General features: G+C 46.8%; 63 protein-coding genes (1 of these 63 running past the window's edge). 22 read left to right on the forward strand and 41 right to left on the reverse strand.

Going from position 1 to position 56,005, the window contains the following annotated elements:
- Positions 1–282 precede the first annotated feature (282 nt).
- Complete coding sequence (locus HZF10_RS14540; protein WP_176006954.1) at positions 283–1,476, reverse strand: pyridoxal phosphate-dependent aminotransferase; 1,194 nt, start codon at positions 1,474–1,476, stop codon at positions 283–285.
- Positions 1,477–1,601: 125 nt separating this feature from the next.
- On the opposite strand from HZF10_RS14540, the gene HZF10_RS14545 reads away from it, so the two are divergent.
- Positions 1,602–2,927: a PDZ domain-containing protein gene (locus HZF10_RS14545; protein ID WP_176006955.1), complete on the forward strand. Its 1,326-nt coding sequence runs from the start codon at positions 1,602–1,604 to the stop codon at positions 2,925–2,927.
- A gap of 32 nt (positions 2,928–2,959) precedes the next feature.
- On the opposite strand, the gene HZF10_RS14550 is transcribed toward HZF10_RS14545, so the two are convergent.
- Entirely contained in the window at positions 2,960–3,397 is a 438-nt protein-coding gene (locus HZF10_RS14550) for a DUF1573 domain-containing protein (protein ID WP_176006956.1), read from the reverse strand.
- A gap of 156 nt (positions 3,398–3,553) precedes the next feature.
- Here HZF10_RS14550 and HZF10_RS14555 point away from each other — a divergent pair, with 156 nt between their 5' ends.
- On the forward strand, positions 3,554–6,181 hold the full coding sequence (locus HZF10_RS14555; RefSeq protein WP_176006957.1) for a valine--tRNA ligase: 2,628 nt from the start codon (positions 3,554–3,556) through the stop codon (positions 6,179–6,181).
- A 132-nt stretch (positions 6,182–6,313) separates the two neighbouring features.
- On the opposite strand, the gene HZF10_RS14560 is transcribed toward HZF10_RS14555, so the two are convergent.
- From HZF10_RS14560 to rsfS, 7 genes are all read right to left on the reverse strand, one after another.
- The gene (locus HZF10_RS14560; protein ID WP_176006958.1) at positions 6,314–7,075 is read right to left on the reverse strand and encodes a superoxide dismutase; all 762 of its coding nucleotides are present in this window, start codon (positions 7,073–7,075) and stop codon (positions 6,314–6,316) included.
- Position 7,076: 1 nt separating this feature from the next.
- Complete coding sequence (locus HZF10_RS14565) at positions 7,077–7,343, reverse strand: acyl-CoA-binding protein (protein ID WP_176006959.1); 267 nt, start codon at positions 7,341–7,343, stop codon at positions 7,077–7,079.
- Positions 7,336–7,992, reverse strand: coding sequence for a phosphatidylserine decarboxylase family protein (locus tag HZF10_RS14570; protein ID WP_176006960.1), 657 nt, complete (start codon positions 7,990–7,992; stop codon positions 7,336–7,338). The genes HZF10_RS14565 and HZF10_RS14570 overlap by 8 nt, the downstream gene beginning before the upstream one ends.
- Complete coding sequence (locus HZF10_RS14575; protein WP_176006961.1) at positions 7,982–8,782, reverse strand: phosphatidate cytidylyltransferase; 801 nt, start codon at positions 8,780–8,782, stop codon at positions 7,982–7,984. Before HZF10_RS14575 ends, HZF10_RS14570 begins: the two co-directional genes overlap by 11 nt.
- Before the next feature lies 1 nt (position 8,783).
- Positions 8,784–9,386, reverse strand: coding sequence for a lactate utilization protein B/C (locus HZF10_RS14580; RefSeq protein ID WP_176006962.1), 603 nt, complete (start codon positions 9,384–9,386; stop codon positions 8,784–8,786).
- Between the two features lie 103 nt (positions 9,387–9,489).
- Positions 9,490–11,418: an ATP-dependent zinc metalloprotease FtsH gene (gene ftsH, locus HZF10_RS14585; protein WP_176006963.1), complete on the reverse strand. Its 1,929-nt coding sequence runs from the start codon at positions 11,416–11,418 to the stop codon at positions 9,490–9,492.
- A 14-nt stretch (positions 11,419–11,432) separates the two neighbouring features.
- Positions 11,433–11,804 (reverse strand): ribosome silencing factor, encoded by a 372-nt coding sequence (gene rsfS / locus HZF10_RS14590; RefSeq protein WP_176006964.1) that lies wholly within the window; start codon positions 11,802–11,804, stop codon positions 11,433–11,435.
- A gap of 93 nt (positions 11,805–11,897) precedes the next feature.
- On the opposite strand from rsfS, the gene HZF10_RS14595 reads away from it, so the two are divergent.
- The gene (locus HZF10_RS14595) at positions 11,898–12,626 is read left to right on the forward strand and encodes a biotin--[acetyl-CoA-carboxylase] ligase (RefSeq protein ID WP_176006965.1); all 729 of its coding nucleotides are present in this window, start codon (positions 11,898–11,900) and stop codon (positions 12,624–12,626) included.
- Here the strand turns inward: HZF10_RS14595 and HZF10_RS14600 are convergent.
- From HZF10_RS14600 to pyrE, 8 genes are all read right to left on the reverse strand, one after another.
- The gene (locus tag HZF10_RS14600; RefSeq protein ID WP_176006966.1) at positions 12,623–13,954 is read right to left on the reverse strand and encodes a TolC family protein; all 1,332 of its coding nucleotides are present in this window, start codon (positions 13,952–13,954) and stop codon (positions 12,623–12,625) included. The genes HZF10_RS14595 and HZF10_RS14600 overlap by 4 nt on opposite strands.
- Position 13,955: 1 nt before the next feature.
- Positions 13,956–15,173: a beta-barrel domain-containing protein gene (locus HZF10_RS14605; RefSeq protein WP_176006967.1), complete on the reverse strand. Its 1,218-nt coding sequence runs from the start codon at positions 15,171–15,173 to the stop codon at positions 13,956–13,958.
- Positions 15,163–17,580, reverse strand: coding sequence for an ATP-binding cassette domain-containing protein (locus HZF10_RS14610; protein ID WP_176006968.1), 2,418 nt, complete (start codon positions 17,578–17,580; stop codon positions 15,163–15,165). Before HZF10_RS14610 ends, HZF10_RS14605 begins: the two co-directional genes overlap by 11 nt.
- 196 nt (positions 17,581–17,776) lie before the next feature.
- Positions 17,777–20,035 carry an ATP-binding protein gene (locus HZF10_RS14615; RefSeq protein ID WP_176006969.1) on the reverse strand — a complete coding sequence of 753 codons (2,259 nt, stop codon included), beginning with the start codon at positions 20,033–20,035 and terminating at the stop codon, positions 17,777–17,779.
- On the reverse strand, positions 20,036–20,623 hold the full coding sequence (locus HZF10_RS14620) for a biliverdin-producing heme oxygenase (protein ID WP_176006970.1): 588 nt from the start codon (positions 20,621–20,623) through the stop codon (positions 20,036–20,038).
- A gap of 3 nt (positions 20,624–20,626) precedes the next feature.
- Positions 20,627–21,067, reverse strand: coding sequence for a response regulator (locus HZF10_RS14625; protein ID WP_176006971.1), 441 nt, complete (start codon positions 21,065–21,067; stop codon positions 20,627–20,629).
- Positions 21,068–21,259: 192 nt separating this feature from the next.
- Complete coding sequence (locus HZF10_RS14630) at positions 21,260–21,652, reverse strand: SRPBCC family protein (protein ID WP_176006972.1); 393 nt, start codon at positions 21,650–21,652, stop codon at positions 21,260–21,262.
- 10 nt (positions 21,653–21,662) lie between these two features.
- A complete protein-coding gene (gene pyrE, locus HZF10_RS14635) occupies positions 21,663–22,310 on the reverse strand; it encodes an orotate phosphoribosyltransferase (RefSeq protein ID WP_176006973.1) in 648 nt (215 codons plus the stop codon).
- A 7-nt stretch (positions 22,311–22,317) separates the two neighbouring features.
- Here pyrE and HZF10_RS14640 point away from each other — a divergent pair, with 7 nt between their 5' ends.
- The gene (locus tag HZF10_RS14640; RefSeq protein ID WP_176006974.1) at positions 22,318–22,914 is read left to right on the forward strand and encodes an NUDIX hydrolase; all 597 of its coding nucleotides are present in this window, start codon (positions 22,318–22,320) and stop codon (positions 22,912–22,914) included.
- A gap of 111 nt (positions 22,915–23,025) precedes the next feature.
- Complete coding sequence (locus HZF10_RS14645) at positions 23,026–23,445, forward strand: DUF1801 domain-containing protein (protein ID WP_176006975.1); 420 nt, start codon at positions 23,026–23,028, stop codon at positions 23,443–23,445.
- Here HZF10_RS14645 and HZF10_RS14650 read toward each other — a convergent pair.
- From HZF10_RS14650 to HZF10_RS14665, 4 genes are all read right to left on the reverse strand, one after another.
- A complete protein-coding gene (locus tag HZF10_RS14650) occupies positions 23,442–24,023 on the reverse strand; it encodes a hypothetical protein (RefSeq protein ID WP_176006976.1) in 582 nt (193 codons plus the stop codon). The two genes, HZF10_RS14645 and HZF10_RS14650, sit on opposite strands and share 4 nt — an antisense overlap.
- Positions 24,020–25,747 (reverse strand): M14 family metallopeptidase, encoded by a 1,728-nt coding sequence (locus tag HZF10_RS14655; protein ID WP_176006977.1) that lies wholly within the window; start codon positions 25,745–25,747, stop codon positions 24,020–24,022. The genes HZF10_RS14650 and HZF10_RS14655 overlap by 4 nt, the downstream gene beginning before the upstream one ends.
- Positions 25,748–25,771: 24 nt before the next feature.
- Positions 25,772–26,233, reverse strand: a complete 462-nt coding sequence (coaD, locus tag HZF10_RS14660) for a pantetheine-phosphate adenylyltransferase (protein ID WP_176006978.1) — start codon at positions 26,231–26,233, stop codon at positions 25,772–25,774.
- 133 nt (positions 26,234–26,366) lie between these two features.
- A complete protein-coding gene (locus HZF10_RS14665; RefSeq protein WP_176006979.1) occupies positions 26,367–27,344 on the reverse strand; it encodes a D-alanine--D-alanine ligase in 978 nt (325 codons plus the stop codon).
- 132 nt (positions 27,345–27,476) lie between these two features.
- Here HZF10_RS14665 and HZF10_RS14670 point away from each other — a divergent pair, with 132 nt between their 5' ends.
- From HZF10_RS14670 to yaaA, 3 genes are all read left to right on the forward strand, one after another.
- On the forward strand, positions 27,477–28,100 hold the full coding sequence (locus HZF10_RS14670) for a PASTA domain-containing protein (protein WP_176006980.1): 624 nt from the start codon (positions 27,477–27,479) through the stop codon (positions 28,098–28,100).
- Positions 28,093–29,145, forward strand: coding sequence for an RluA family pseudouridine synthase (locus HZF10_RS14675; protein WP_176006981.1), 1,053 nt, complete (start codon positions 28,093–28,095; stop codon positions 29,143–29,145). Before HZF10_RS14670 ends, HZF10_RS14675 begins: the two co-directional genes overlap by 8 nt.
- Before the next feature lie 255 nt (positions 29,146–29,400).
- Positions 29,401–30,159, forward strand: coding sequence for a peroxide stress protein YaaA (yaaA, locus tag HZF10_RS14680; RefSeq protein ID WP_176006982.1), 759 nt, complete (start codon positions 29,401–29,403; stop codon positions 30,157–30,159).
- A 52-nt stretch (positions 30,160–30,211) separates the two neighbouring features.
- On the opposite strand, the gene HZF10_RS14685 is transcribed toward yaaA, so the two are convergent.
- From HZF10_RS14685 to HZF10_RS14755, 15 genes are all read right to left on the reverse strand, one after another.
- Positions 30,212–30,565 carry a hypothetical protein gene (locus tag HZF10_RS14685; RefSeq protein WP_176006983.1) on the reverse strand — a complete coding sequence of 118 codons (354 nt, stop codon included), beginning with the start codon at positions 30,563–30,565 and terminating at the stop codon, positions 30,212–30,214.
- Positions 30,566–30,664: 99 nt separating this feature from the next.
- Positions 30,665–32,257, reverse strand: a complete 1,593-nt coding sequence (locus HZF10_RS14690) for an MDR family MFS transporter (protein ID WP_176006984.1) — start codon at positions 32,255–32,257, stop codon at positions 30,665–30,667.
- Between the two features lie 156 nt (positions 32,258–32,413).
- A complete protein-coding gene (locus HZF10_RS14695; RefSeq protein WP_176006985.1) occupies positions 32,414–33,511 on the reverse strand; it encodes an HlyD family secretion protein in 1,098 nt (365 codons plus the stop codon).
- Between the two features lie 9 nt (positions 33,512–33,520).
- Positions 33,521–34,852, reverse strand: coding sequence for a TolC family protein (locus HZF10_RS14700; protein ID WP_176006986.1), 1,332 nt, complete (start codon positions 34,850–34,852; stop codon positions 33,521–33,523).
- Complete coding sequence (locus HZF10_RS14705; protein ID WP_176006987.1) at positions 34,839–35,465, reverse strand: TetR/AcrR family transcriptional regulator; 627 nt, start codon at positions 35,463–35,465, stop codon at positions 34,839–34,841. The genes HZF10_RS14700 and HZF10_RS14705 overlap by 14 nt, the downstream gene beginning before the upstream one ends.
- A 96-nt stretch (positions 35,466–35,561) precedes the next feature.
- The gene (gene trpA / locus HZF10_RS14710; protein WP_176006988.1) at positions 35,562–36,323 is read right to left on the reverse strand and encodes a tryptophan synthase subunit alpha; all 762 of its coding nucleotides are present in this window, start codon (positions 36,321–36,323) and stop codon (positions 35,562–35,564) included.
- 94 nt (positions 36,324–36,417) lie between these two features.
- Positions 36,418–37,599, reverse strand: a complete 1,182-nt coding sequence (gene trpB / locus HZF10_RS14715; protein WP_176006989.1) for a tryptophan synthase subunit beta — start codon at positions 37,597–37,599, stop codon at positions 36,418–36,420.
- Entirely contained in the window at positions 37,596–38,177 is a 582-nt protein-coding gene (locus HZF10_RS14720; RefSeq protein ID WP_246282622.1) for a phosphoribosylanthranilate isomerase, read from the reverse strand. Before HZF10_RS14720 ends, trpB begins: the two co-directional genes overlap by 4 nt.
- A gap of 20 nt (positions 38,178–38,197) precedes the next feature.
- Entirely contained in the window at positions 38,198–38,989 is a 792-nt protein-coding gene (locus tag HZF10_RS14725; RefSeq protein ID WP_176006990.1) for an indole-3-glycerol phosphate synthase TrpC, read from the reverse strand.
- Positions 38,986–39,978: an anthranilate phosphoribosyltransferase gene (gene trpD, locus HZF10_RS14730; protein ID WP_176006991.1), complete on the reverse strand. Its 993-nt coding sequence runs from the start codon at positions 39,976–39,978 to the stop codon at positions 38,986–38,988. Before trpD ends, HZF10_RS14725 begins: the two co-directional genes overlap by 4 nt.
- Before the next feature lie 251 nt (positions 39,979–40,229).
- Entirely contained in the window at positions 40,230–40,796 is a 567-nt protein-coding gene (locus HZF10_RS14735; protein ID WP_176006992.1) for an anthranilate synthase component II, read from the reverse strand.
- An 11-nt stretch (positions 40,797–40,807) separates the two neighbouring features.
- Positions 40,808–42,208: an anthranilate synthase component I family protein gene (locus HZF10_RS14740; protein WP_176006993.1), complete on the reverse strand. Its 1,401-nt coding sequence runs from the start codon at positions 42,206–42,208 to the stop codon at positions 40,808–40,810.
- A 316-nt stretch (positions 42,209–42,524) separates the two neighbouring features.
- Positions 42,525–43,094 (reverse strand): YceI family protein, encoded by a 570-nt coding sequence (locus HZF10_RS14745; protein WP_176006994.1) that lies wholly within the window; start codon positions 43,092–43,094, stop codon positions 42,525–42,527.
- Positions 43,095–43,124: 30 nt separating this feature from the next.
- Positions 43,125–43,763: an NAD(P)H-dependent oxidoreductase gene (locus HZF10_RS14750; RefSeq protein ID WP_176006995.1), complete on the reverse strand. Its 639-nt coding sequence runs from the start codon at positions 43,761–43,763 to the stop codon at positions 43,125–43,127.
- An 18-nt stretch (positions 43,764–43,781) separates the two neighbouring features.
- A complete protein-coding gene (locus HZF10_RS14755) occupies positions 43,782–44,237 on the reverse strand; it encodes a MarR family winged helix-turn-helix transcriptional regulator (protein ID WP_176006996.1) in 456 nt (151 codons plus the stop codon).
- A gap of 121 nt (positions 44,238–44,358) precedes the next feature.
- On the opposite strand from HZF10_RS14755, the gene HZF10_RS14760 reads away from it, so the two are divergent.
- From HZF10_RS14760 to HZF10_RS14810, 11 genes are all read left to right on the forward strand, one after another.
- Entirely contained in the window at positions 44,359–44,901 is a 543-nt protein-coding gene (locus tag HZF10_RS14760) for a TlpA family protein disulfide reductase (protein ID WP_176006997.1), read from the forward strand.
- A 4-nt stretch (positions 44,902–44,905) separates the two neighbouring features.
- Positions 44,906–45,511 carry a thioredoxin family protein gene (locus HZF10_RS14765; RefSeq protein WP_176006998.1) on the forward strand — a complete coding sequence of 202 codons (606 nt, stop codon included), beginning with the start codon at positions 44,906–44,908 and terminating at the stop codon, positions 45,509–45,511.
- 40 nt (positions 45,512–45,551) lie between these two features.
- Positions 45,552–45,863, forward strand: coding sequence for a rhodanese-like domain-containing protein (locus HZF10_RS14770; RefSeq protein ID WP_176006999.1), 312 nt, complete (start codon positions 45,552–45,554; stop codon positions 45,861–45,863).
- A 197-nt stretch (positions 45,864–46,060) separates the two neighbouring features.
- Complete coding sequence (locus HZF10_RS14775) at positions 46,061–47,638, forward strand: NADP-dependent glyceraldehyde-3-phosphate dehydrogenase (RefSeq protein ID WP_176007000.1); 1,578 nt, start codon at positions 46,061–46,063, stop codon at positions 47,636–47,638.
- On the forward strand, positions 47,639–47,929 hold the full coding sequence (gene trxA / locus HZF10_RS14780; protein WP_176007001.1) for a thioredoxin: 291 nt from the start codon (positions 47,639–47,641) through the stop codon (positions 47,927–47,929).
- A gap of 75 nt (positions 47,930–48,004) precedes the next feature.
- Positions 48,005–48,283 (forward strand): hypothetical protein, encoded by a 279-nt coding sequence (locus HZF10_RS14785; protein WP_176007002.1) that lies wholly within the window; start codon positions 48,005–48,007, stop codon positions 48,281–48,283.
- A gap of 101 nt (positions 48,284–48,384) precedes the next feature.
- Complete coding sequence (locus tag HZF10_RS14790; protein WP_176007003.1) at positions 48,385–49,674, forward strand: MFS transporter; 1,290 nt, start codon at positions 48,385–48,387, stop codon at positions 49,672–49,674.
- A gap of 299 nt (positions 49,675–49,973) precedes the next feature.
- The gene (locus HZF10_RS14795) at positions 49,974–50,486 is read left to right on the forward strand and encodes a helix-turn-helix domain-containing protein (protein WP_176007004.1); all 513 of its coding nucleotides are present in this window, start codon (positions 49,974–49,976) and stop codon (positions 50,484–50,486) included.
- Positions 50,487–50,501: 15 nt separating this feature from the next.
- A complete protein-coding gene (locus HZF10_RS14800; RefSeq protein ID WP_246282623.1) occupies positions 50,502–50,963 on the forward strand; it encodes a response regulator in 462 nt (153 codons plus the stop codon).
- 243 nt (positions 50,964–51,206) lie between these two features.
- On the forward strand, positions 51,207–51,758 hold the full coding sequence (locus HZF10_RS14805; RefSeq protein WP_176007005.1) for a helix-turn-helix domain-containing protein: 552 nt from the start codon (positions 51,207–51,209) through the stop codon (positions 51,756–51,758).
- Positions 51,745–52,224: a response regulator gene (locus tag HZF10_RS14810; RefSeq protein WP_246282625.1), complete on the forward strand. Its 480-nt coding sequence runs from the start codon at positions 51,745–51,747 to the stop codon at positions 52,222–52,224. The genes HZF10_RS14805 and HZF10_RS14810 overlap by 14 nt, the downstream gene beginning before the upstream one ends.
- A 53-nt stretch (positions 52,225–52,277) precedes the next feature.
- On the opposite strand, the gene HZF10_RS14815 is transcribed toward HZF10_RS14810, so the two are convergent.
- Entirely contained in the window at positions 52,278–52,871 is a 594-nt protein-coding gene (locus tag HZF10_RS14815; protein ID WP_176007006.1) for a YciE/YciF ferroxidase family protein, read from the reverse strand.
- A 160-nt stretch (positions 52,872–53,031) separates the two neighbouring features.
- Here HZF10_RS14815 and HZF10_RS14820 point away from each other — a divergent pair, with 160 nt between their 5' ends.
- On the forward strand, positions 53,032–53,316 hold the full coding sequence (locus HZF10_RS14820; RefSeq protein ID WP_176007007.1) for a SemiSWEET family sugar transporter: 285 nt from the start codon (positions 53,032–53,034) through the stop codon (positions 53,314–53,316).
- 11 nt (positions 53,317–53,327) lie between these two features.
- On the opposite strand, the gene HZF10_RS14825 is transcribed toward HZF10_RS14820, so the two are convergent.
- Positions 53,328–53,702, reverse strand: a complete 375-nt coding sequence (locus HZF10_RS14825) for a hypothetical protein (RefSeq protein ID WP_176007008.1) — start codon at positions 53,700–53,702, stop codon at positions 53,328–53,330.
- A gap of 186 nt (positions 53,703–53,888) precedes the next feature.
- Between HZF10_RS14825 and HZF10_RS14830 the strand changes: the two genes are divergently transcribed.
- On the forward strand, positions 53,889–54,209 hold the full coding sequence (locus HZF10_RS14830) for a hypothetical protein (RefSeq protein WP_176007009.1): 321 nt from the start codon (positions 53,889–53,891) through the stop codon (positions 54,207–54,209).
- A 50-nt stretch (positions 54,210–54,259) separates the two neighbouring features.
- On the opposite strand, the gene HZF10_RS14835 is transcribed toward HZF10_RS14830, so the two are convergent.
- Positions 54,260–54,472, reverse strand: a complete 213-nt coding sequence (locus HZF10_RS14835; protein ID WP_176007010.1) for a hypothetical protein — start codon at positions 54,470–54,472, stop codon at positions 54,260–54,262.
- A 75-nt stretch (positions 54,473–54,547) separates the two neighbouring features.
- Positions 54,548–55,090 carry a low affinity iron permease family protein gene (locus tag HZF10_RS14840; protein ID WP_176007011.1) on the reverse strand — a complete coding sequence of 181 codons (543 nt, stop codon included), beginning with the start codon at positions 55,088–55,090 and terminating at the stop codon, positions 54,548–54,550.
- Between the two features lie 188 nt (positions 55,091–55,278).
- Here HZF10_RS14840 and HZF10_RS18105 point away from each other — a divergent pair, with 188 nt between their 5' ends.
- Positions 55,279–55,410 (forward strand): hypothetical protein, encoded by a 132-nt coding sequence (locus tag HZF10_RS18105; RefSeq protein WP_257008570.1) that lies wholly within the window; start codon positions 55,279–55,281, stop codon positions 55,408–55,410.
- A 107-nt stretch (positions 55,411–55,517) separates the two neighbouring features.
- On the opposite strand, the gene HZF10_RS14845 is transcribed toward HZF10_RS18105, so the two are convergent.
- On the reverse strand, positions 55,518–56,005 hold the 3' portion of the coding sequence (locus HZF10_RS14845; RefSeq protein WP_176007012.1) for a response regulator. 175 nt of this gene lie beyond the right edge of the window; 488 of the gene's 663 nt are visible here — the last part of the coding sequence; the start codon falls outside the window, past its right edge; it ends in the stop codon at positions 55,518–55,520.

Genomic DNA, 56,005 nt, shown 5'->3' on the forward strand with positions numbered 1-56,005 from the left:
TCACACTTCTCCTTGAAGCGATAAACGCGAATCGGAGACGACATAAAAAAACCGCGATCCTAAAAAGGTCGCGGTTTTTTATTGTTCGGAGGTTCGTGCTTTTGAATAGGAATGAAAAGGTTGAATCTGTTCGCTAGCCCTAGCCCGGATGCAAGCGGAAAGCCTTTTGATAAAAAAGGATGGTTTTTGCGCTGTGGTTCGGGCGACCAAAGGAAGCCCAGAAGCACCGCTGCAAAACCTCATTTTGTGAGAAAGCTTGCAGCGGGCAGCCGGATTGGCTTCTTATTTTGAATTGTAGACTTTAAGCGCTTCCTTGAGGATTTCTACCGAGCGCACCAAGTCTTTTTTCTTGAGTACGTAAGCGATGCGCACTTCGTCCTGGCCTGCGCCCGGAGTAGAGTAGAAGCCTGCCGCAGGAGCGACCATGACCGTTTCTCCGTTGTGGTCGAAAGATTCGAGTAACCATTGGGCGAAATCGTCGGCGTTGGCGACCGGAAGCTTCGCGATACAATAGAACGCACCTTTTGGTTTGGCCACGGTGACGCCTTCGATCTTGCTGAGTTCCTCGACAAGGATGTTGCGTCTCTTAAGGTACTCGGCGCTGACTTCATCGAAATAGCTTTTTGGCGTATCGAGTGCGGCCTCGCTCGCGATTTGTGCGAAAGTCGGCGGACTGAGGCGTGCCTGGGCAAATTTCATCGCAGCAGCCATGACTTGCTTGTTTTTGGATACGATGCATCCGATGCGCGCACCGCACATGCTGTAACGCTTGGACACCGAATCGATCATGATGGCGTATTCCTCAAGCCCCGGAATGTTCATTACGGAATAATGCGTGCCGCCGTCGTATACGAATTCGCGGTATACCTCGTCGGCAATCAGGAACAGGTCGTGTTTTTTGACGAGTTCGGCCAATTGCTGCATTTCTTCTTTTGAGTATAAATAACCTGTTGGATTTCCAGGATTGCAGATAAGGATCGCCTTGGTTTTAGGCGTGATCAGTTTTTCGAAATCGGCGATAGGAGGCAACGCGAAACCGGTCTCGATTCCTGAAATCACGGGAACGACCTTAACGCCCGAAGCCGTCGAAAATCCGTTATAGTTGGCGTAAAAAGGCTCCGGAATGATGATTTCGTCTCCTTGATCCATTGTGGTTCCCATGGCAAACAACAACGCTTCGGATCCGCCGGTAGTGATGATGATGTCTTCTGTATTGATCGGCAAACCGTGGGTGGTGTAGTACGCCGCGAGTTTTTTGCGATAGCTTTCGAAACCCGCCGAATGGCTGTATTCGAGTACTTCCATATCGACTTTTCGGATGGCCTCGAGAGCGACATCAGGCGTCTTGATATCGGGTTGTCCGATGTTGAGATGATATACTTTATGGCCTTTCTTTTTGGCGGCTTCGGAGTACGGCACCAATTTGCGGATCGGCGACTCGGGCATCTGTTGTCCTTTGTTTGAAATTTTTGGCATGGGAACTGGATTTTGAAGTGCAAATTTGCAATTTTTTTTGCAAGTTTCGGGCATGAAATTTTGTGGGAATATGGTGATTCTGAATTTTTGCCTTGATAAATTAGTAACTTTATAAAAAAAGTTGAATGAAGCGACTGCTGCTCCTTTTACTGGTACTTTTATCGTTCGATAGTTCGTATCCGCAAGGGAACTTCCAATTCGTCAAAAAAAAGGGCAAGACGGTCATTCCTTTCCGGTTCATCAACAATCTCATCATCATTCCGGTAAAGCTAAACGGGGTTCCGCTAAATTTCCTTTTGGATACGGGCGTCGAGGAAACCATACTTTTCAGTCTTGATGAGACCGAGGAAATCCTGTTCGAGAATGTGGAAAAGATCAAACTCAAAGGATTGGGCAGCCAAGAGTTCATTGAAGGTTTGAAATCGACCAAAAACAAACTTGAATTCGAGGACATGTACGACAACAATCACATGATTTACATCGTGCTCGACCAGGAGTTCAATTTTTCTTCGCACATCGGGATTCCGGTAAACGGGATTATCGGATACCAATTCTTCAAGAACAATATCGTCGAGATCAATTACGATCGCAAAAGGATCACGATTTATCACGACATAGACAAGGCCAGGACGAAATTTTCGAAAAAGTTGACAGCGTGTCCCATATCGATAGAACTTCGCAAACCGTATGTAGTAGCTTCGGTGGAACAACAGCAAGGACCTTTCGACGCCAAGTTGCTCATCGATACTGGGAGTAGTGACGCGGTTTGGCTTTTTGATGAGAAATCTGATAAAGTCACGTTGCCGCCCAAGTATTTCCAAGACTTTTTAGGAAGAGGTTTCAGTGGGGAGATTTACGGAAAACGCGGACGATTGAGTCGTTTTACGCTTTCAGGATTCAAATTCGAGGAACCCATTGCGGCATTTCCAGATTCTACTTCAATACGAAACGTCAATCTGGTCAAAGACAGGCTCGGGTCTGTGGGAGGTGAAATACTCAAGCGGTTTACAATGGTGTTCGACTATCAGAAAAGTCAGATTTTCCTTAAAAAAGGACAGGCTTATTACAACGATTTTCATTACAACATGAGCGGACTCGAAATACAGCACGGTGGTTTGCAATGGATAAAAGAAACGGTCGAGATGAACACTACGCTAAAAGGCGATGAATACGATGGAAACTTCAACAAAAGGATGAGCGATTTCCACTATCGCTTCGATTTGAAACCGATGTATACCGTTACGAGTGTCAGGCCCGGATCACCAGCCGAAGAAGCAGGTCTGCTCAAAGATGATATGCTTATTTCGATTAACGGAAGATTAGCTTATCGATATACGCTTCAGGAAATAATAGACTTGTTGCGTTCAGAACCCGACAAAGAAATCCTGATGCAGATCGAAAGAGCAGGCGTCAAGCGAAACGTGAATTTCAGGCTTCGCAAAATGCTATAAAAAAAGCCTCTCGATTGAAAGGCTTGATTTTTTTATTGGAACATCGGGCTCGTCTTTTTCTTTTCAAGAAGATTTTCCTCTTTCTTGACGATGACTTCCCCTTTTATCTTGAGCGCGATGCGGCCTTGGTCGTAGTTGGTCGCGTTCGATTCTACGGTAATCGTTTTTCGTATCGGACCCGGATTCATGTTGTACTTCACATCGATTTTCCCTGTTTTACCGGGCATGATCGGTTCTGTCGGTTTTGAAGGAACCGTACAGCCGCAAGTCGATTTTACATCGGTGATGATAAGTGGCGCGTCTCCGGTGTTCTTGAACTCGAAAGTACGCAGGCCGCTGTCGGTTTCTTTGGATACGGTACCGAAATCGACCGTGTTGTCTTTGTTCATGAATTCAATTTTCGCTCCGTGTTGCGCCAAAGCCGTTGCATTAATGGCGGCAAGAGCCAGCAAAAAGAAGAATTTTTTCATGGGTAAGTGAATTTGGTTCGTAAAAATAAAGCGTTTTAACTTCTGCACAAATTATTACTTCTTAATTTTTTAAAAGGCCGTGGAATGGTTACTTTTGTGCCTCGCCGGTAAAATCAACAACCGCGCCAGTTTTAATTTGTTTACGCACTGATATTTATGGCAATCCCGTCGCAATTTGAGCCCGCAGGTATAGAGAAGAAATGGTACGACTTCTGGATGGAAAACAATTATTTCCATTCTGAGCCCGACCACAGGACACCTTACACCATCGTCATCCCGCCACCGAACGTGACCGGTGTGCTGCACATGGGCCACATGCTCAACAATACGATTCAGGACGTACTGATCAGACGCGCCCGTTTGAAAGGCCTTAACGCGTGTTGGGTTCCCGGAACCGATCACGCTTCTATCGCCACCGAAGCTAAAGTGGTTGCGAAACTCAAAGCCGAAGGGATCAATAAAGCCGATTTGACGCGGGAGGAATTCCTCAAACACGCCTGGGAGTGGACCGACAAATACGGAGGCGTTATCCTGGACCAGCTAAAAAAACTTGGTGCTTCCTGCGATTGGGAGCGCACCAAATTTACGATGGATCCCGATATGTCGGCGTCGGTCATCAAGTCGTTCGTCGATTTGTACAACAAAGGCATGATCTATCGCGGTTTCCGAATGGTGAACTGGGATCCCGAAGCCAAGACCACGCTTTCAGATGAAGAAGTCATTTACGAAGAACAACAGGGAAAATTGTATTTCCTTAAATATAAGATTGAAGGTTCTGAGGAATTCATAACCATCGCGACCACGCGTCCCGAAACGATTTTGGGCGATACCGCGGTGTGTATCAATCCTAACGACGAACGTTACACGCACTTAAAAGGCAAAAAAGTCGTAGTTCCGATCGCTAATCGTGTGATTCCGATCATCGAAGACGATTATGTCGATATGGAATTCGGAACGGGCTGTCTGAAAGTGACGCCTGCCCACGATGTGAACGACAAGGCTTTGGGCGAAAAACACAACCTCGAGATCATCGACATCTTCAACGAGGATGCGACTTTGAATTCGTACGGATTGCATTACGCCGGAAAAGACCGTTTCGTAGTGCGTGACGAAATCGCCAAAGAACTCGAAAGCCTCGGAAATTTAGCCAAAGTAGAAACGCATTTGAACAAAGTCGGCACTTCCGAAAGGACGAAAGCCGTCATCGAGCCGCGTCTTTCCGACCAATGGTTTTTGCGTATGGACGAACTCGTGAAACCAGCGCTAAAGGCTGTTTTGGAAACCGAGGAAATCAAATTGTATCCGAAGCGTTTCGACAATACCTATCGTCATTGGCTCGAAAACATACGCGACTGGAACATTTCGCGCCAGCTTTGGTGGGGACAACAAATCCCGGCTTATTTCTACGGAGACGGAAAAGAGGATTTCGTGGTTGCGGAAACCAAAGAACAAGCGCTCGAATTGGCAAAAGCGAAAAATCCGTCAATAACTGCCGAGACCTTGCGTCAGGACGCCGATGCGCTCGATACCTGGTTCTCTTCGTGGTTGTGGCCGATTGCGGTTTTCGGGGGCATTCTGGATCCTGAAAACAAAGATTTCAAATACTATTATCCGACGAATGATCTTGTGACCGGACCGGACATTTTGTTCTTCTGGGTTGCGCGTATGATTTTCGCCGGATACGAATACACGGGCAAAAAACCATTCAACAACGTATACCTGACCGGACTTGTGCGCGACAAGCAAAGACGCAAGATGTCCAAATCACTAGGGAATTCACCCGATCCGCTCGATCTGATCGAAAAGTTCGGTGCCGACGGAGTTCGCGTGGGATTGCTTTTGAGTGCTTCTGCCGGTAACGACATCTTGTTCGACGAAGAATTGTGCGCCAACGGACGTTCGTTCGCACACAAAATATGGAACGCTTTCCGTTTGATCAAAGGTTGGGAAGTTGACGACAGCTTACCGGTTCCCGAAGCTTCGGCAAAAGCCGCGGATTGGTTCAACGCCAAATTGCAGCAAACGCTGGTCGAAATCGAAGACCATTTCGAGAAATACCGTATTTCTGATGCGTTGATGTCGATCTATAAGCTCGTTTGGGACGATTTCTGTTCGTGGTTTCTCGAGATGATCAAACCGGGCTACCAACAGCCGATAGACGGGAAAACTTTCGCGGCCGCGATCGAAGCGCTCGAAAACGTATTGCGTCTGTTGCATCCGTTTATGCCGTTTCTGACCGAGGAAATCTGGCAATATATCGCGGAAAGAAGTACAAAAGAGGCGTTGATCGTGAACCATTGGCCGACACAAAAAAACTTCGATGCGACTTTGATTTCGGATTTTGAATTCGCTTCGGATGTGATTTCGGGTATACGGACGATCCGCAAGGATAAGAACATTTCGTTCCGCGATGCGATAAACCTGAAAGTGGTCAACAAAGAAAACGCTTCCAAAGGCTTTGATTCGATTATCGCCAAACTTGGCAACGTCGAGGCTTTGGAATATGTAAACGATAAAGTGGATGGAGCGTTGTCGTTCCGCGTCAAGTCGAACGAATATTTCATCCCGGTTACGGGTAATGTCGATATCGCTGCCGAAATCGCAAAACTCAACGAAGAGCTCAATTACACGAAAGGTTTCCTGAAATCGGTTCAGGCCAAACTTTCGAACGAGAAATTCGTGGCTGGCGCGCCAGAGGCCGTAATCGCTAACGAGCGCAAAAAAGAAGCCGACGCTTTGGCGAAGATCATGACAATTGAACAAAGTCTTGCTTCATTGAAATAAAACAGGTTATTGAACAAAGTAAGGGAATTAGGAGCGCGCGTTCTTAATTCCCTTGTTATTTACAAATGACAACGATTCAATTTTAACCGAATCGGAATCGTCCAATAAAAAAAGCCCTGGTTTCCCAAGGCTTTATTTTTTGATGGCGTTTTCGTATCGTTCCGAGACTTTATCCCAATTCACGATGTTGAAAAAGTTCGCGATGTATTTTTTGCGTCTGAATTGGTAACCCAGATAATATGCGTGTTCCCAAACATCCAATGCCAAAATCGGCGTGCCTTTTACGGGCATTCCCGGCATTAACGGATTGTCTTGGTTCGGGGTAGAGATCACTTGAAGTTTTCCCGCTTTATCGGTCACGAGCCAAGCCCATCCCGATCCGAACTGTCTTTCGGCCACGTCTTCGAATTTCGTCTTGAATAAGTCGAACGATCCGAAATCGCGCTTTATGGCGGCTGCCAACGTATCTTTCGGCTCACTTTCGCCTTTTGCCTTCAGCGTTTCGAAATACAGCGTATGGTTGTAATATCCACCAAGGTTATTGCGCAGATCTGCATCGCTCATGTTGAGTTTCCTGAAGATTTCCTCAATGGGTAATTTGGCGAATTCGGTACTGTCGATGAGTCGGTTCAGATTGTTGGTATATGTGAGATAATGGCGGCCGTAATGCATTTCCATCGTCATCGCATCGAGGTTCGGCGCCAATGCATCGTATTGGAACGGCAGTTTGTACATTTCGAACGCTCCGGCATCGGCCGAAACATCTTCGGGTTTTCCGATGGTCATTTTTTCCTCGGCAGCAGGCAAAGGCACTTCTACGACTTCGGTCAGTTTCTTTTGTTGGCAGGAGAACAAGACCGCGGAAAAGCATAGGAGCAGGGCTGTCTTCTTCATTTTATTTTTTTTGCAGTGATTCCACCAATTCGATATAGAGTCGTTTGGCTTCGTCCGAATCCATGTTGCGGATTTGCATCCACGCATTGGTCTTGAACGCATTCCTCAAGTCAAAACCGCTGTTGAGATTCGTCGGCTGCCCGATCGAGCCTTGCTTGTAATAGGCATACAAACGCAATTGTGTGTCCTGCGGCAAATCGGCCTGAGACATTTGGGAAGCAGTTTCGAAAGCTTCCTGAAAGCGTTTATCCAAATCTGTTTCAGACATTCTTCGAAGCGATGATGGTTTTGTTTCCGATGGCTTTCTGGCCGAGTTTGACATCGATTTTGGTTCCTATCGGAAGATAGATGTCGACACGCGACCCGAATTTGATGAAACCGGCGTCGTTGCCTTGAACGACCTGCATGCCTTCCTGTGCGTAATTTACGATGCGTTTGGCAAGCGCTCCGGCAATCTGGCGATACAACACTTCGCCGAAAATGCGGTTCTCGATCACGACCGTGGTGCGTTCGTTTTCGGTACTCGCCTTCGGATGCCATGCCACAAGGTATTTCCCGGGATGGTATTTGCTGAATTTCACTTTTCCGTTAACCGGATAACGCGTCACGTGAACGTTTACTGGCGACATGAAAATCGACACCTGCAAGCGTTGGTCCTTGAAATATTCGCCTTCGTACACTTCTTCAATAACTACGACTTTACCGTCGACCGGAGCCGTCACGATAGTGTCGTCGGGATTGTGAAAACGCTTCGGATTGCGGAAAAACTGCAAAATCATGATCAGGAAAAACAACCCGATGAGCATGACGGTCATGCGCAACCATTCGACGTCGATGAATTTATCGGCTGCCAAAAGCAGAAATACGAATAGTGTGGTCGAGATAAGGATTATTTTTCCGCCTTCCTTATGAAACATAGTGTACGATTTGGTAAAACAAAAATACGAATGGTGTTACAAATATAATACTATCGAGCCGATCGAGGATGCCTCCGTGGCCCGGCATTATGCGTCCGGAGTCTTTTACGCCCGCCATCCTTTTGAATTTGGATTCGACAAGATCGCCCAAAGTGCCTAGATAACTGGCGATTGTGGCGATGACAAGCCAAAATGCCAACGGTTCTTTGGTAAGCCAAATCGATATCGGAATCGCGAATAAAAGTGCGAAAATCCATCCGCCGATAAAGCCTTCGATAGTTTTTTTAGGGGAAACGCGCTCCAATAGCTTGTGTTTTCCGAAGCCTTTACCGATCAGGAAGGCGAATGTATCGTTGGCCCAAATCAGCACAAAAACCGAAATGATGATTTCCGGTCGGAAAACGCCGTTTACAGAAGGCAGTTTGGTGATGAACACGATTGGAAGTACCACGTATCCGATCAGGAAAACATATTTGGACAACCTGTCAAGTCTTGGCGGACGTTGCGAAAACAGGAAAAACAATAAACTGACCGACACGAAAAGCGTCAGTCCCAGCAATGAGGATTGCGTTATATCGGAAAGCGGCCACGTAGCGAACAGCACATATAAAACGGCCGAAATTACGATTGGAAATGTTTTGGGCAAATTGACGAGTTCGCAAAATTCCGAAACGGCGATCAGCAAAAAGATGCCGAATAAAATCGTAAAGCTTACCGGAAATAAGGCGCAACCGACCAAAACCAGGATATAAACCGCTCCCGAAAGCGTTCTGGTGAGGGTTTCGTTCATACTAGAGGTCTTCTAAAAGCAACAGGTAGAGGTTTTTGGGCGCGCTACCGTATTGAAGGAAATCTTCCTCCTTGGCTTTTTCGAAATATTTGATGGTCGTGATATTGGTAGGGTAGTCTTTCTCGTACTTTTTCTTGATAGCGCGCAAACCGTCGCTTTTCGATTCAAGAATTTGGCTAGTAGTGGCCAGGATCACGATATTTATAGGTAAATCGTTTGGTTTGTTCTGTTTGATTTGCTTCGACGAAAAAAGTACCGAGCCTTCGTCGGCGACCAAATTTTCGCAAGAAGCCAAAAGGAATTTAGGGCCTTCGCCGCCTTCGTGCTTTACGTTGTTGTCGTCGAGCATGCTGAACAGTTTCTGCTCGTAGCACATGGCTTCCGATTCGAACCAATCGTTTTCTTCAAGGATGTTCTCGAATTGTTCGTGAACCTCGTCGAGATTTTCGCAATAGATGAATTTGCCCCCGTTTTTTTTGAAATTGTAAGTGAAAAGCTCATCTACAGGCATATTCGGTTGTGCCTGCGGACGGTATTCGCTTTCTTTTTCTTCACCAGATCCGGGTTCATTTCCCGCACCAAAAAATTTTCTGAAGAGACTCATATAAGATCTGAGGTTGCCTTTTGGTTCGAATTCATCCAAAGATAAAAAAATCTTAATTCAAAAAGTTTTCGAATTAAGATTTTTGTAAAAATGCGGTATATCGTTACAGAGTTGTTTCCTCTTGTAAATTTTTGTCAAACGGACGTTTTCCGAAGATATTCTCGAGGTCGTCCTTGAAAATCACCTCTTTCTCGATCAGGATGTCGGCCAATTGGAACAACTTCTGCTTGTTTTCCTGCAGAATCTCTATAGCTCTCTGGTACTGACTTTCGATAAGCAACGATATTTCTTTGTCGATTACAAGCGCTGTTTCCTCTGAATACGGTTTAGAAAAATTGTACTCTGATTGCCCCGATGAATCATAATAGGTGACATTTCCAAGCTTGTCGTTCAAGCCGTAAATCGTTACCATCGCACGCGCCTGCTTGGTCACTTTTTCAAGGTCGGACAAAGCGCCTGTCGAGATTTTGTCGAACGTTACTTTTTCGGCAGCGCGTCCGCCCATTGTGGCGCACATTTCGTCGAGCATTTGGTCAGGACGGACAATAAGCCTTTCTTCAGGAAGATACCAGGCCGCGCCGAGACTTTGCCCTCGTGGTACGATCGTTACTTTTACCAAAGGAGCCGCGTGCTCAAGCATCCAACTTACGGTAGCGTGACCGGCTTCGTGGATCGCGATGGCGCGTTTTTCTTCGGGCGTGATGATTTTGTTCTTTTTCTCCAACCCGCCTACGATTCGGTCTACGGCATCAAGGAAATCCTGCTTGTCTACAGCCGATTTGTTTTTACGGGCAGCAATCAAAGCCGCCTCGTTACAAACATTTGCGATGTCGGCACCCGAGAAACCTGGTGTTTGTTTTGCAAGGAAATCGGTATCGAGGTGCTCCACTTTTTTAAGCGGCGCAAGGTGAACTTCGAAAATTTCTTTTCTTTCGCGGATATCCGGAAGGTCTACGAAAATCTGACGATCGAAACGTCCGGCGCGCATCAAAGCTTTGTCAAGCACGTCGGCGCGGTTCGTGGCCGCAAGAACGATTACGTGTGAATTTGTTCCGAAACCGTCCATTTCGGTAAGCAATTGGTTCAAGGTGTTCTCGCGTTCGTCGTTAGATCCCGAGAAGTTGTTCTTGCCACGCGCACGTCCGACGGCATCGATCTCGTCGATAAAAATAATCGAAGGCGATTTTTCTTTGGCTTGCTTGAACAAATCACGAACACGCGAAGCTCCGACACCTACGAACATTTCTACGAAATCGGAACCGGAAAGTGAGAAAAACGGCACTCTCGCTTCGCCTGCAACGGCTTTGGCCAGAAGCGTCTTACCCGTTCCCGGAGGTCCGACAAGCAATGCGCCTTTCGGTATCTTACCGCCGAGACTCGTATATTTTTCGGGATTCTTGAGGAATTCCACGATTTCCTGTATCTCTTCTTTTGCGCCTTCAAGTCCGGCAACGTCTTTAAACGTGGTCTTGATGTCATTCTTTTCGTCGAAAAGACGCGCTTTCGATTTCCCGATGTTGAAAATCTGTCCGCCGCCTCCAGGCCCGCCGGCCGACATGCGTCTCATGATGAAAATCCAGATGGCCACGATGACCAGAACCGGAAGAAGCGTCAGGAAAATATCGGTCCAATTGCTTTTGTCCTGAAACGAAAAGTCGCGCAATTTGTGCTTGGCTACGGCATCTTCAAGTTTTTTCTGGAAAATCTCGTCGTTACCGATGTCGAACGTATAATGCGGCCCTTTGTTCGGACGTTTAAGCAAATCCTGCGACACGTCTTTGTGTACAGGGTCTTTCAAAGCGTCGTTGCGAAGGAAAACTTCTCCTTGCGTCTTGTTGAAGATCACGACTTTATCGACCTGTCCTTTTTCAAGATAAGTATCGAATTTCGGAAGGCTGATTTTCACCGGTTCTTGGAAAGCCGAGTCTCCGGTCATGATGCTGATGAAAAGGAATATGAGCGCAACCGCACCATAAACGACCCACGGGTTGATCCGCATCTTTGGGTTCGGGGTATTATTGTCTTTAGCCATTTAGCGTAATGGAATTAATATTTGTTTTCGATGCTTGTGATCTTCGCGTCTCCCCACAAGCTTTCGATGTCGTAGTACTCGCGTATGTGCTTCTGGAAAACATGCACGACGATATGGACGAAATCCATAAGCACCCATTCGCCGTTTTCAGTTCCTTCGACATGCCACGGTTTTTCGTGAATTTCCTTGGAGACCGTTTTTTGTACCGAATTGACAATGGCATTGACCTGGGTGTTCGAATTTCCGTTGCAGATAACGAAATAATCGCATGCTGAGTTGTCTATTTCCCTAAGGTCCAGAATGTCGATATCGTTGCCTTTTACATCTTCTATACCTTTGATGATCAATGATAGCAAGATATCGTTATTATTAGTCTTTTTCGCCATTTAACAATTTTATATAAGTTCGCAAAGTTACCATTTTTTGTCTTTAATTTTGACACTTAACAAAAGATTAAACCAAGATTTCAAACGGTTCGCATGCATTTAATCAAACTCGATGCCATCGGCTCCACGAACGATTATTTAAAAGATTTGAGCAAGACTCAAAACCTATCCGATTTCACTGTCGTCACTGCCGAAATCCAAACTTCGGGTCGCGGGCAAAGAGGTACGGTCTGGAATTCTGAACCAGGTAAAAACTTGACAATGAGTGTGTTTGTTCGTGTATCGATGAACGATGCATCGGAATTGTTCGCCTTGAATGCGTTGGTCGCCCTTTCTGTTCTCGAAACGTTGAACGCATCGAAAATTCCCGGATTGTCGCTCAAATGGCCAAACGACATTATGTCAGGTCGCAAAAAAATTGGCGGGATACTGATTGAAAACAATGTCAAAACGGCCACGGAATTCGATTCTGTCATCGGCATCGGTCTCAATGTCAACCAAACCGCTTTTGACGGATTGCCGAACGCCTCGTCGCTTTTTGTCGTTTCGGGCCAAACTTTCGACAAGGAAACGCTTTGTCTGCAAATTGTGGATCGAATCCGTGAGCGACTGGATCTGTTCAAATCGACTCCCGACGAAATCTGGGAAACCTACAACCGATCGCTTTTCCGCAAAGGAATCCCGACGGCTTTTAAAGACACTTCCGACAAGCAGTTCATGGGAATTATCACCGAAGCCGCACGCGACGGCCAATTGAAAATCATGCTCGAGGACGATTCCGTGCGCTCGTTCGGACTCAAGGAAGTCACGATGCTTTTTTAGAGCGAAAAGGCTTCTCCCAAATAGAACTTGATCAATGCATTGTTGAACAGCAATTCGTAGCGCGATTGGATCAAGGTGGCCTGTGCCTTGTTGTAATTCATTTTGGTCAAACTCCACTCGTTGATGTTGATTTTTCCGAGCTCGAATTTCAAATCGTCGGCTCCGAGGCTTTTCTGCGTGAATTCGAACGCCAAAGCCGATGCATCGCGTTTTTTGATCGAAGTCCGCGTATCGGTAATGGCTTTCATGACTTCTTTCGACAGTCTGTTTTCTTCAAGTTTTGAAAAAATCTGTGCCTGCTTCCATTCGAGTTTTGCGGTTTTTACTTCGGCCCACGTCTGGAATCGGCTAAAAATCGGGATGGTGATGAAAAATCGGATGGCCGTGTTCGCATTTCCGCTGATCTGTTCGTGCGTCGGGATCATGTCTTCGGTACTGCTGAAATTCGTGCGCCAGAACATACGCCCCGTGATGACCGGAAAACGCAGGCTTCTTGCCAATGAAAGTTCGGTACGCGCGCGATCGGTCTCGAGCTGGCTTTTGCGGAAGGCCGGATGTCGATTTACGGCCGTCTTGGTCAAATCATACTGCTGTTGATCCAGATTCGTGAGCGGATTGATTTCCAGATCGGGTTTTGACAACGCGATTTCGGTATCGATCGCAAGGTTCATCAACTGTTTGATGCTGATGAGATTGTCGGTAAGATTGTTCTGGTTGGTAATCAAAGTAAGTTCTTCCGAAGCTTTCTGTGCTTTGATCTTGAAGACTTCGCTTTCCGAAACCGAACCGTTGTCGAATTTGAGTTGAGCCAATTCGATTTGTTTTTCACTCGATTTGATCTGCAGTTTGTTCGCCTCGATGATTTCCTGCAGATACAGGATCGTAATGTAACGTTGGGCCAGATCGATCGTGATGTCGTTTTTGATCCTTTCAACATTAATCTTGCTGATTTGCCGGTCCTGTTTTTCGGCCTTGATGTTTTTCCAGACCGCGAATCCGGCGAAAAGATTGAAGTTGGCGTTGAGCGTGCCTTCGTTCGTGTGCAAAGCCTCATCTACGAACAAGTTGGTGTCGGAATCAATCTCTTTTCCCCAAGAATTCCGATTGTCGCCCGTGGCCGTGATTTCGGGAAGTAACTTGCCATAACTGGCTTTATATTGGGTAAGCGCGACCTGTTCGCCCAAAAGTCCGTGCTGTAGCGCGAGGTTGTTGGCCATGGTGCGTTCGAGGCAATCGGCAAACGTAAGGAATTCCACTTTCGGGGTTTCCTGGGCAGTCGAGATGCAAAAGAAAAGCAGCACAAAGATTTGGGGTAATCGCTTGCTCATGTCAGTTTACGGCGTTGTCGATTTTGTTGAACAGTTTTTTGGTGATGTAGCGGAAAAGCCTCATGCGTTCGATGATCACTTCGCCTTTCAATCTATAACCCGCTTTGAGGTTGATGTTCGGGTTGTACTTCTGGATATGCGCCAAACAATAAAACGTACGGTCCACATCCGACGGGGAAACATAGGTGATGTTGCCCTTGATCGCGCCGTATCGGTAGTAATTGTACGCATCGAGCTTGAGGTTGATTTCCTGTCCTTCCTTTACATACGCCAGATCCTGCTCGTCGAGCGTGACCTTCGCGTAGAATTTTTCATGGCTTGGCGCGACGATGGTAAGCAATTCGCCTTTGTTGACGATCTGTAAATCCTGACGCGAATTGTACAGGTTCGAAATCGTACCGTCGACCGGAGCCGTGATGATCATTTTGTTGAGCTCGTCCGAAATGTAAGTAAGGTTCGATTGTCCGTTCTTGATCAGGTTCTGCAATTCGATGATGTCGCGTCTGTAATTCTGTATTTGGTTGTCGACGTCGATGATACTGCGTTTGAGATCGTTTTTCGTACGGCTGTAATTGTTCGACAGATTCTCGAAATCGTAATTCTTGACCGTATGGGTCGATTTGATGTCGAGCTGGCCTTTCTTGTCGTCGAGGTTGCGGTTTTTGGTCTCGGTCATCTCATATCGCGAGATCGCACCTTTTGCGTACAGAAGCGAATCGGTCTTGAACTTGTCCGACAAAATCGAATGCTGTTGTGTAGATACGTTGATCTTGTTGTTCAAAAGCGCGATTTCCTGAGCCGTTTTCTTGCGGTCGGTCTTGTAGATGCGCGATTGAATGCCGAGCAGTTGTACGAGTGATTGTTTGCGCGCCTCGGTGTTCGCGATCAATTGTTCGATGATCTTGATTTTATTGGTCATTGCGGCCACGTCGGCGTTGAGCACGTCGAAATCCGATTTCGTCTTTTTGTTCTCGAGCACGAAAAGCGTGTCGCCTTTCTTGACTTTCTGGCCTTCCTTGACCAAAACCTGCACGACGCGCACCTCGTTCGGTGCATTGATCTTCATTTGGGGCGTATCCGAAAAGATCTGGCCTTCCTTGAAACTCACCGTGTCGTTTATGCTGAGCACCAAAACCAACACGATCGCGATAAGCACGAATCCAACGAGCAGGCGGTTCAATATCTTGATGAAATTGATCGCGCGGGTGTTATAGTACATTGAGTTCTCCATCTTTCAATACGTTGAGTTCTCCGTCTTTGATTTTGTATCGTTTGGTAAAATTGATGTTGTGGATCGGTTCGTGCGAAATGATGATGTACGTCTTTTCGTCGGCATCTTCCTCGATTAGCCTTTCCACATTGTTGCGCGATTCCTGATCCATGCCAGAAAGCACTTCGTCGAGGATGATGAATTCGGCGGTCGAGAAAATCGCACGCAGCAACAAAATCTTCTTGCGCTGGCCCGTCGACAAATTCTTTCCGTTTTCGCTGATCATGAACTCGAGGCCGTCTTCTTTTCCGGCGATAAAATCGTAGAAGTTGATCAGGCGCGCCTTGTCTATGATTTCGGCGATCGGGATGTGTTTTCCGAGCGCGATGTTATTGTAGATTGTGTCGTTGAACAAAATGTCTTCGTTGGTCACAAGCAAAATCTTGTCGCGCATCTTTTCCTCGTCATAGAATTTCTTGTCGCGCGAGTTGATCAGGATGTGGCCCGAATTCGGATGGTAAAGCGTCGTCAGAATCTTGCTGAAAGTCGATTTTCCCGATCCGTTCTGGCCTTCAATCTTGATCTTTTCGCCAATACGGATTTTAAGGTTGATGTCCTTCAAGACCAATTCATTGGGCACATAGCCGTAATTGAGGTTCTTGAATTCGATTTTATGGATGCTGAAATCCTCAATGCCTTTGTTGTTCGAAACCTTTGTCTTTTCGTCGAAATCCAGATAACGTTTGAGGATTACCTCGTTTTCCTGAAGGTTCATGTTGTCGTCGAGAATCCCTTTCAAGGACGAGAAGATTTTAGAGGACAACGCGATAAACGTAACGATTTGTCCAAGTGTGATCAATTGGGTAGTGATCGCCGATTTGGTAAGCATCACGATGATCAGCACCGAGGCCAGCACGATGATCACGGCCACGACGATCTTGTTGACCAGGTCGACGAATCCGTTCCTGAGCTGGATTTTGAGGTAATCGTTGACGCTCGTAAAGATCTTGTCAGAATGGAAACGCTCGATCTTAAAGCTCTTGATGACTTGAAGCCCGTCTACTTTTTCCATCATCTTAGAAAGGAAATCGGCCTTTCTCATATAACGCATGCGCTCGTTCTGCTTGAGATATGGCGTGATGAATTTGAACCAAAGCACAAAAACCACCATTACGGCCACGACGACCATAGTCAGTTTCGCATCGATAAAAAACAAGATGCCAAGCGAATAGATCGACACGCAAATGTCTACGAGCATTCCCGTAAAGAACTTCATGAAGAAACTCTTGAGTTTGAGCGAGTCGCTCACGCGTTCCATGAGGTCGCCTTTCTTGAACGTCTGGATATAGCTCAAAGACGAATTGTTGATTTTTTCGTCGAACGAAGCCAAAAAGTGACGATCGAGGATGTTGCCCAAATGCATGGAAACGAAATTCTTGTAGATCGTCGTCCCCAAATCGAACAGCTTATAGATTCCCAATCCGATAGCAAAAAGCACGAGCGTATTGATGTTGTACGTCGGCAAAACCTCGTCGATCAGGATTTGGTTCGTAAACACGGCAATCTGGGCAGTCGTGGCCGAAAACAAAGCCGCGAAAATGTAGATATACCACAATTTCCGGTGTTCGCCCAATTGTTTGAAAAGCTGCCAGTACAGGCTCTTTTTCTCTTCTTCGGGATAATCGGCGACGATCGGCGGCTGTTCGGACGCTTTTGCCGTAAGGATCATAGGAGAGTTGTTGCGCAACTTTCCCTTGTCGTACTGAAGCGTCTTGAAATTGTGAGGAACACTCGAAATATCCTGGTTTTTGAGCAGGTCGTAAAGAAAGTGCTTTTCGGCTATGGAATCCTTGAACCCGAAGTTTTCCTTAAGGTATTTGAAATACGTAAGCTTGTTGAAAAGCGTAGCGTGGCCGTTTTCCTCGATAGCCGAGGCGACATTTACTTTATACTCGGCCAAATCCTGCGAACAGATCGAAAGGATCTTGTCTTCGGTCTCGGCCAAATCCCAATGGTTTTTGTTGAAGTGCGCCAGTTTCTTGATTTCCTGGAGGCTCAAATAGTACTCGCGTCCTTTCGTAGGGTCGAAAATCCGGACTTTTTTGCCTTTTAATCCGCCGGCGACCACATAATGGAGTCCTTTTTTGTTTTGGATCGGAAGGATGAACGGCAGCATCGCCTCGAGTTTTTCCAAATCCTGCTGGACTGAATTCACGTCGAGCAACCTGAATTTGGTCTCGAAGCCGTGCTTGTCGAGGAAATCCTTAAGGTCGGCAATGCGCGAGCCTTTCTCCTCGAGAGGAAGCGACTGCTCGATGTATTTGCGCGAGATGCTTTTTCCGCTAAGATTGAACAACGTCTTTACGGCACTGATGCCGCAATCGTTGCTTTTCAGTTGAGGATCTGTCGTAGGCATGGAATTTGGGTTTTCTGATGCGTTCCGTGTTCAAATTGAGCGATTTGCCCATTTGTTAAGACAATATTAAATTATTGTTATCGGCCTACAGAAAAAACTCTGTGAGTTGCAATAAAACTCGTTGAAAAGACAATTGCGGAAAATTCAAAAAAAAATCTCCCATTCAGGAGATCGCTGTTAAATTCTTAAGGTTTGCTTAATTAACAGGAAAATATAACGTGAAAACGGCACCTGAGTCTGGTGTTCCTTCAGCCTTGATAAAGCCCGAATGCGTCTGCATGATTTTCTTGCACAGCGCGAGTCCGACGCCCGAACCTTTGTATTCCGCTTGCGGATGTAGACGCGTAAAGATATTGAAGATGTTTTCAGAGAATTGCTGTTCGAATCCGATGCCGTTATCCGAAATGCGGATCACCTCGAACAAAGCGTCGCGATCGGTTGGAGAAACATTCGGTTCGCGACCCTGGTAATCTACTAGTATTTCGGACGCTGTATCGTCTTTGCTGTATTTGAGCGAGTTCGAAATAAGATTCGAGAACAATTGCTTGAGCAGGAAAGCCACGCCATTGATTTCGGGCAAACCGTTTACTTTGACGATCGCCATCTTTTCGGTGACGGCTTCTTTGAGTTCTTCCACGGTTTGCTGCACGAGGTTTTCAAGTTTCACCTTTTCGAAAATTGCTTTCGTATGTTGGATGCGCGTGTATTTGAGAATGTCGACAAGCAACGCCTGCATACGGCTCGCCGATTGGTTCATACGTAGGATGGCATCGATCACATCGGGCGAAATATCGTTTTCCTTAGACAAAAGCCTCGAAGCGATAAGCTGGATTTTGCGCAACGGTTCCTGAAGATCGTGCGTACTGATCCAGTTGATGTTCTCGAGTTCCGAATTCGTTTCTTTAAGGATTTGGTTGAGCTCGAGATTGCGTCGGCTTTCTTCTGTAAGCAGGATAAGCGCCATCTGACGTTGGAGCGAATGGGCGTAGTTGGCCGCCGAATTGAGCTCGGGTGTCGACCACGGTTTGCTTTGGTATTTGACGAATTCCCGCCACAATTCGAACGATTTTCGCGGGAACAACCCTTTTTCGTCCTTGACGATCGCTTTTGCAGGATCGCCTGCCCAATTGACTTCGGCTATAGTTTCGGGTCTGTACCAGATCACACAGTTGTCCGCATCCAAACCCAGCGAATGATAGACGATGCCAGGCACTTTCTGGCACAATTCCTTGTGGTCGTGCAAATGGCCCAATAATTTATCGGTGTGCAATTGTCCGGCGTTGGTGTAGTTGAAAAGCCAGTCAGAGAGCATGAGGATTTCGTCATGTTCCGGAACCGATCCGCTTGTGAATATCTCATTGCCGAATTTTATCGAAACGCCGCCCGCATTACAAATCTCGAGCAATTCATTACAAGCGATGACTTGTTCGAAAGACTCCGATTTTGGCGACAAATGCAATGCGTTGAGTTTTTCGAGTGCGGCATTGGTCTTACGCGAAACCTCATATTCTTCATTCGATTGGCGCACATCGATCTGCGATGTCAGGAAATTTCCCTGCAATTGGGCCGCCAAACGGATTTCGGGTGTGAGGTTTTTGGGCGAATAATGGTGGCAAGCGATCAATCCCCACAATTTCTTCTGATGGATCAACGAAATCGTAAGCGTCGCCCCGACTCCCATATTCTGAAGGTATTGGATGTGGATAGGCGAGGTGCTCCTCAAGATCGAATGGCTCAAATCGAGGTTCTTTCCGTGCGTGTCGTCTATCGTATAAATCGGGACGGGTTTGTAGCCGATGTCGGCTATCAATCGAAGCAAATTCTTCAGATAAAGTTCGCGCGCCTGCACCGGAATATCGGTATGCGGATAATGCAACCCCAAAAACGGCTCGAATTTCTCATCGCGGCTTTCGGCAAAGACCTCTCCGTTATAATCCTTATCGAAACGATACACCATGACACGGTCGTATCCGGTGATTTCACGCGTACCGTCGGCGACAAGCTGGCACAATTCCTTTAGCGTATGGGTTTCGTTCATATACGCGAGGAATTGCGAAGTCTGGTCGTAAATGCTAGAAAGCGGAGCGGAAACGTGGGTCAGCGGTTCGGCCTCGAGAATATAATGCGCCCCGCTGATGTGGATCGTGCAATTGAAATTCCGTCCGAAAAGCTCGAGTTTCAAAGGAGCCGTGACCAAAGCATGCGAGATGTATTCCTTAAACAGATGTTCGCGTTCATCTCCGAAAGCAGTGGCAAACGTGCGCCCCAACAATTCTGTATGGGAGATTCCGATATAATCCGAAGTGTTCGCGCTGCAGAAATCGATCAGCCAGGTTCCGGTTTTCAAGCCCAGCAAAAAACCATGCGGTTGGATGCTGCCCGGAATATGAATGGGTTCGTGCTCACAATTGGTGAGGTTCACGATTTCCCGATTCAATATGTCACGTATTTTCATCTAATCGCTCAAATGTTCATGGATGGCCGCAAACGCGAAATTCGCACCCGCTATAACGTCTTTTTCACACGAGTTTTGGGTTGCGTACTGCGTCAATTGTTCCAAAAAAGTTTTCCACATGCTTCCGGTTTTGTTTCCGTAACCCGCAAAATATGTGGCTCCGGAATTTTCGTCGAAACCCAGTGTTTGCTGTATGTTTTTAAGGATGAAACGTCCGCCGAGCGTAGAACCTTCCACGACATAAGCGATTCCGAGGCTCAATGGAACGGTCAGATCGGCTTGGATGAACGGATCGTTTGTATTTTCCGATGGTTCGAATCCGATAGTGTGTAAATCGCGTTTCAAATGATCGGCTTTTTTCCTGTGGTCGATATCCGAAATGACATCAGAAATCAAAGGATGCACATTTCGTTCAAGGCTTGAAACGACATCGTGCATAAGGCGCAGGTAACGGCCATAATCAGAAGTCGTCACGTCACGGCTCAGAATCGCGGCCGATACGGGAAGTTGTTCCAGTTTTTTGTGTGCGATCGACGTTTCGTTTCTAAGCGCTTCAACGAAAGAAGCGGGATGGATCGTTTCTGTCATAAATCAGGCGGCGTATACGAAATTGTCCGATGTGGTCTTGAATTTCGACCAGTCGATTTTTATCGCGTGCTCGATAGATTTCTTGAGATTCGGGAAACTCGATGATTTCTGCACGAAGAAATTCGCGCCCAATCGCAAGCTCGTCTCGATGATCACCTGGTCGTTCGAAGTGGTGAACATGACAATGGGCAACTGTTCGCGACTTTCGGTTTTGCGCACGTGTTGCAACACATCGAATCCCGTGAGGCCGGGCATGTTGACGTCGAGGAATACCAAATGCGGCGTAGGCGGCGGATTGTCGAGAATGTCGATCAGTTCTTTTCCGTTGCTAAGTGTAACCAATTCAACGGATTGGTCTATACTCTGGGTCGCTTCCCTGAAAAATTCCAAATCTTCGGGATCGTCGTCTGTATAGAAAATGGTAAAATTTGAATCGGTTTTCATAATGCTGTTGTTGTAAGCGATAACTACAAATATAACCAAATACCCATGTTGGGTTTGTTACAGAATTCCCATTTATGCACGAATTTTCGGAATGTTCAAGCATCTGGACATATTGTTGAACAAAAATAAATTCAGGTCGCAATACAAAAAAAGCCCCCGATTTTGGAGGCCTTTATATTGATTTTAGAACGCTTACAGCTTGTGCATATTCGTAGCCAGCGTTTCGATAAATTTGCTGATCGGACCTTTTACCATCATGGCCATCATCGCGTTGAACTCGCCTTCGAAAAACAATTGGATGTCCGATTTGTCGTCTGAAACCGAATCGATTTTCGCTTCAAGGCTGAACGGAAGTTTATCGCTGGCCGCACCTAACTTGACGTTGTTCGGAGCCGTTTTTTCCTTCATCTTCAATTTGATCTCGGGCATGCCTTTCAACGCGAAAATGAACGAATCGTCTCCCGTGAGCTCGAACTTGGCGATGGAGTCGGGCATGAGCTTCTCGAAGTTCTTTACATCGGTAAGCTGGTCAAAAATGTACTGTGCCGGTTTGTCTACCGAAACCTTTGGGCTTTCTAGATTCATAAGATTGTGGTTAGGCCTCGACGCCCCATTCGGCAGGATTGGAATTCCATTCCTTAAGCGTACCGAGTTCGTTTTCGGTGATGTATTTTTTTGAAACCGCGAGGTTAAGCAGGTTCTGGTAATTGCTCAACGTGTACAGTTCTACGTGCGAATTCTTGAAGTTTTCTTCGGCGACCGAAAAACCATATGTGAAGATCGCGACCATTCCTTTGATGTTCGCTCCGGCTTCGCGCAACGCGTCAACGGCCATAAGGCTGCTTTTTCCGGTAGAAATCAGATCTTCTACAATCACGACATTCTGTCCTTTCTGCAAAAAGCCTTCAACTTGGTTCTGACGGCCGTGTTTTTTAGGCTCGGGGCGCACGTAAACGAACGGCAATCCCATGTACTCGGCAACAAGCATCCCGATTCCGATCGCACCCGTTGCGACACCGGCGATCACGTCTGGTTTGCCGAACTGTTTTTCGATCTGTTTCGAGAATTCCTCTCGGATGTAATTTCGTATCGGAGGAAAAGACAAGACCATGCGGTTGTCGCAATAAATCGGCGATTTCCAGCCTGAAGCCCATGTGAAAGGATTTTTGGGATTCAATTTTATTGCATTTATTTGCAAAAGCAATTCTGCGGTTTTTTCGGCTGTATCTTTATTGAAAATCATACTGCAAATGTATAAAGTTTTTGTAAACGACAAACCACTTTTCCTGACCGACGAGATACACAAAGAGACCGATTTCCAGCTCTTTTTGCTCGAAGGCATTGACTTTGCGCAACTTATCTCGAAGATGTTTTCGAACAAGGTCAAGAAGGCCTACCTGTATCATCCCGACGAGAAGGAAATGTTGCGCACGATAAAAGATACGATTCCCGTCCAAAAGGCGGGCGGCGGGCTTGTCTACAACAAAAAAGGGCAGGTGCTTTTCATCTTCCGCAACGGGAAATGGGATTTGCCCAAAGGCGGCATCGAGAAAGGCGAGAAAATCGAATACACGGCTTTGCGCGAGGTCGAGGAAGAAACCGGCGTCGGCAAACTTTCCATCATACGCAAATTGCAAAAGACCTATCACGTGTTCCGTCGCAACGGCAGATACAAGCTCAAAGTGACGCATTGGTTCGAGATGAAATCGGATTTCGACGGACCGCTGCATCCGCAACTCGAAGAAGGCATCGAAAAAGTCGCCTGGCTCAATCCCGAAGACATCGAACAGGCGCTTTTGAATTCGTATGAAAACATCAAGTTGTTGTTCGAGGAACAACTCACGTAAATAATTATGAATTATAAATTATGAATTATTTGGTCTGTCAATAATTACGGATTTCTCGTTTGTACAGATCAATTCATAATTCATAATTCCAAAATTTATAATTTATCGAACATGGCCTACGAAACCAAAACCAAACCCACAGAAGTTTCCGTTTCGGACTTTATATCGAACATCGAAAACGAAACCAAACGCGACGATGCACGCCGCCTCGTCGAAATCTTCGAAGCCCAAACCGGATTTCAGCCCTATATGTGGGGACCTACGATCATCGGTTTCGGCAATTATCACTACAAGTACGCTTCCGGGCATGAAGGTGACGCGCCGTTGGCCGGATTTTCACCTCGAAAAGATTCACTTGTGCTTTATTTCGCCACGGAATTCGAAGGTCGTGAAAACTATCTAGCCAAACTCGGCAAACACAAAATCGGGAAATCCTGCGTATATGTGAAAAAGCTTGCGGATATAGACGAATCGGTGCTTCCGCCAATGATAGAAGCGTCGGTAAGCCACATGAAGAGACTTTACCCTTAAGGGTTCAGCAGTTGCCAAATTCCTTCCTCCTTAAGCCTTTTCGTATAATCCGAAGCGGAAATGTCGTTTTTTGAGCCGAATTCCTTCTGTTTGCCATCGGTTTCCAGAATCAGTTCGCTTTTGCACATTTTTCCCGTCAGCATGGTTTTTTGCGGTTTGATTTTGCGGGTACTCAAGGTGAATCGCGGTTCGTAATCTGGTAAAGTGTCGGGATCGTCAATGTTTTCTTCTTGGGCAACTGCCAATGCGTCGTAGGTAATCTCGATCTTTCCGTTTGCGACGCGATAGCTTCCCTTGAAAATATCGTTGGCCTCGAGGCAATAATATTCGACGACACAGGTGCCGTTTTCAAGAAAAATAAAGTCGGAAGTACAGCAATCGCAATCCGCAACGATATAGCAGTTTTCTTTTTCGAAACCGTCGGCGAAAGTAAACGCTTTTCCTTTTACATCTTCGATGGCAAGCGTCAGATTCCCGTTTACAACTTCCTTTTGAGGCATAGGAGAAGTTTCTTCAGCCGATTTTTGCCGCACACATCCGATCGATGCCAAAGCCAGGACGATCGCGATTTTTTTCACGGGCTGACGATTCTGTAAACCGGATACTGCAAATGCGCCTTTTCATAATGGTCCGAATGTTTGTAAACCCAATCCAATTGAGCGCCCGGATTTTTCGCGAACTCGGCATCCGATTTGCGTTTTTCGTCCAATTCGGCTTTTAATTTCGGATTGTCCTTTAGGATTTCGGCCGCCAGATCCTCGAACACATAATCGGAATATCCTTCTTTTTGCTGCAGGATCGTGTCGAAGAAATTCCAGTTGAAAAACGAGTCGCCGGCTTCGGGCTCGAGCGTTTCCATCAAATATTTCACGCCTTTTTGGCGCGTCGGGATCAAGTAATCGCCCGCGCGGAAATTCATTTTCACTTTCGATGTGGTGACTTTCGTCTGACGATGGTTGTAATGGCCTTCGTACGCATTGGTCGCCGTCTTGAAATCAGCAATTTTATAGCTTTCGACTTCGATTACCGTGTCGTTGTCGATGCGTGTGCTTTCGATTCCGTTATTGGCCAACAAGCGCGTCACGTTCCACCAACCTTGTGGGATCAAGTAATATTCGGGAATCGCGACTTCCTTGACTGGCTTGTATTCTTTGTAGAACGGGATGGTTTTTTTGTACGGTTTTTTGCGGTCGTAAAACAAACGGTCGCCCGTCGTGACGTCGCTTTTTTTGTACGAACCTTCGTATCCGAGGAATCCGAGTTTTTCGACTTTGGCCGAATCGATGGTCCAAGTCAGCGGATATTTCGTTCCGGGCACGAATTCCATTGCGTTTTCACGACGCCTTGCCTTGATTTCACCACCGTTTTTTTCGGCATAATCCAAAGCGGAAACCATGAATGCGTAAGTCGCCTTGACGCGTTTGTCGTATTTTTTGAGCATGTGCGTCTCGACCACGAATCCGACGGAATTGAAAAGCGAAGTATAACCCGTCGCATATCTCGGACTGTCGTCGAACTGAGCAAAGCCACGCGCGTCGGGCGTTTCACCCCAAGCGTTCACGTAAGGCGTGCTTTCGACTTTCTTCTTTTTCAAATCTGAAACCAGAGTCGGAGTCATTTCTTTGTTCAGGAAATCGCCCAAACTTTTGCCGAGACGGTTGTGGTTGGTCATGATGTAGGTGAGTACGTACTGGTAATCGGCTCCGTTGCTCACGTGGTTGTCGATGAAGATTTCGGGATCGAGCAGTTGGAAAAACCTCGCGAATCCCCAGGTGTTGCCCGTATCGGCTTTTATGAAATCGCGGTTGAGGTCGTAATTGCGTGAATTGCCGCGAAAACCGTATTGTTCGGGCCCGTCCTGATTGATGCGCGTCGTCGAATTCCTATTGAGCATGCCTCCGATATTGTAAACGGGGATCGTCGCGATGATCGTATTCTTGGGCGTTTTGATTTTTCCCGTCGCCAAATCGCGGAACAGCATCATCGTGGCGTCGATGCCGTCGGGTTCACCTGCGTGGATACCGTTGTTGATGAGGATTACGGTCTTTTTGTGTTCGGGATCGAAGAAAATCTTGTCGGGGTCGAAAACGATGAGTTGAAGAATTTCGCCGCTGTCTTCGGGACGTCCGTCGTTGATGGAAATAGTTTCGAAATTCGCGGCCAGATCATTGTAAAACGCAACCGTTTCATCATAGGTCGCAGATTGGTTGCCGTTTCCTTTTTCGAAAGGCGTCTTGAAATCTTTCTTTTGGGCGAAAACCGATGTGGCGAGAACGAATAGGAGTAAAGGCAGATTTTTCATGGGTTTGAACGGAAAAAGGAATGATTACTTGCCCGAAACACGCACCGCATCGGGAACCAAAACCGTATAATCGCCACCGTTCCTGAGCACATCGCGTACGATCGACGAACTGATATAAGACGTTTTGGCCGCCGTCAAAAGAAAAACCGTCTCGATTTTCGAAAGCTGTCGGTTGGTATGCGCAATGGCTTTCTCGAACTCGAAATCGGCGGGATTGCGCAATCCGCGCAGGATGAATTTCGCACCTAATTTTTTGCACAAATCGATCGTCAAGCCTTCATAAGTCACGACCGAAACCGTCGGTTCGTCCTTGAAGGTTTCTTCGATGAAGCGCTTGCGTTCTTCGAGGCTGAACATGTATTTTTTATCGGCATTGACGCCGATCGCGATCACGATTTCGTCGAACAACGGAATGCCGCGTTTGATGATGTCGTAATGGCCGTTCGTGATCGGGTCGAACGAACCTGGGAATATTGCTTTTCTCATTTTGTTTCGTTTTTTTTTAAGCCACGAATTGCACGAATTTCACAAATCCGCATTGATAAATAGCGAGTCATTTTACTAGACAAATTAGTGTGATTCGTGTAATTCGTGGCTGAATTATTGGCTCGTAGCAAAATCATTTTCCGGCCAAAGCCAATTCGATCGCGTTCGTAAACAATTCCTCTAAAGTTATCCCGGCGGCTCTCGCTTGCTGCGGAATCAGGCTTTCTGTCGTCAATCCGGGGATCGTGTTCATTTCGAGCATGTGCGGTTCACCGTTTACGAGGATGAATTCCGAACGCGAAAAACCTTTCATTTTCAATACTTCATAAGCGCGTTTTGCCGTAGAGCGTACTTTCTCGGCCAATTCTTCTGAAATTCTTGCTGGTGTGATTTCCTGAGATTTTCCGAGGTATTTGGCTTCGTAGTCGAAAAAGTCGTTTTCGGATACGATTTCGGTAATCGGCAACACGATGATTTCGCCTTGGTAATTGATCACGCCGACCGAAACTTCGGTGCCGTCAAGGAAACTTTCTATAATGATTTCGTTGTCTTCTTTATAGGCGACTTCGATCGCGATTGGTAGTTCGGCTTCGGTCTTGACTTTCGAAATCCCGAAACTCGAACCCGATTTGTTCGGTTTCACGAAGCATGGCAATCCTACTTTTTTGACGATTTCGGAAGTGTCGATGTGGTCGCCTTTGTTGAGATAGAACGAAGTCGCGGTCTTGATTCCGTAAGGCTTTAGCACAGAAAGAAGGTCGCGTTTGTTGAACGTGAGCGCGGCCTGGTAATAATCGCATGAATTCTGTGGGATGCCCAAAAGCTCGAAGTACGCCTGGAGCAATCCGTCTTCGCCCGGCGTTCCGTGGATGGCGTTGAAAACCGCATCGAACTCGATTTTTTCGCCGTTTACCGTTACCGAAAAATCGCCTTTGTCAATCGGGAATTCCTGATTGCTATCGTCGACATAAACCCATTTGTCCTTGAAAATATGGATGCGATACCCGCGATAGCGCGATTTGTCGAGATAATCGTAAACCACGTTGCCGCTTTTTAAAGAGATTTCATATTCGCTGGAATAGCCGCCCATTACGATGGCAATTTTTTTCATCTGAGTTTCGTTAAGTTAATTTCAAATCGCCGGCAGTAACTCGGGCACTCAGGCACTCAGTTTCTCAGGCACTCAAAATTAACCTTTTTTTCCAAACGCCTCTTTCATATCTTTGCCCAAACCCGATTTTTCATGAGTCTTAAGCAATACCTGACCAGCCGTGTGTTCGCGCTCCAAGTGCTGGCTGCCATAGCCATTCTTTTCGTCCTCGGATATTTGTTCATGCACTGGCTGACGTTCACCACAGACCACGGTCACGAGATTACCGTTCCCGATTTGCGCAAACTCTCTGAAACGCAGGTAGAGGAGAAGCTCGATCAACTCGATTTGGATTACGTGATCCTTGACAGCGTCGATTACGTCAAGGATTATCCGAAACACAGCGTCGTGACGCAAGATCCGCTTCCGGGCACGAAAGTCAAGGAAGACCGCAAGATTTACGTCAAGATCAATTCTTCGGGTTTCACTTCGGTGCGCATGCCCGACCTGATCGAAAAAACATACCGCCAGGCCGTTCCTACTTTGGAAGCGCTCGGTTTGGTCGTCGGAAAAATTACGTATAAACCGTATCTGGGCAAAGACATGGTGCTCGAGATGCGCCTCGACGGAAAGAAAATCAAGCCTGGAGACAAAATTTGGAAATCATCGAAAATCGATTTGGTCTTAGGCGACGGAAAAGTCGGTTTCGAAGAATCTGAAGAAAACCTCGACAGCATTAACGCAGCGCCTTCAAGCGACGAACCCAAAGATGAATAACGAAGATTTCGACCTCGAAAGCCAGGAAGAGAGCCAGGAACTGTTCGAGCATTATCGCTTTGAAGTCCCGAAAGGACAAGCGCTTTTGCGTATCGACAAATACGTGACCTACCTGATTCCGAACGCCACGCGCAACAAAATCCAGAATGCGGCCGACAACGGCGACATTTACGTGAACGACGTGCCGGTAAAATCGAATTATAGGATAAAGCCTTTCGACGTCATCCGTATCCTTTTGTCGCATCCGCCTTTCGAGAACAGGATCGATCCCGAAGACATTCCGATAGACATCGTTTACGAAGACGATGCGTTGATCGTACTCAATAAACCGCCGGGACTCGTCGTACATCCGGGACATGGCAATTATACAGGTACTTTGGTGAACGCTTTGGTGTATCATTTCCAGCATTTGCCGATGAATTCGAGCAAGCGTCCGGGATTGGTGCATCGCATCGATAAAGATACTTCAGGCTTGCTTGTGGTGGCCAAAACCGAACATGCGTTGGCTAATCTTGCTGCACAATTCGAGTTCAAGACGTCCGAACGCGAGTATGTCGCTTTGGTTTGGGGCAATGTGAAAGAGGATTCGGGCACTATCGAAGGCAATATTTCACGCCATCTCAAAGACCGCATGCAAATGGCGGTTTTCGAAGATCCCGAAATCGGAAAACCGGCCATCACGCATTACAAAGTACTGGAGCGTTTCGGATATGTGACGTTGGTTTCGTGCCGATTAGAAACGGGGCGCACGCATCAGATACGCGCGCACATGAAGTACATCGGGCATACGCTTTTCAACGATGAACGCTACGGTGGCGACCAAATCCTCAAAGGCACGACATTCGCCAAATACAAACAATTCGTAGAAAACTGCTTCAAGGCATGTCCGAGACAGGCGCTTCATGCCAAAACATTGGGTTTCAAACATCCTGAAACGGGTGAGATGATGCGTTTTGATACGGAAATCCCAGCTGATATGAAGGCCGTGATTGACAAATGGCGCACGTATTCTTCGGCTAAGGAAATGGAGGAAGAAGAGGATTGATTTGGTTTTTCGCCACGAATTTCACAAATGGGCGCGAATTGCGAACAGAATTGTCAATATTCGGAAAGCTTAACTTCCTTAACTATCTTAATGGTTTAAATATTTGAATCATTCCATTAGTCAAATTCGTGTCATTCGCGGCTGTATTTTAGTTAAGCTCGGACTTATTTATTAGTAAAATTTGTGCAATTCGCGGCTAATTTCCAAGTCCGGAAACGAACGCTCTTCGTATCTTAGCCAAAACGAAAAACAGTAATGAAAATCGTCATTTCACCAGCCAAAACGCTCGATTTCGAAAGCCCGATCCCAAACCAAAAACACACACAACCCGCATTTTTGACCGCATCGCGCAAAGTGCATAAAGTCCTCAAATCCAAAAAGCCGAAAGATCTTATGGAGTTGATGGATATTTCCGACAAGCTCGCCGAACTCAACTGGCAACGCAATAAAACGTGGAAAACACCTTTCACGCCAGAAAACGCACGTCCGGCCATGTATGCTTTTCACGGCGACGTGTATATCGGACTTGACGCTTATACGTTGTCAGAGGACAAACTCGATGCTATCCAAAACAAATTGCGTATTCTCTCAGGGCTTTACGGATTGCTCAAACCGCTAGATCTGATCCAGCCATACCGTCTCGAAATGGGTACGCAACTTCCCATCGGTGACGACAAAAACCTATATGCGTTCTGGAAGGAAACGCTGACCAAAGCGCTCAATAAAGAATTGAAGAAAGGTGAGCTTTTCGTAAACTTGGCGAGCAACGAGTACTTTTCGGCCATCGATACGAAAACGCTCAAAGTGCCTGTAATCACACCAGAATTCAAAGATTACAAGAACGGCAAACTGTCGATGATCAGTTTTTTCGCGAAGAAGGCGAGAGGCATGATGGTGCGTTATATCATCGATACGGGAGCCGAAACCATAGATGACCTTAAAGGTTTCAATTACGAAGGCTATGCGTTCGATGCGAATTTGTCAAAAGGGAATACGTTGGTATTTACGAGGTAATATTCGATTACCTTGAAAATAAAAAAACCGCCCAATCAGGCGGTTTCTTTTTTTATTTCAACTCGAGCTCGAGCTCTTCGATTTCCCTGAGGTTTTCGGTAGTCATCTTTCGTTGGTTGCGCGAGAGCTCGTAAAGCGCGTCGACTCCTTTTTGAGCGTTGCGGTCTACTTTTGAGATGCGTCGCGTGAAAGCTTCGAGTTTGTTCGCATCGGCGCTGTCGAGTTTCGGTTTGAGCTGGTTCACGAATTCCATGAACTCTGGCACCACGTTACTGTTCTCGTCGTACTGCGATTTAAGGTCTTCGAACGATTCATTGATTTCCTTGCTAAGGTCGTTCGAGTAATATTCGCTCATCTTCCGGATTTCACGGATGATTTTTTTGATATTGCTTCCGAATAGTCCCATTTGTTGGTTGTTTTTGTCTTAGAGATAGCTTCAAATATAGGCAAAAATTAAAAAAGCAATAACTTTTTGATGATTATTTTTTAACAATATATCTGTAAATCAATGCATTGCCTCCGACATGTCGACCTTCGTTTTTCCCTTTTTCACCAATAGGATGACGGGAATGCAGCACACGAACAAAATCCCGAGGTACATGAAGATGTCCATATACGACATCACCGTGGCCTGTTTTATGACAGAAAAATCGAGCGCCTGATACGCTTTCTGCAACGACTCGTTTATAGAAAATCCTTTAGACTGGAAACCTTGCTGCAACTGGCTCACGCGGTTTGCGACGTTGGGTTTGGTGACATCGAGATTCGAAACCAGATCCACGCGGTGCGATTGTGTAAAACGCGTAATGAACGTCGTGATGATCGCGATCCCGAAAGATCCGCCAAGTTGACGCATCATACCCGTAAATGCAGCGCCTTCACCAATCTGTTTCCCTTTAAGCGTCGAAAGCGCCATAGTCGTGATCGGGACGAAAAGCAAACTGAGTCCGATGCCGCGCATGATCAACGGCCAAAAGAAATGTTCGGTTCCCGTGTCTGGCGTCATCACGAGATACATCCAGGTCGTGAAAATAAAGAAGATGGCGAATCCGATGGCGACCAAACGCGTCTGCGGCACGCCTTTCTGTATCATGTTCCCCACGATCGGCATCATGAAAGCCGTCGTAAGCGATCCCGGAATCAACAGCATACCCGCATCGGTAGCCGTCCATCCGAGAATTTGTTGCGTATAGATCGGAATGACAAGCGTCGAACCGTACAATCCGAATCCGAGAATAAAACACATGATCGTTCCGACGCGCAAATTCCCGTCCTTGAGTACGCTGAGATTAACGACCGGATGTTTGTACGTGAGTTGCCTCCAAATGAAAGCGACCAATCCGAACACCGAAACCACACTCAAAGTAACGATCAGGCCATCGTCGAACCAATCGTCCTGTTGGCCGTGCTCGAGAACGAACTGCAGCGAACCGATGAACGAGATCAGGAAAATGATTCCCCACCAATCGACTTGGTTGGCCTTGAGCTTCTCGGCATATTTCGGGCTTTTCACGAACGAAAGCGTAAGCATCGTCGCGATGATTCCCAACGGGATGTTGATATAGAAAATGTACGGCCACGAGAAATTATCCACGAGATAACCTCCGAGCGGCGGACCAAGCGTCGGACCTACGATGACACCCATTCCGTAAATCGCCTGCGCCATTCCGCGCTTTGCGATAGGATACGATTCGGTGATGATCGTCTGTGCCGTCACGAGAAGCGCACCGCCTCCCATTCCCTGGATGAATCGGAAGGCGACGAGTTCCCAAATGTTTGTTGCGTTTCCGCAGAGAAATGAGGCTACCGTAAAGATGATGATCGATACGGCGAAATAGTTGCGACGCCCGAACTGTTGCGAAAGCCAGCTCGTAAGCGGAATCACGATCACGTTCGCAATCGCGTAGGCCGTGATGACCCAAGCCACGTCGGTCAAGGTTGCGCCGAGTGAACCGCGCATATCGGTAAGCGCTACGTTCACGATGGTCGTATCGACGATCTCGAGCAAGGCGCACATGACGGCCGTAATCGTGATGATCACGCGTCTGAAGCCGTATTCTACGAGCTCGTCGGGGTTTTGGGTTGCTGTAGCAGACATTTTTTTTGCTTTAGGCAATAAGCTTTAAGCGATAAGCCCAAAACCGATTACCGTTAGTTTACTTTTTATTGGAAGTTTTCCGGCTGACGTCTTCCAACGAACTGATCCTTATGCGATAAGAAACTTTAGCACGTCAGCATCTTGGCACTTCAGCACTTATTTCACATGCACATCCACTTCCACATTCATTCCCGAACGCAGATTTTTGAGCTTGTCGGCATCGTTCTTTCCGTTCAACGCAATCTTCACAGGCAAACGCTGGATCGTTTTTACGAAGTTTCCTGTAGCGTTGTCGGGCGGAAGCAACGAGAATTTCGCTCCTGTCGCCGGTGAAAACGACACGACTTCGCCTTCGAATTCGGTATCCGGGTAAGCATCGACTTTAATCGTCGCTTTTTGCCCTACGACCATTTTGTTGAGCTGGGTTTCCTTAAAGTTGGCCACGACCCAAACGTCCTGGTTGTTGATGATATAGAACAACGATTGTCCCGGCTGTACCAATTGCCCCGGTTGCACGTTGATTTTAGAAACCTGTCCGTCTACGGCTGCTGTCACGATCGTGTAGCTTTCGTTGAGTTCGGCGGCGGCCAAAGCGGCTTTCGCACGCTCTATGTTAGCGGCGGCGACTTCGGTCTGTTTGCCTGAAACCACATTTCTCGCCTGGCTTACCGATTTCTGGAAAGCGCTCGCACGTTGTTGGTCCTGCAAGATCTTGACTTGGTTCTTGGCTTCGAGATAGGTCGCTTCGGCCTGTTCGAACTGTTGTTTGGTGATCGAACGGTTCGCATACAGGTTTTTGTAACGGTCGTAATCGTTTTGGGCGCGGCTCAATCGGATTTTGGCCGATTCGATGTTTCCGCCCGCAGATTGCACGTTCGCTTCCGAAACCGAAACACCCGCAGAAGCACTTCCGACATCGGCTTTAGAAACCGCGTAACTTCCTTCGGCGGCGGCCAAAGCGGCTTTCGCGTCCTCGACTTTCACTACGTAATCTTTGTCGTCTATGATGAAAAGCGTGTCGCCTTTCTTCACGTAATCGTTGTCTTTTACCAAAACTTTGGTCACATAGCCCGAAACGCGAGGGATGATCGGGTTCATGTTTTTTTCGACCTGGGCGTCATCGGTTTCTTCGTGCGCCAAGGAATGCATGTATTTGTAGATGCCGTAACTGCCTCCGACAAGGATCAAAACGGCGAAAATTACCAAAAACTTCTTGTTGGTTTTTTTCTTTTCCTGTTGCTTTTCTTCTTTCATGATGCGGTATTAGTTGAATTTGAATGATTGGGTAAGTTGTCCGTTGGCTTCCAGAAGCTCATAATATTTGAGCACGATGTTGGCCTTTGAATATGCGACGTTGATTTTAGCGTTCAAATCGTCCACGTCGGCTTCTAGAAGGTCGTTCGTATCGGCGAGCCCGTTTTCGTATTTGTCTTTTACGATGCGGTAGTTCTCGTCGGCCTGCCCAACGGCTTCGTTATATACTTTGTCTTGCTTGAGCGACAATTGGTAGTTTTCGTTCGATTTCATCACTTCCTCCTTGATCTCGTCGGTAAGTATCGCTTGTTGCTGCTCAAGTTCGGCAGTTCGGCTCTTGGCAGCTTTCACAGCTTTTCCGTTTTTGAAAATCGAACTCAGATTGTACGAAAGCCCGACACCTATGTTCATCGCGTTCTCTACTCGTACCACGTTTTCAAGATCGGCAGCGATATAACCGCCGGTCAATGAAAGCGAAGGATAGTAGTCCGCTTTAGCCACCTTGATCTGGTCTTCGGACGCTTTTTTCGAATAATTGAGCGCTTCGAGATCTTTGCGGTTTTGAAGCGCCTGATCTTCTGTGTTGAGCGTCATCGCGAAAATGTCGCGGTCGATGTTGTCCGGTGAAATCTGCATTTGCGTTCCCGCCGGAAGTTTGAGCAGCGTCACGAGATAATAATTGATTACACGTTCGTTCTTTTCGGCTTCGTCAAGCGACAATTGCACGCGGGATTCAGCCAATTGCGCTTTCAAAAGATCGTTTCTCGCAATCAAACCGTTTTCTTCCATGCCCGTGAAGTCCTTTACGCGCTGTTGCTGGCTTTTGAGGCTTTCGCGCAATAGTTCGATCGACTTCTGCACTTTGTACAGATCGACGTAATACTGCACGACTTCCATCGCGACTTCTTCTTTCGAATGCGCGGCCGTGGCCAGTTCGGCTTTCGAACGGTTTTCTGAAGCCTTGATGCTGTTGCGCAATTTTCCGCCCGAATAAATCGGCATCGACAAACTTGCCTGACCCAAAATCAATTGGTTCACTTTTGGCGTCGAGTTGCCTTCGCCTTCTTCGTTATTCGAATTTCCGGAGCTTTTGAGCGTGATGTCGGCATTGGTAAGGCGCAGGTATTGACCCGAAATCTTGAGGTCGGGATACTGGTTCATCTTTACCGATTGTGTTTCGAAGTTCGCGGTATTGACTTTCGTATCGGCCAGAACCGACTGGTTGCTTTGCGTCACGGCCATTTTCACGGCTTCGTTGAGCGACAGGCTTTTCTTTTGGGCCTGAAGTTGGGAAGCGCCTAAAAACAACAGCGCCAAAGCGAGAATCTTACTGATTTTCATTTTTGAGCAGGGCTTTTATTACTTGTTTGATATATGGGATGAGGTTGTTCTTGACGTAGTTGTCGAAGTCGCGGTCCGATTTCAGGTTGAGCATATCTTCGTAGAACGGACGCGTGTTATGAAAGTGGAAATACGTTCCCAAAACCGTCGTCGGCAAAAGCTCTACGGGAATGTCGTTGCGGAATTGCCCTGTTTTCTGGCCTTCTTCCACGATCTGTCGGATCATGCCAAGGTTGCGCAATTTGACTTCGTTGAACTGCTGGATGTTGATGCTGCGATGCGTGTTCAAAACTTCCGAGTGGATAATCTTGTATATGCAGCGGTTCTTGTTCACTCGTGTGATGTAAAGGTCGATGAGACGCTCCATCTTTTCCCAGGGATCGACCTGCATCTTGAGCAGGTTTTCGAGTTGCAGCGCCATGTCCGAAGTACGCCATACGATAAGCGCCTCGAGCATTTTGTCTTTCGACCCGAAGTAGTACGACACCATCGCGATGTTGATCTTTGCTTCTCTGGAGATATCCCTGATAGAAGTTCCATCGAAGCCTTTCTCTGCGAACAGCTTTTCGGCTACGAGCAGGATTTGGACTTGTTTTTCGTTTAATTCGGTCATTTCTTCTTCAGAATTACAGGACAAAATTAAACGATTGTTTAAGTTAAACGTTTGTTTAGTTTTTGATTTAACTTTTCTTTAACGAATTCAAACGTTTTAGTGGAATTGTTGTACGAATCGGTCTATCGAATCGATACTCGATTTTTCGAGATACCTGATAAAAGCCGATCCGACGATCGCGCCAGAAGTAAATTTTGTCGCGGCTGTAAACGTGTTCTTGTCGTGGATGCCAAAGCCCGTTACGCATGGGCTTTTAAGTTTCAAGTTCGAAATACGACGGAAATAATCGTCCTGTGCTTTTCCGAAATCGGAACTGTTTCCGGTAATCGTTGCCGATGAAACCAGATAAATAAACGAAGTCGAAAGCGAATCGATTTGCCTGATACGCGCGTCCGAAGTTTGCGGTGTGACAAGAAAGACCATCGACAAACCGTATTTTTCAAAAATGTCCCGATAGTCCGAAGCATAGATCTCGAACGGCAAGTCGGGAATAATCAGGCCATTGATTCCGACTTCGGCACATTTTCGCACGAAATTCTCTACTCCGAATTGCAGTATCGAATTGAAATAACCCATGATCAGCAGCGGAATCTTTACGCTTGTACGGATTCCGGACAATTGTTCGAAAAGGAGTCTGGCCGTCATGCCGTTTTCGATAGCGGCGGTAGAACTGTGCTGAATGACCGGCCCGTCGGCCAACGGATCGCTGAACGGAAGCCCGATTTCGATAAAGTCGACACCGTTTTTCTCCAATTCGGTTATGATTTTTACCGTGTCGCCAACCGCGGGAAATCCTGCGGTGAAGTAAACCGATAGCAGTTTCTTGTCGGAGTTGAATAGTTTGGAAAGTCTGGTCATTTTGCCACGAATTACACTAATGTCACTAAGCCGACAAATGATGTCCAAATCGAATTAGTGCGATTCGTGTCATTCGTGGCTAAGCTAAGATTTGCTAAATTTTAAAATACTCAATATATGTGGCCAAATCCTTGTCACCGCGACCCGACAAACAAACCACGACCACATCGTCGGCCGAAAAACGCATTTTCTCCAATGCCGCCAACGCATGCGCACTTTCGATCGCCGGAATGATGCCTTCCAATCGGCACAATTCCAAACCGGCTTTCATGGCCTCGTCGTCTGTAGCCGATAGGAATTCCGCGCGTCCAGAAGCGAAAAGATGCGCGTGCAAAGGCCCGATTCCCGGATAATCCAAACCCGCAGAAATCGAATACGGCTCGACGATCTGTCCGTCTTCGGTCTGCATCAGAAGCGTTTTGCTGCCGTGGATGATTCCGGGTTTGCCAAGGATGGAAGTCGCTGCGCTTTCGCCAGAATCTACGCCTTTTCCGGCCGCTTCCACTGCGATAAGTTTTACTTGAGGTTCGTCCAGATAATGGTAAAAAGCACCGGCCGCATTGCTTCCGCCGCCCACACAGGCAATCACATAATCGGGGTTTTCACGGTTTTCTTTTTCTGAAAGCTGTTTACGTGTTTCTTCCGAAATCACCGATTGGAATTTGGCTACCAAATCGGGATACGGGTGCGGACCGACAACCGAACCGATCATATAATACGTGTCCTCGGGGTTCGAAATCCAATCGCGGATGGCTTCGTTTGTCGCGTCTTTCAAGGTTTTCGAACCCGAAACGGCCGCGCGCACTTCGGCACCGAGCATTTTCATTCGCGCCACGTTCGGAGCTTGACGCTTCATGTCGATCTCGCCCATGTAGACGATACATTTCAAGCCCATCAACGCGCAGACGGTTGCCGTGGCCACGCCGTGTTGTCCGGCTCCGGTTTCGGCTATGATCCGGGTTTTGCCAAGGTGTCTGGCGAGCAAGATCTGGCCGATCGCATTGTTGATCTTATGCGATCCGGTATGGCACAAATCCTCGCGTTTGAGGTAGATCTTCGCTCCGTTTTTTTTCGAAAGGCGGGAGGCAAAATACAAAGGCGTCGGTCGGCCTGCGTAATCGTGCAACAAATTCCCGAATTGGCTTTGGAATTGGTCCGAAGCGTAGATTTCGAGATATTTTTCACGTAATTCGGCTACGTTGCGGTGCAGCATTTCGGGAATGAACGCACCTCCGAAATCTCCGTAAAACCCATTTTCATCGACAGTATATTTCATTTGAGGTCGTCTTTAAATCGTTTGATCGCATCGGCATCCTTTAATCCGGGTTTTATTTCAAAACGGCTGTTGATGTCGATCGCATAAATCGGTAAATCGAGGTTTGATAAGGCTTTCGCCGATTCCGGGCCGATTCCTCCACTTATGAAAAAAGGCGTTTTCAAACCGTATTTCCGTAGCAATTCCCAATCGAACGCAATGCCGTTGCCGCCGGGCGATTTGCCTTTGGTATCGAATAGGAAAAAGGCGCAATACGGTTCGTAAGAGTCCAAAATGCCAAATCCGAAGGTTTCGTCTACCGAAAATGCTTTTATGACCGAAAGGCCTTGCTTTTTTATTTGCGAACAGAATTCGGGCGATTCATTTCCGTGAAGCTGGACGGCATGCAACCCATATCGTCTTGTTTTTTCAAGGATTTCCGCTTCGGATGCATCCACAAAAACCCCGACTTTTTTTACCAATTGCGGCAATTGCGGTATTTCTCCCGAAAAAAAACGGGGCGATTTTTCCCAAAAGATAAAACCCATATAGTCGGGCAGGAGCGAGGCAACTTCTAAAATGTTTGCCGCAGATTTCATGCCGCATACCTTGAGTTTCATCACGCGAAAGCCATGAGTTCGTTGATGAAAGCGCGTGCGGCCAACCCCGGATTTTCGTTTTTCATAAAATGCTCACCAATCAGGAAACCTTGGTATCCGGCCTGTCGCAATTCATGCACAATGTTGGCGTCGTTGATCCCGCTTTCGGAAACTTTCACGAATTCGCTTGGGATATGTTCGGCCATTTCAAGGCTGGTCCGCACGTCGGTCTTGAAATCCTTGAGGTTGCGGTTGTTTACGCCCACGAGCGAAATTTCGGGACAGATCGAACGCTCGAATTCTTCGAGATCGCGCACTTCGAGCAGGATTTCCATGCCGAACGACATGGCCAAAACCGAGAGATTCTTGATTTCGTAAGGCTTGAGCATGCAAGCGAGCAGCAAAATCGCATCGGCGCCCGTAGACTTGGCTTCGACGACCTGATATTCGTCGAGGATGAATTCCTTTCGCAGCAAAGGTGTCGCAACGGCCGAACGCGCAATCAGTATGTCGTCTATGCAACCGCCGAAATAAGTCGTGTCGGTAAGCACCGAAATCCCGCAGACGCCGGCGTTGGCATAACCCTGAACCACATCGGCTACGGGAAGCGATTGATTGATGATCGGTCTTGAAGGCGAACGTCTTTTGTGTTCGGCTATGATGCCGAATTCGCTCGAAACCAACGAATCGGCGAGCGAAAACGTGGGCCGTTTGAATAATTGTGTGTTTTCCAATAAAGCCCGTGAAATGATTTTCTTGCGAAATGCGATCTCACGCGCCTTGTTGGCTGCAATTGTCTCTAGGATGTTCATTGATTCTGTCGTTGTAAGGTTTGTAATGTTTGTAGGGCTTTTCCTGATAAGAGGCTTTCGCTTGCCATTTCAAACGCATCTTGATCCGAAATATTTCGCATCATGGCGATGGCCACGGCCGCGTTCGCACAAACTACACTATTTTGGGCAGATGTACCTTGCCCATTTAGAATTCGCGAAAAAATCGAAACGGCTTCGTTTACGGTCTTTCCACCCGAAATGGATTCAGGGTCAAGTTTTTGCAAGCCGAAATCGCTAGGTGTCAAAACCGTTTCTCCGTCGTTGGCAATTAGTTTTGTGTTGCCCGTGAGCGAAATTTCGTCGTATTCGTCTAGCGCGTGGAGTACCCGGAAATTGATGGACGTATCCTGTAAAAGATAGGCATACATCCGGGCGAGTTCCAAACTGAAAACACCCGAAAGCTGATTTTTCGGAAAACTCGGATTCACGAGCGGTCCGAGCAAATTAAAAAATGTCTTCACGCCAAGTTCCTTTCGGATCGGCGCGGCATTTTTCATAGCCGGATGGAACAAAGGCGCGTGCAATATGCAAATATTGGCTTTGTCGATGCAACGCTTCAAATGACTTTCGTCGTTGCTGAATTTTACACCCAAGGCTTCCATCACGTTGCTCGATCCCGAAACCGACGAGACGCCGTAATTGCCGTGTTTGGCCACTTTGATGCCACATCCGGCGACGACAAGTGAGGCAAGTGTAGAAATGTTGAACGTGTCTTTGCCGTCTCCGCCCGTACCGCAAAGGTCGATCGTGTCGAATTCGGACAGGTCGATTTTGAAGCAAAGGTCGAGCAGCGCTTCCCTAAAGCCCGAAAGTTCTGCGATTGCGACGGGACGCATCATATAAACCGTCAGAAAAGCGGCAATCTGCGACGGGTTGTACGCGCCATTGGATATGGAGGTCACGAGGTCGTACGCTTCTGCTTTGGAAAGCGTTTCGTGGTTGGTCAATCTGTGTAGAAGGGTTTTCATGGTTGTGGATTCGGAAGTGGGATGTGGAATGTGAGATGTGAGATGTGAGATGTGAAATGTAAAATGTAAAATGTAAAATGTAAAATGTAAAATGTGATTGGTATTTGGCGATTGGTAGTTCTCGGTGGAATCTGTTATTGTTTATCTAAAGGCGAATATGTAAATGCCTATGGTATTCAGTTAAACATCTCACATTTCACCAATCACCAATCACTATTCACCAAATACCATTCATTACTGACCAACACCACTCAACTCCCAAGCCAATTCCCTAAAATCTGCTTCCCATGAGGCGTCAACACGCTTTCCGGATGGAACTGCACGCCGCGCACATCGTACGAGACATGCCGAAGCGACATAACCTGGCCGTTTTCGTCTATGGAAGTCGCGACCAACGAATCGGGTAATTTAGGATCGACAACCCACGAATGATAACGTCCGACCTCGATTTGCGGACCCAGACCTTTAAAAAGGATTTCGTCCCGATCGAGAATTTCGACTTTGGTAGAAACGCCGTGGTAGACCGAATCCAGATTCAATAATCCGCCTCCGAAAACCTCGCCGATCGCTTGCTGGCCAAGACAAACACCCAAAATGCTTTTCGATTTGGCATATTCGCGGATTACGTCTTTAAGCAAACCGGCTTCGTCTGGGATTCCCGGACCCGGCGACAAAAGAATTTTAGAGAAACTTTCTACCTCGTCGAGTTCGAATTGGTCGTTGCGCATCACGGTGACTTCGGCTCCGAGCTCTTCGAGGTAATGCACGAGATTGTACGTGAAACTGTCGTAATTGTCTATGATGAGTACTTTTTTCATGTTCGCTTTTTTTAAATGGTTTCGGCAAGTGCGATGGCTTTTTCGAGTGCGCCGAGTTTGTTGTATGTTTCCTGTAGTTCCTTTTTCTCGTCTGAAGCCGCGGTCAATCCGGCGCCGGCCTGAAAATGCAGCGTGTTGTTTTTGCTCAGGAACGTGCGTATCATGATGGCGTGGTTAAAGTTACCGTCAAAATCAATAAACCCGATCGCACCGCCGTAAAAACTTCGGTTGCGGTTCTCGAGTTCTTCTATGAGTTGCATGGCGCGGTGTTTGGGTGCGCCCGAAAGCGTTCCGGCGGGAAAGGTATCGGCAACGGCCTGAAGCGTTTGGTTTTTATCGCGCAATTTCCCGGTGACTTTGGAAACCAGGTGGATCACATGCGAGAAAAATTGCAGTTCGGCATATTTCTCTACGGTGACTTGCGTGGCGTTTCGGCTTAAATCGTTGCGCGCCAAATCGACGAGCATTACGTGTTCGGCATTTTCTTTCGGATCTTCGGAAAGCGTGCGCGCCAAAATCGCGTCCTGTTCGTCGTTTCCGCTGCGTTTGAACGTACCCGCAATCGGATGGATTTCGGCTTTTGCATTGTCGACGACCAATTGCGCTTCGGGAGAAGAACCGAAAATCTTGAAATTCCCGTAATCGAAATAGAAAAGATAAGGCGACGGGTTGATGCTTCTCAAAGTGCGATACACATTGAAATCGTCTCCTTTGAAGCGTTGCGAAAACCTGCGCGAAAGCACCAATTGGAAAACGTCTCCGCGCTGGCAATGCGATTTGGCTTTGCCGACCAGATTCAGGTAATCGTCTTCGGAAATGTTGGCGGTTTTTTCTCCAGAACGCTCGAATTTGTACTTCGGAAGGCTGCTGTTCTGCAGCAAACCCAAAATTTCATCGAGATTGCTTTTTCCGTCGAGCGAATGGCAGAACAGATACGCTTCGTTCTTGAAATGGTTGATCGCGATGACGTTCTTGAAAAACGCGTAATGCAAATCGGGAATGTCGAGATTGTCGGTTTTTTTAAGGATGTCTACCGATTCGAAATAACGCACCGCGTCGTAAGCGATATATCCGAAAAGCCCGCCTTGTATGCATTTGTGATCGGTTTTGGACATCTTGAAACGGGAAGCGAACGTTTGCAGGTTTTGCATGACGTCGGTCTTGTCATCGATGGCTTCAGAAAACGCCTCGTCATTTGGAAACTGCTGCGAGATTTTCCCGTCGGCGACTTTAAAAGACGCGATCGGATTGCAGCAGATGTACGAGAAACTGTTCTTTCCGGCCTGGAAATCGGAGCTTTCAAGCAGTACGGAATCGGCGAACTTGTCGCGCAGCCTCAAGTAAACGCCCACGGGAGTCAACGTGTCGGCCAAAATATCTTGGTGGAAAGTATGGAAATCGTAAGTGTTCATGTTTCGCGTTTTTACGGAATAAAAAAAGGCCCGTCGTGATGACGGGCCTTCGTATATAAAATACTAATAGCGGACGCGCTTCACGACATTCGACGTAAAGAGTTCCACCACCAGTTGTTTTGTTGCGTATACATGCGGCAAAGATAGGGAAGTGGTTTTTGTGGACAAGGGTTTTGGGAAAAAATTGTTTTTTAGCCACGAATGTCGCGAATAGTTTTTATTAGTGACATTCGTGTGATTCGTGGCGTAATTTCTCGCACAAAAAGAAAAACCCCGAAGCGAACTTCAGGGTTTTTCAAAATATATAGAGGAGTAATTAGAATACTAGCGCAACTTCTACCTCGAACTCGTCGTTGATCACGTTGTCTCCAAGACCTTCGAAGAAGCTTTTTGACCCGTATTTCACGTCGAATTTAGTACGGTCGATGTTGAATTTCGTAGTCGCCGTGTTTTTAGCAACGGTCAAATCGAAAGAAACCGGAGCCGTTTTTCCTTTGATGGTCAAGTCGGCAGTAACTCCGTAAACACCGTTTGCTTTAGCTTGTACCGTTTTGATGTCAAGTTTCGCAGTACCGAATTTGTCTGTTGCGAAGAAATCGTCATTTTTCAAGTGGCCTTCAAGTTTCTCTTTTCCTTTTCCGGCTTCAAGATCGGTCACGGCGATAGAAGTCATGTCTACTGTGAAAGTTCCTCCGTTAAGTTTCCCGCCTTTGAAAGCAAGAGTTCCGCTTTTGAAAGAAACAGTTCCGCTGTGTGAACCCGTCAATTTTTTACCAACCCATTTGATTGAGCTTTTCTTGGTATCGATGGCCTTGTTCTGAGCAGTTGCAGAAAGTGTTCCTACTGCCAAAAATAGAGCGATTGCGAATGTTTTGAAATTTTTCATTGGATGTAAATAAAGATTTAGTTATTGAATTTATAATGTGATGAATAATTCGTTTTCTGGTTTTCGGACTTTTTTCAAATCCTTGAATTTGTCTTCTTCGTGGCGATAACCGACGACGCCGATCACCGAAGCGCTCAATCCTTTTTGCGTCAGGCCCAGGATCTCGTCGTATTTTTCGGGTTGGAAACCTTCCATTGGTGTCGCATCGATTTTCAACGAAGCGGCTGCATTCAATAAATTTGCCAAAGCGATATACGTTTGCTTGGAAGTCCAAGTATTTCTCGCTTCAGTTTCCTTAGCATGTACGGATGAGGTGACTTTCGCCCTCATTTCTTCGAGGTTTTCCATCGGAATTCCCCTTGTTTTGCTGATGTTCTCGAGAAACTCGGAAATGTCTTCCTGTTTCCCGAAATCCACGATGTTCGCAAAAACGAAAACATGGGACGCATTCTTGATCGAGTCTTTGTTGGCGAACGAAACTTCGGCCAATTGTTCGCGTACGGCCTGGTCTTCGATGATCACGACTTTGTACGGCTGCAATCCTAAAGACGACGGGCTGAATCGTATCGCCTGTTTCAAGATCTCGAGATCTTGGCCCGAAACCTTGCGCGAAGCATCGTATTTTTTGGTGGCGTAACGCCAGTTCAAATCAGATATAAAGGTATTCATAAGAGTGTTAACAGGATGTTATAAATTGCGGAATTTGTCGAGCAGCGCGCTCAACAATTCGAGATCTTCGTTGCTCATATGCTTGCTGAATTGCTCTTCGTATTCCTTGATGACAGGGTCGAGATCCGCCAGCAAGTCGAGACCTTTTTGCGTAATCTCGATTTCCATTTTACGGCGGTTCGACGGACAAATTTTGCGCGTTACCAACTCCTTGGCCAAAAGCTTGTCTACCAATCGCGTCGTGTTGCTGGTTTTGGCAAGCATGCGTTCCTGCAACAGCCACATGTTGGCCGGTTTACCTTTTTGACCTCGTAAAATGCGCAAAACGTTGAACTGCTCGCCCGAAAGATCGAACGGCTTAAGTACCGCCACCATCTTTTCGACAAGCCGGTTTTGCGTGTAAGCAATATTGAGTATCACCTTTTTGGAAGGTGACATCGGGATGCTGCTTTTTACGATTTCGTCGATTGTCATTTGTAATTACAAAATTTGTATGTACAAATGTATGGTGATTTTTTATTTGTAAGTACAAATGTCGCTGTTATTTTTTTGTTAAACGAAACGGCGAAACTCGTAATTGCCTAATTTTATTGGGATGAAACCGATTGCATTTTCCTTTCGAACTTCCTTTTCCATACTAGCTTTGTGCGTTTTTTCGGTCGGATTTTCGCAAGCCGACCCGAAACCGTTGCAAGTATTTACCCAAGCCGGCATCTCAATCAAAAGCTACGATTACGAAACCTTCAAGTCGATGCTTTCAAAACCTACCGATACGACGTATGTAGTCAATTTTTGGGCGACCTGGTGTGCGCCTTGCATTGCCGAACTCCCGAACTTCGAAAAACTCGGGCAAACCTACAAAGGCAGCAAACTCAAAGTGGTTTTGGTAAGTCTGGATTCGAAAAAGCAAGTCGGGAAATCTCTGATCCCATTCGTCAAAAAGAAAAAACTGCAATCGAAAGTGCTGCTGCTTTCCGATCCCGACATGAACGCCTGGATCCCGAAAGTGGACGAAGCCTGGTCTGGCGCGCTTCCGGCAACTGTGATTTACAATACGTCCAAAAAGTATCGCAAATTCTACGAGCAGAGTTTTTCGTACGAACAATTAGAATCCGAAGTCAAACCTCTTATTCCATAATCCCATGAAAACAATGAAAATTCTTGCCGCAGTCGCCATAGTCGCGTTCATGTCGGCATTTACGACTCCCGGAACCGGGTACAAAGTAGGCGATATCGCCACCGATTTCAAATTGAAGAACGTAGACGGGAAGAACGTTTCGCTTTCCGATTACAAATCCGCAAAAGGGTTTATCGTGATCTTTACGTGCAACCATTGCCCATTTGCCAAAGCGTATGAAGATCGCATCATCGCGCTCGACAAAAAATATTCGAAACAAGGTTATCCGGTGATCGCGATCAATCCGAACAATCCTGAAAAACAAAAAGAAGACAGTTTCGACCTGATGAAAAAACGCGCTACGGAGAAAGGTTTCACATTCCCGTACCTGTTCGACGAAGGCCAGAAAATCTATCCGCAATACGGAGCGACCAAAACGCCTCATGTGTATATTTTGCAGAAAACCGCCAAAGGGAACGAGGTGAAATACATCGGTGCGATCGACGACAATTACGAAGAACCGACGGCCGTCAAGGAAAAATACGTCGAGAACGCGGTCGATGCGCTTTTGAAAGGGCAATCGGTAAAAGTGACCGAAACGAAAGCGATCGGATGTTCGATTAAAGCGTAATTTTGCAACAACTCATAATTTATAATTCATAATTAATTAAATGGATTTATCCCAACACGACTGGCTCGACCAACTTTCCAACGACCCGAATGCCGTAATCCTCGATGTGCGCACCGATGACGAATGGAACGAAGGCATCATTCCCGGAGCCGTCAACATCGACATTTACAAAGGCCAAGGCTTCATTTACGAAGTCGACCAGCTCGACAAGAACAAGAATTATTATGTGTATTGCAAAGCCGGCGGACGTTCTGCCCAGGCTTGTGCGATCATGAACCAATTGGGTTTCGCCAACACGTACAACCTCGTCGGAGGCTTTATGCAATGGCAAGGTGAGACCGCGATGCCATAACTCATCGAAGTTCAAAGTTTACTATCGGAAGATTCATATATGGGTCTTCCGATTTTTTTTGGCGTGAGGCGATGTTGCAACCATCACTCAAAATTTACCCGCAAAATACTTTAGGAATTGCGTTTCCAATTACCCCGACTTTCCCTAAATTTATAGAACCTCTAAAGTGCGACGCACATAAACCAAAAAACAAGAACATGGCAACAATTCCACCCGAATTCGCGATTACCCCAATCAAACAGGAAACCTGGCTCGTCGATGGTGAACTCAAGACCTGGACCGGCAAATACACCGACGTATTTTCACCCATTTCCTCTACAGACGACTATCAACCCACACGACTCGGAAGCATTCCCGCAATGGGCGAAGCCGAAGGTCTCGAAGCCGTCAACTCGGCGGCGAAGGCATATAACAAAGGCCAGGGCTTGTGGCCAACAATGAAAGTTGCTGACCGCATCAAATGCATGGAGAAATTCACGGCCAAAATGAAGGCGACGCGCGAAGAAGTCGTCAAATTGCTTATGTGGGAAATCGGCAAGTCTTTGGGCGATTCGCAAAAGGAATTCGACCGTACGATCGACTACATCTACAACACGATCGAAGAGTATAAAAAAATGGATCGCGAAGGTGCGAGATTCCAGAAGTCCGAAGGCGTCCACGCGATGGTACGTCGAGGCCCGCTTGGCGTCGTGCTTTGTCTCGGGCCGTATAATTATCCGATAAACGAGACATTTTCGTTATTGATTCCGGCCTTGATTATGGGAAATACAGTGATCTTGAAGCCACCCAAATTCGGGGTTTTGGCTTTGTCGCCGATCCTTCCCGCGTTCGCCGAAAGTTTTCCGCCGGGCGCGATCAACATCATTTACGGACGCGGCAGGGAAGTCGCGGGACCAATCGTACAGACGGGAAAAGTCGATGTTTTGGCACTTATCGGAAACAGCACGTCGGCAAGAGCGTTACAGGATCAACATCCGCACAAGAACAGATTGCGTATGATTTTCAGCCTCGAGGCCAAGAATCCGGCGATCGTTTTGCCCGATGCCGACCTCGATCTGGCAATAGAAGAATGTATCACGGGTACGTTGTCGTTCAACGGCCAACGCTGTACTGCGCTCAAAATCGTATATGTGCACGAGGCTGTAGCCGATGAATTCAACCGCCGTTTTTCCGAAAAGGTAGACGCGATGAAATTCGGCAATCCGTGGGAACCGGGGGTGAAACTCACACCGCTTCCGGAACCGGACAAACCCGACTACATACAAGGCTTGATCGACGATGCCAAACGTCACGGCGCGAAAATCCTCAACGCAAAAGGAGGCGAGCATTACGACAATTACATTTTCCCGGCCGTAATGTATCCGGTCAACAAGGAGATGAGGATGTATCACGAGGAACAATTCGGGCCTGTGATTCCCGTGATTCCGTTCAAGGACATCAACGAACCGCTCGACGATATGGCCGAATCGAATTATGGCCAGCAAGTCAGTCTTTTCGGCAAGGACGTCAACACCCTTGCGCCATTGATCGATGCGCTGACCAACCTCGTATGTCGTGTAAACCTGAACAGCTCGTGCCAACGCGGCCCGGACGTTTTTCCGTTCACGGGACGCAAGGATTCGGCGGCGGGCACGTTGAGTATTTACGACGGATTGCGCTCGTTTTCGATCCGTACGTTCGTCGCGGCAAAAGAAAATGCGTACAACAATGCCATCCTGACCGATTTGCTCGACAGCAAGAAATCGAATTTCATCAATACCGATTACATTTTATAGATGAGCAGTTTTTCTGAACTGATAAACCAAGACAAGCCCGTACTGATCGACTTTTTTGCCGATTGGTGCGGACCTTGTAGGGTTTTGGCGCCGATTCTCAAAGAAGTCAAGGACGAACTCGGTGATTCGGTATCGATTATCAAGATCGATGTCGACAAGAATCAGAGATTGGCTTCCCAATATCAGGTACAAGGTGTTCCGACGATGATTCTGTTTAAAGATGGAGAGCAAGTCTGGAGACAATCGGGAGCGCTTCCGAAGCACGAAATCCTTAAGGTGCTAAAAGGATAATCTTATTCGGTAATGGTATAACGTCAAAAATGGACATTTTCGGAACTTTAGCGTTTAACTTCAAACTTTGAAATCATGGAAACCAAGAAACCAGATACGACCGTTCCCGGAATCGATTATCAGGAATCGGAAGTGAACGAATATATCGTCAACGATGCGGAACGCGTGCATGCGGCACAAATGCACGAAGCGGTAGGGAAGGACCGCGCGTTCTACGAAAGTCCCGAAAATCCGGGGCGCAAGTTCAACGTGAACGATCAGGCGTATTCGCAGACGTCTCCAGAGGATTTCGTAAAGACGCATTCCAAATTCCATCACAACGACGACACCATCGAAAATTATGACCCGGAATAGACTCCGGGTTTTTTATTGCGTTAATTCTGATAGAAATTGGGTTTTTGGACGAGGTTTTTAAAACGTCGCAAGCGTATCTTTGTGCGCACAACCCAATGCCCATGTCTGGAGAAACTACGTCGAAGACTTCGCGTTTCCTTATCAAAAACCCGTCGCTTGCCATAAGCGAGTTCCGCTATTTCCTTTCGCTGCGTTTCGGTGTGATTTTCGCGCTGAACATGCAGTCTACGATCATTTATTATTGGGTGTACCACATCACGAACGACAAGCTTTCGCTAGGACTCGTCGGACTTGCGGAAGTGATTCCGGCCATTTGTTTTTCGCTGTTCGCGGGTCATATCGTCGATTTGAAAGAGAAGCGCAAAATGCTCATGTTGTGTATTTTGGGCTATATCATTTTAGGAATCGGACTTGCCGTGTTGAGTTTGCCGCACATGGAATTCCTCGCCGTAGATACAAGGTTGCACTTCATTTATTTCGTGGTGTTCTTAGGAGGTATCATCCGCGCGTTTTACGGACCGTCTGGGTTTGCGATGTCTGGCTTGGTCGTGCCTCGCGATCTGTATCCGAATGCGACGAGCTGGAGCAGCATGGCCTGGCAAATGGGAGCCGTGGTCGGGCCGTTGGTCGCCGGTTTTCTCATCGCTTGGGGCGGAATCACTACGGGAATGTTCGTCGTACTCGCCGTGTTGATACTCTTGTTGTTTCCGCTGTTCAAAGTGTCGCCGAAACCTGTCGTCAAAAAAGAAAAAGAACCCGTTTTGAAAAGTCTTACCGAAGGCGTGCGATTCGTGATGAACACGCCCGCCTTATTGGGCGCACAATGCCTCGACATGTTCTCTGTCTTGTTCGGAGGCGCGGTGGCTTTGCTTCCCGTTTTCCAAAAAGAAATCCTCATGGTAGACGAGACCGGTTTCGGGATTTTGCGCGCAGCTCCGGGAATGGGCGCTTTGTGTACGATGGCGCTGCTTGCGTTCATTCCGTTAAAAACCAATCCTGGGAAAAAGTTGTTCGTTTGCGTGACGGGTTTCGCGCTTTCGATCATCGTTTTCGGGCTCAGTAAAAACTTCATGCTCTCGTTTTTCATGCTATTGTTGTCGGGTATGTTCGATGCCGTGAGCGTCGTGATCCGCGGTACGATCCTTCAATTGGTGACGCCCGATCATATGCGCGGCCGCGTGTCGTCGGTCAATACGATTTTCATCAGTTCCTCGAACGAACTCGGCGATTTCGAAAGCGGTGTGATGGCACATTGGCTGGGAGCGGTAAGGGCTGTAGTGACGGGCGGTTGCATTACGTTGGGCGTCATCGGGATCACCTTCTTCAGTGCTCCACAATTGCGCAATTTCCGCTTTGCGGATAATAGGAAAGACGACGATATTTCTTCGTAAATATTGTAATAGTGCAAAGGAATATGGGAATTTTGTAAACACGTCATAGGCATATTTCCCAATTTTGCTTCACTCAATTGACGATTATTTCCAAACAAACAATTTAATCGTGACAGTTTGAATAAAGGATTCTCGAGGCATGGTATCAGCCGTGCCATATGCTCTAAAAGTGGGATAATCGGATTCGGGTGTTCCATTTTTTTTTGAATCCATTTTGAGGCAAAGTTGTTAAACCATGTAGATTATAGGAGCTTTTACGAATGAGGTTCAACATTATTCGCCATGACAATTTAGCGGTTATGGCCATTTTGAAGGAGCAATTCCTAAAACTCGACATACCGTACAAAGTGATAGCATCCGGGGAAATCGAATTGCCCGATACAGTATCAGAACAAAAATTATTGCAATTGGCCGACGTTCTGAGTGCTTACAGCATAGAGGTGTTGGTTGATGAGAAAAGCCAGCTCGTCCAAAAAATACGCAACATCCTGATTGAGCTTGTGCACGACAACAAGCCGCAACTGATGACGATTTCGTATTACCTGTCCGAAAGGATGAATCTGAGTTATGGGTATTTATCCTATCTTTTTGCATCACAGACGCATTATTCGATAGAGAAGTACGTCATTTTGCTCAGGATAGAACGCGCCAAGGAAATGATCATGGAAGGAAGGCTCACGCTCAAGCAGATCAGCGCCGTGCTCAATTACAGCAGCGTACAACACTTTTCGCGACAGTTCAAGAAAACGACCGGGCTTACGATTTCGTCCTTCAAACGCATAATAGAATTGAAAAGGTCAGCCAACATTTAGAACAACACAACAGATATGATGGTAGAAAAATACGAAAGGGATACGATGAAGGTGATGCTTGCCGACGACGATGCCGACGACCGCATGTTCTTCGAGGAAGCCTTGAACGCCACGTCCATTAAACACGAACTCGCGCTTTTTGAGGACGGGTTCGCGCTTATGGATTATTTTTCCGATCCCGAATGTGCTTTGCCCCATATTTTGTTCCTCGATTTGAACATGCCCGGCAAATCGGGAATCCAATGTCTTGAGGAGTTGCGCGCGATTCCGAGGTTGCGCGACATGTCGATCGCGATTTATTCTACTTCGAGTGCAGACCGCGACATCGAAGATACGCTTGGCAAAGGCGCGAATATCTACATCCAGAAACCCAGCAATTTCGACAAGCTGCGCAAAGTCATCAGCCATGTACTCAAAACCAACTGGCAATTCCACATGTCAGGCTTGAACAAGGAAACTTTCTTCTTGAATATTTAATTCGCATTTTGTCTTCTTTCGGAGAAATGGTGTAACTCAAAATGGAAAAAATGCAAGTTTTTCGCACAATAGTTGTATAACTTTACTATGCTGCTTTAAGAAATGTTTATCCTTAAAGCGGGCAACTTTTTGATTTCTCTATTTATATAGATCGATCTTAAAGAGGAATATAAATAGAGAGTGGGAACGCCTTGAGCGTAATCCACTTTTTTTATGACAACAACCAACTAAACTTGCACGACCATGAAGTTCAACATTTCATGCAATTCCATTTTGGCTCCGATGCGCATCTTGCAGGACCAATTGGACAAACTCGACATCAATTACCTGAAACACGAGGAAGGATACGTCGAAATCGCCGGAAACCTTCCTTCCGACATGCGTCCGCAACTCGACGATAAACTCAGTCGTTACAGCGTCGCGATCATAGAAGACGAAAAGGAATGTCTCGTGCAACGCGTCAAGAACATCCTTTTTGAAGTCGTCAATACCAATAAGCATCAGGTGCAGACGTTGTCCTGTTATCTGACCGATAGGCTCGGTTTCAGTTACGGTTACATTTCGGGACTGTTCGCCTCACATACGTTCTGCTCAATCGAACAATATACCATCATGCTGCGGGTGGAACGCGCCAAACGTATGATCATAGAAGACGAATTGTCGCTCAAACAGATCAGCGATGCGCTTTCGTACAGCAGCCTCGGGCATTTTTCGAAACAATTCAAGAAAAGTACGGGTATCACGTTGTCTGACTTCAGGAAAATAATCCTTCGCAGAAAAAATGGCAACTATTAAGTACACCGACTCCAAAGCCGACGTGCAGCGTATGCAGATTTTCTTAGTCGATGACGATGCCGACGACCGCGCACTTTTTGAGGAGGCGTTCGAAAATGTGCGCGCCCTTTCGACCGATCTTACGATTTTCGAGGACGGCGTTTCGCTGCTCGAGTATCTTCGTCAACCGGAAAACGATTTGCCGCATATCATCTTTTTGGATTTGAACATGCCGATGAAATCGGGAGTCGATTGCCTTAGGGAAATCAGGCAGGACAAGCGCCTCAGAGATGTGTCGGTAGCCATTTACTCGACTTCGAACAGCGCTCGCGATATCGAGGACACTTTTAGCGGAGGCGCCAACGTGTACATCCACAAACCCAGCAGTTTCGATCAGCTCAAAAAGACGTTATCCCATGTACTCAAGCTCAATTGGCAGTTCCATCTTTCAGGGATGAACAAGGAGACTTTTTTCCTCAACGTATAAAAAAAGCGAGGACAAATTCCCCGCCTTTTACTAACCAAACAAATTTCTATTTGCTATTCTTCTTCGGTTCCATCGGCTTCTGCCGCATCGAAATTGATGGTGTTATACGCTTTTTCAGTCAAGGTCATATCGGCTTCTTTTTCTTCTTCTAGCGTCATGTGCAATTGTTCCGCGGCCTCTTGTTCGCCAATGGTTTTCGCCCAGGCGACGAGCGTGCCGTAAGTGGCGATCTCATAATGTTCCACTTTTTGTGCGGCTGCAATGATGCCGGCATCGCGAACCGCGCCGGGTTCAGATTCTTCCATGATCGATTCGCCTTCTTTGATCAGTCCGTCCATCGCATCACATTTTTTTGCGACGGCTTTTTCGCCTACGAGCGCAAATACTTTTTCAAGACGGGCCACTTGTTCTTCGGTCACGGCCAGATGCTCGTCTATAGCCGACGCCAATTCCTGAGAAGTCGCGTTTTTGGCCATTTTAGGCAGCGCTTTCGTGAGCGCTTTTTCGGCCCAATAAATATCTTTCAGACCGTCGACGAACAATTCGCGAAGTTCTTCGGCGGCGTTTCGTTTGGCTTTGACTTTTCCACGCTCGGTAGTGGTTCTTGAAGTTGTTTTCTTTGTTGCTGATTTTGCTGTTGTTGCCATAAAAATCGTTTTTAGCGGTTATAAAATGTTGTGTGTTCTTACAAAGGTCAAACACAGTGCACGCAAATGGCTTACAGTATTTTCAAAATCCATTGTACAATCTGGAAAGGAAGCGGCAAGTCTCAAGATTTGTTGCTATTTTCAACAGAAAAAAGAAATCATGGATTACGTAAAATGGCTCGGATTGTTCGCCGCATTGTTCATTACCGTCGCGAATTTTCCTCAAACGTATAAGATGATACGCACCAGATCTGTAGGCGATATTTCTACGGCGACCTATATCTTGCTCGTGATCGGAAACGCCGCGTGGTTGGTTTACGGTATCCTGAAAAGCGACATCCCGTTGATTGTCGGCAACAGCATTTCTACGTTAAGTTGTGTCGTCATCCTGATCCTCAAGTTTATTTGGCCCAAAAGCAAAACCCATAAAAAAACGGGAACTTAATCCCGTCTCGTTTACACTCTGGTGTCGAAGCCGCCGTATTTGCGTTCGGTTTCAAGACGTCTTCTTTCTTCTTCATAGGTTTCCTGGCGTTCATCGCGTTGGGCGGCATCCCAGGCATCGTCTAATTCCTGGCCTTCGTGGTCGTTCTCGAATACCATTTCGTTGCCGCGCATCAAAAGGCTTCGGCTGCTGTCGCTTCCCATACCGTAACTGTTGTCGAACCTTTCGTTGTCGTTATGAGGTTCAGGGTCAGCTGGACGTGTTTCGCTTCGGTATTGGTTTTCGGCATCCGAAAGACTGTAATTTCTCGGGTTGCTTTCGTTGCTTTCGTCGTATCTGGAAAGGCGTTCGTTTTCGCGTCCTTCCCAATTGTTAGGCGTTTCCATGATTTTACTTTTTTAGTTGTCCGTTAAATTTAAAACCGATTGGACGAAATTGCGTTACACCTTTATCACATCGGTTTGCACATTTTACGCCGAATTCGCACAAATTGGATAACAACTGATGTCGAAACCTGTAATGGCTCCAGAAATCCAGCATCTATCTTTACGCTTCATTTAAACGACACAACTATGAGACGATTCATTTTCACGTTTTGCGCGTTGCTGTTCGTAACGATAGCATCGGCCCAGACGGATTCCATCCGCAAAGGGAAAAAAGACCCGAACAAAACCGAGAAGTCGGTGAAAGCAACCAAAAAGACCGATGCGCCGCGCGACACGATTTCGACAAAACGCCAAAACAACAGACGCAGTACGCAATCGCCGAGCACGCAGCCAAACAACAGTACCGACCCTGCAAAAATGCCACCAGCCACACCAACGACTCCGCCTCCGGGATATCCGAGTAATCCGAACAGCCCAACTCCGACATCACCTACAGGTCAACCTTAAAAACGAAAACCCGGACAATACGCCCGGGTTTTTCTTTTGGTGTCATTTTTTTACGGCACTTGTTCCATTTCTCCTTCGGTCGTTCCCGATACGTTCGTGTCGTTTACGGGTGCGGCTTGGGTCATGGTGGTGTCGGGTTCGGTAGTCATGACGGTGTCTGTGATTTCTGTAGACTCGACGTTGGTCGTTTCTTTTTTGCACGATGTCATCATGAAAATTGAGGAAAAAATGGCGGCGATGAAGATGCGACTTGTTCTTTTCATGTCTAAAAGTTTTGAAAATCAAAAGTACAGTTACATCCGCTTGGACATTTTACAAGATTTCGCCCGATAGTGGCATCATGTGCGGTTAGTATTCACTTTCGAGGATGTAGTTTTCTGTTGCGGACTTTTTTGACGTTTGCTCTTTTCGATCTTTTCATCCCTTTCTTCGCGCATTTCTTCCTTGAACAATTGCAAATCCTGGGCTTCATCAATGGAATGCGAGCGCAAAAGGCTTTCTTCTTTTTGTGAAAGGCGGCTAAGGCGAGCGTAGTATTTTTGGATGATCTTCATTTCTTCTTCGGTCAATTCTTCTATATCCACAAGACGGTTGCTCGCATATTCGTGCGAAGCCACCAATTCGTTAAGTTTGAGTTGGATCGCGAGCGAGTCCTTATTCTGCGCTTTTTGGATCAGGAAAACCATGAGAAACGTAACGATTGTTGTGGTCGTGTTGATGAACAATTGCCATCCGGCCGAGAAATTGAAGAATGGCCCGAGGATCGCCCATCCGATAATGACGATAAAAGCAACGCTGAAAGCTGCCGTAGATCCAGCCGCTTTAGACACTTTCATCGCAAAACTTTCGAAACTATTGGTTGAATTGAGTTTTTTTTCCATCGTTCTGCGTTTTTCAATAGAACAAAGGAAAAAGTTCGACCTAAGAAATGCCTTATAAAGTTGACATCAAGAGTTGCATCTTTCAACAACAGTTAAAACCGATTTCGTACAACGAAACGCATAAAATGCTGTAACAAAGCCATCTCGGGATTCGGGAACTTTGTAAAACAACTTTAATGACATTGGTTATGAAAAATTCAGAAAACATGTCTCGCGATTCTAAATCGGCGAACAAGACCGGAGCCAAAACCAGCACTTCACGCAGCCGTTCGACAGACTCGAAACCGGCTACAAGAAGCAGGACTCCCGAAAAGAAATAATTGGTTATCAGTTAAATTGAAAGCTTGAGACAACGGCAGTTTTCCGAAAAATGTCGGACAGACCAAGCTTCAGGAAGTGGAATGAGCGATCGTTCCACTTTTTTGTTTCAATCTAAAAACGGAGGCGTCAATTTGTGCTTGAACGAGAACAGGACCAACCCGACTTTCGATTTGATGCCGTAACGGTCGAATAAAGCCGTCCTGTAAGCTTCTATCGATTTTACCGAACGCCCCATGATATCGGCCATTTGCTCGTATGTATATTCTTTTTCGTCGCAAACCAGCCTCAAAAAGTCGGCTTCGCGAACCGAAAGCTGGATCGTCTGCCGTTGCGCGTTGGCGCCGTTGCCTTCGTAATTGCGAACGCGTTTTAGTATTTCGGACACGTTGTTGTAACCGATCTTGACGATGTTGTCGATCGCGAATTTGAGGTCGTGTGCCGTACAGTTCTTGTGTAGGAAACCTCTTGCACCATGATGGTAAGCCGTGTCGATGATGTTTTCGTCGAAATGTTGGGTAAGCAGCAGCACTTTGTGTTCTTGTTGCTTTTCCTCGAGCGCCTGCAGCACTTCTATACCGTTCATGCGCGGCATAG

Source organism: Flavobacterium agri, from assembly GCF_013401995.1.
In the GTDB taxonomy this organism is placed as follows: domain Bacteria; phylum Bacteroidota; class Bacteroidia; order Flavobacteriales; family Flavobacteriaceae; genus Flavobacterium; species Flavobacterium agri.

Bases quoted from the DNA above. Each gene is read 5' to 3' on its own strand.
- HZF10_RS14540 (WP_176006954.1), bottom strand. From the start codon at position 1,476: ATGCCAAAAATTTCAAACAAAGGACAACAGATGCCCGAGTCGCCGATC.
- HZF10_RS14545 (WP_176006955.1), top strand. From the start codon at position 1,602: ATGAAGCGACTGCTGCTCCTTTTACTGGTACTTTTATCGTTCGATAGT.
- HZF10_RS14550 (WP_176006956.1), bottom strand. From the start codon at position 3,397: ATGAAAAAATTCTTCTTTTTGCTGGCTCTTGCCGCCATTAATGCAACG.
- HZF10_RS14555 (WP_176006957.1), top strand. From the start codon at position 3,554: ATGGCAATCCCGTCGCAATTTGAGCCCGCAGGTATAGAGAAGAAATGG.
- HZF10_RS14560 (WP_176006958.1), bottom strand. From the start codon at position 7,075: ATGAAGAAGACAGCCCTGCTCCTATGCTTTTCCGCGGTCTTGTTCTCC.
- HZF10_RS14565 (WP_176006959.1), bottom strand. From the start codon at position 7,343: ATGTCTGAAACAGATTTGGATAAACGCTTTCAGGAAGCTTTCGAAACT.
- HZF10_RS14570 (WP_176006960.1), bottom strand. From the start codon at position 7,992: ATGTTTCATAAGGAAGGCGGAAAAATAATCCTTATCTCGACCACACTA.
- HZF10_RS14575 (WP_176006961.1), bottom strand. From the start codon at position 8,782: ATGAACGAAACCCTCACCAGAACGCTTTCGGGAGCGGTTTATATCCTG.
- HZF10_RS14580 (WP_176006962.1), bottom strand. From the start codon at position 9,386: ATGAGTCTCTTCAGAAAATTTTTTGGTGCGGGAAATGAACCCGGATCT.
- ftsH (WP_176006963.1), bottom strand. From the start codon at position 11,418: ATGGCTAAAGACAATAATACCCCGAACCCAAAGATGCGGATCAACCCG.
- rsfS (WP_176006964.1), bottom strand. From the start codon at position 11,804: ATGGCGAAAAAGACTAATAATAACGATATCTTGCTATCATTGATCATC.
- HZF10_RS14595 (WP_176006965.1), top strand. From the start codon at position 11,898: ATGCATTTAATCAAACTCGATGCCATCGGCTCCACGAACGATTATTTA.
- HZF10_RS14600 (WP_176006966.1), bottom strand. From the start codon at position 13,954: ATGAGCAAGCGATTACCCCAAATCTTTGTGCTGCTTTTCTTTTGCATC.
- HZF10_RS14605 (WP_176006967.1), bottom strand. From the start codon at position 15,173: ATGTACTATAACACCCGCGCGATCAATTTCATCAAGATATTGAACCGC.
- HZF10_RS14610 (WP_176006968.1), bottom strand. From the start codon at position 17,580: ATGCCTACGACAGATCCTCAACTGAAAAGCAACGATTGCGGCATCAGT.
- HZF10_RS14615 (WP_176006969.1), bottom strand. From the start codon at position 20,035: ATGAAAATACGTGACATATTGAATCGGGAAATCGTGAACCTCACCAAT.
- HZF10_RS14620 (WP_176006970.1), bottom strand. From the start codon at position 20,623: ATGACAGAAACGATCCATCCCGCTTCTTTCGTTGAAGCGCTTAGAAAC.
- HZF10_RS14625 (WP_176006971.1), bottom strand. From the start codon at position 21,067: ATGAAAACCGATTCAAATTTTACCATTTTCTATACAGACGACGATCCC.
- HZF10_RS14630 (WP_176006972.1), bottom strand. From the start codon at position 21,652: ATGAATCTAGAAAGCCCAAAGGTTTCGGTAGACAAACCGGCACAGTAC.
- pyrE (WP_176006973.1), bottom strand. From the start codon at position 22,310: ATGATTTTCAATAAAGATACAGCCGAAAAAACCGCAGAATTGCTTTTG.
- HZF10_RS14640 (WP_176006974.1), top strand. From the start codon at position 22,318: ATGTATAAAGTTTTTGTAAACGACAAACCACTTTTCCTGACCGACGAG.
- HZF10_RS14645 (WP_176006975.1), top strand. From the start codon at position 23,026: ATGGCCTACGAAACCAAAACCAAACCCACAGAAGTTTCCGTTTCGGAC.
- HZF10_RS14655 (WP_176006977.1), bottom strand. From the start codon at position 25,747: ATGAAAAATCTGCCTTTACTCCTATTCGTTCTCGCCACATCGGTTTTC.
- coaD (WP_176006978.1), bottom strand. From the start codon at position 26,233: ATGAGAAAAGCAATATTCCCAGGTTCGTTCGACCCGATCACGAACGGC.
- HZF10_RS14665 (WP_176006979.1), bottom strand. From the start codon at position 27,344: ATGAAAAAAATTGCCATCGTAATGGGCGGCTATTCCAGCGAATATGAA.
- HZF10_RS14670 (WP_176006980.1), top strand. From the start codon at position 27,477: ATGAGTCTTAAGCAATACCTGACCAGCCGTGTGTTCGCGCTCCAAGTG.
- HZF10_RS14675 (WP_176006981.1), top strand. From the start codon at position 28,093: ATGAATAACGAAGATTTCGACCTCGAAAGCCAGGAAGAGAGCCAGGAA.
- yaaA (WP_176006982.1), top strand. From the start codon at position 29,401: ATGAAAATCGTCATTTCACCAGCCAAAACGCTCGATTTCGAAAGCCCG.
- HZF10_RS14685 (WP_176006983.1), bottom strand. From the start codon at position 30,565: ATGGGACTATTCGGAAGCAATATCAAAAAAATCATCCGTGAAATCCGG.
- HZF10_RS14690 (WP_176006984.1), bottom strand. From the start codon at position 32,257: ATGTCTGCTACAGCAACCCAAAACCCCGACGAGCTCGTAGAATACGGC.
- HZF10_RS14695 (WP_176006985.1), bottom strand. From the start codon at position 33,511: ATGAAAGAAGAAAAGCAACAGGAAAAGAAAAAAACCAACAAGAAGTTT.
- HZF10_RS14700 (WP_176006986.1), bottom strand. From the start codon at position 34,852: ATGAAAATCAGTAAGATTCTCGCTTTGGCGCTGTTGTTTTTAGGCGCT.
- HZF10_RS14705 (WP_176006987.1), bottom strand. From the start codon at position 35,465: ATGACCGAATTAAACGAAAAACAAGTCCAAATCCTGCTCGTAGCCGAA.
- trpA (WP_176006988.1), bottom strand. From the start codon at position 36,323: ATGACCAGACTTTCCAAACTATTCAACTCCGACAAGAAACTGCTATCG.
- trpB (WP_176006989.1), bottom strand. From the start codon at position 37,599: ATGAAATATACTGTCGATGAAAATGGGTTTTACGGAGATTTCGGAGGT.
- HZF10_RS14720 (WP_246282622.1), bottom strand. From the start codon at position 38,177: ATGAAATCTGCGGCAAACATTTTAGAAGTTGCCTCGCTCCTGCCCGAC.
- HZF10_RS14725 (WP_176006990.1), bottom strand. From the start codon at position 38,989: ATGAACATCCTAGAGACAATTGCAGCCAACAAGGCGCGTGAGATCGCA.
- trpD (WP_176006991.1), bottom strand. From the start codon at position 39,978: ATGAAAACCCTTCTACACAGATTGACCAACCACGAAACGCTTTCCAAA.
- HZF10_RS14735 (WP_176006992.1), bottom strand. From the start codon at position 40,796: ATGAAAAAAGTACTCATCATAGACAATTACGACAGTTTCACGTACAAT.
- HZF10_RS14740 (WP_176006993.1), bottom strand. From the start codon at position 42,208: ATGAACACTTACGATTTCCATACTTTCCACCAAGATATTTTGGCCGAC.
- HZF10_RS14745 (WP_176006994.1), bottom strand. From the start codon at position 43,094: ATGAAAAATTTCAAAACATTCGCAATCGCTCTATTTTTGGCAGTAGGA.
- HZF10_RS14750 (WP_176006995.1), bottom strand. From the start codon at position 43,763: ATGAATACCTTTATATCTGATTTGAACTGGCGTTACGCCACCAAAAAA.
- HZF10_RS14755 (WP_176006996.1), bottom strand. From the start codon at position 44,237: ATGACAATCGACGAAATCGTAAAAAGCAGCATCCCGATGTCACCTTCC.
- HZF10_RS14760 (WP_176006997.1), top strand. From the start codon at position 44,359: ATGAAACCGATTGCATTTTCCTTTCGAACTTCCTTTTCCATACTAGCT.
- HZF10_RS14765 (WP_176006998.1), top strand. From the start codon at position 44,906: ATGAAAACAATGAAAATTCTTGCCGCAGTCGCCATAGTCGCGTTCATG.
- HZF10_RS14770 (WP_176006999.1), top strand. From the start codon at position 45,552: ATGGATTTATCCCAACACGACTGGCTCGACCAACTTTCCAACGACCCG.
- HZF10_RS14775 (WP_176007000.1), top strand. From the start codon at position 46,061: ATGGCAACAATTCCACCCGAATTCGCGATTACCCCAATCAAACAGGAA.
- trxA (WP_176007001.1), top strand. From the start codon at position 47,639: ATGAGCAGTTTTTCTGAACTGATAAACCAAGACAAGCCCGTACTGATC.
- HZF10_RS14785 (WP_176007002.1), top strand. From the start codon at position 48,005: ATGGAAACCAAGAAACCAGATACGACCGTTCCCGGAATCGATTATCAG.
- HZF10_RS14790 (WP_176007003.1), top strand. From the start codon at position 48,385: ATGTCTGGAGAAACTACGTCGAAGACTTCGCGTTTCCTTATCAAAAAC.
- HZF10_RS14795 (WP_176007004.1), top strand. From the start codon at position 49,974: ATGGCCATTTTGAAGGAGCAATTCCTAAAACTCGACATACCGTACAAA.
- HZF10_RS14800 (WP_246282623.1), top strand. From the start codon at position 50,502: ATGATGGTAGAAAAATACGAAAGGGATACGATGAAGGTGATGCTTGCC.
- HZF10_RS14805 (WP_176007005.1), top strand. From the start codon at position 51,207: ATGAAGTTCAACATTTCATGCAATTCCATTTTGGCTCCGATGCGCATC.
- HZF10_RS14810 (WP_246282625.1), top strand. From the start codon at position 51,745: ATGGCAACTATTAAGTACACCGACTCCAAAGCCGACGTGCAGCGTATG.
- HZF10_RS14815 (WP_176007006.1), bottom strand. From the start codon at position 52,871: ATGGCAACAACAGCAAAATCAGCAACAAAGAAAACAACTTCAAGAACC.
- HZF10_RS14820 (WP_176007007.1), top strand. From the start codon at position 53,032: ATGGATTACGTAAAATGGCTCGGATTGTTCGCCGCATTGTTCATTACC.
- HZF10_RS14825 (WP_176007008.1), bottom strand. From the start codon at position 53,702: ATGGAAACGCCTAACAATTGGGAAGGACGCGAAAACGAACGCCTTTCC.
- HZF10_RS14830 (WP_176007009.1), top strand. From the start codon at position 53,889: ATGAGACGATTCATTTTCACGTTTTGCGCGTTGCTGTTCGTAACGATA.
- HZF10_RS14835 (WP_176007010.1), bottom strand. From the start codon at position 54,472: ATGAAAAGAACAAGTCGCATCTTCATCGCCGCCATTTTTTCCTCAATT.
- HZF10_RS14840 (WP_176007011.1), bottom strand. From the start codon at position 55,090: ATGGAAAAAAAACTCAATTCAACCAATAGTTTCGAAAGTTTTGCGATG.
- HZF10_RS18105 (WP_257008570.1), top strand. From the start codon at position 55,279: ATGAAAAATTCAGAAAACATGTCTCGCGATTCTAAATCGGCGAACAAG.